Origin of the sequence: Natronomonas amylolytica (assembly GCF_037031205.1) — an archaeon.
GTDB classification, from domain to species: domain Archaea; phylum Halobacteriota; class Halobacteria; order Halobacteriales; family Haloarculaceae; genus Natronomonas; species Natronomonas amylolytica.
In genome coordinates this window covers 108687-161085 of record NZ_JAYEZM010000007.1, presented here as the reverse complement: position 1 = coordinate 161085, position 52399 = coordinate 108687, and the positions used below count along the sequence as shown (strand labels likewise).

Sequence of the window (52399 nt, the reverse complement as noted above, 5' to 3'; positions counted from 1 at the left end):
GCGATGGGGGACTCCATCCAGACTTCCGATAAAATCCACACCCCCAATAAGTCACTTATAAGACGCGCGTGAGTATCCACGTATGAGCCCGGACACCGACTCGCGAATCCGACGGCATACCGTCGATGCCAACGGCCTGTCCTTCGAGTGTCTCCGCGTGGGCGACGGCGACCGACTCGCCCTCTGTCTGCACGGCTTTCCGGACGACGCACCGTCGATGGCCCCCGTGATGTCGAACCTCGCCGACGCGGGATATACCGCCGTCGCGCCCTACATGCGCGGGTACGGTCCCACTGACCCGGCACCGGATGGCGACTACTCCGCGACGGCTCTCGGGCAGGACGCCGTCGCCCTCAAAACGGCCCTCGCCGAGCGGTTCGACGTCGACGACGCGTATCTCGTCGGCCACGACTGGGGCGCGGTGGCCGCCTACGCCGCCGATCGCGTCGACCCCGAAGCCTTCGAGCGGATGGCGACGATGGCCGTCCCGCCGGGCTTCGACGCCCTCTTGCAGAAACACCCCAGACAGCTTCTGCGCAGTTGGTACATGTGGTTCTTCCAGGTCCCCGATGTCCCCGAGCGCGCGCTCCGCTGGCGGGACTTCGCTCTCGTCGAGTTCCTCTGGGGGACTTGGAGTCCGAACTGGGACTATCCCGACAGCCGGATTCGCGAGGTCAAAGAAACCTTCCGCGCGGAGGGCACCGTCGAGGCTGCCCTTCAGTACTATCGGGATATCGTCGGGTCGTCCATCTCCTCGCTGGTCCGCGGCGACTGGCCCTCCATCGACGACGTGCCACCGATTCGGACGCCGACGCTCGTCCTCTCCGGCGAGCAGGACGGCTGTATCGGCCCGGCCCTCTTCGACCACGCCGACGAGATAATCGAGGACTGTCGCGTCGTGCGCGTGCGCGATGCAGGTCACTTCATGCAACAGGAGAAACCGGAGGTGGTGAGCGAGGAGATAATCAGCTTCTTCGAGCGGTCATAGCTGCTCAACAGATGTCGCTACTGGACGAGTTGAATCGAGAGAAAGTGCGTCGGCGGGGATTTGAACCCCGGTTGTGACCATGGCAAGGTCACGTGATACCACTACACTACCGACGCGCCCTGTCTGCACTCATTCGTACAGGGGTAGTAAGTAAAAGGCTTGCGGAACCGCCGCCGTGTGGGGGTTATCCGTTCGGCAACGCCTCCCACCCGAGACGCCTGTGAACGGCACGCACGACTGCTGCATACCGCGAATCTTTTAAGGATGGGTTCGGTAGAATCGCTACAGTCTAGTGAGCGGACACGGAAGCGTTACGGCATGACACGCAGCGTGCTCGTGCCGTCGTCGTTGACCCGGGAAGCCGAGGACAAGCGCGAGGCGACTCGCAAACTCGGTTACGTCGCACGCGCGGCGGTCATCTTCCGGGTCGACCGACTCGTCGTGTTCCCCGATGGGGACGGCGAGACGGGTCGGTTCGGCGACGGGTTCGTCAGCACCGTGCTGGAATACGCCGCCACAGCCCCCTACCTCCGAAAGGAAGTATGGGACAGGCGGGACGAACTGGAGTACGCCGGCATCCTGCCGCCGCTCCACGTGCGCTCACAGACCGGCTCCGGATCGGACGGTTCGGGGTCGTTAAGACAGGGAATCGTGACCGAGGTCGGACCTGACGGACGCGTCCGGGTCAATTGCGGAATGCAACACCCGATCTCCCTTCCTGCTCCCTCCGGGGAGTACGAAGAGGGGGAGCGCGTCACCATCAGGGTCTCTTCGCGACGGCCGGTCCGCGCGAAAATCGTCGACGAAGCCCCACCGGGCTTCGACGTCGAGCGCGAGACCATCGACGACGCCCTCACACGAGCCGACGCCGGCACCCGTATCGCCGCGTCACGGCACGGTGAGGAGTTGACGGTCGACCGCCTCGACCAACTGGTCGAACGGACGACCACCGACGGCATGACGGTCGTCTTCGGCGCCCCCGAACGGGGCCTGCCGGAGATACTCGACTGCGAGCCGGGCGAGGAGGCACGAAGCGACGAACCCACTGCGCGGTTCGACCTTTGGCTCAATACGGTTCCGAACCAGGGTAGCGAGGTCGTGCGAACGGAGGAAGCTCTGTTCGCCACCCTCGCGCCCCTCACACTGGAGTGAGATAAATGCCACAACCAAGCAGACCACGCAAAGGCTCGATGGGCTTCAGCCCCCGCAGCCGTGCGGCCAGTGAAGTTCCGCGCTTCAATTCCTGGCCGGACGACGAGGGACAGCCCGGGCTCCAAGGTTTCGCCGGTTACAAGGCCGGCATGAGCCACGTCGTGTCGATCAACGACGAGCCCAACTCCCCCCGAGAGGGTCAGGAGCAGACCGTCCCGGTGACCGTCGTCGAGACGCCACCGATGCGGGCTGTCGCCGTTCGAGCTTACGAAGACACACCGTACGGGCAGCGCCCCCTGACCGAGGTCTGGACCGACGATGTCCACGAGGACCTCGAGCGGGCGCTTTCCGTCCCACAAGAACAGTCCGGCGACGCCGAAAACGAGATCCGAGAGGCGCTCAACGCGGGCGACCTCGCGGACCTGCGGGTCATTACGCACACCGTCCCCCGCGGGCTTTCGAGCGTCCCGAAGAAACGTCCCGACGTGATGGAGACACGCGTCGGCGGCGGCTCCGTCGAGGACCGGTTCGAGTTCGCACTCGACCTCCTCGACGAGGGCGGGGAACACGCTATGACTGACGTGTTCCGCGCCGGCGAGTACGCCGACGTCGCGGGCGTCACGAAGGGCAAAGGCACGCAGGGTCCCGTCAAGCGATGGGGCGTCCAGAAGCGGAAGGGCAAACACGCCCGTCAGGGCTGGCGCCGACGCATCGGCAACCTCGGCCCCTGGAACCCCTCGCGTGTCCGGTCGACCGTGCCCCAGCAGGGCCAGACCGGCTACCACCAGCGGACCGAACTCAACAAGCGCCTCGTCGACCTCGGCGACGACGACGTCACCCCCGACGGTGGCTTCGTCAACTACGGCGAGGTCGACGGCGCCTACGCGCTGGTGAAGGGCTCGGTGCCCGGGCCGAACAAGCGCCTCGTGCGCTTCCGGCCGGCTGTCCGCCCCGCGGACCAGCCGCGCCTCGACCCGGAAATCCGGTACGTCTCCACCGCCTCCAACCAGGGATAAATCATGAAGGCAACAGTACGCGACCTGGACGGCGACGACGCGGGCGAGGTCGAGCTGCCGGACGTCTTCGAGACGACCTTCCGGCCCGACCTCATCAAGCGCGCAGTCCTCGCCGCTCAGGCCAACCGAACGCAGGACACCGGTACAGACGAGTACGCGGGTCTTCGAACGCCGGCGGAATCCCCCGGCTCCGGCCGCGGGATGGCGCACGTCCCCCGACAGAACGGGCGTGCTCGGGAGGTGCCGCAGGCCGTCTCCGGTCGCGCGGCCCACCCGCCGAAGGCAGAGAAGGACCGTGGACTCGAGATCAACACCAAAGAGCGCAAACTCGCCGTTCGCAGCGCCATCGCGGCGACCGCCGACGGCGACCTCGTCGAAGAACGCGGCCACGCGTTCGATGAGGACACCGAGATTCCGCTCGTCGTGAGCGACGATTTCGAGGACCTCCAGAAGACGCAGGACGCAGTCGACACCCTCGAAGCACTCGGTGTCTACGACGACATCGAGCGCGCCGAGGACGGCAAATCGGTCCGTGCCGGCCGCGGGACGACCCGTGGACGGAAGTACACACAGCCGAAGTCCGTACTCGTCGTGACGAGCGAGGAACCGTCGCTGGCCGCCCGCAACCTCGCGGGCGCCGACGTCGCGACGGCCGCCGAGGTCAACGCCGAGGACCTGGCGCCCGGCACGCAGGCCGGCCGCCTCACGCTGTGGACCGAATCCGCGCTCGAGGAGGTGGCCGAGCGATGACGCTGAAGCATCCGCTGGTCACCGAGAAGGCCATGAACGCCATGGACTTCGAGAACAAACTGCAGTTCATCTGTGCGAGCGACGCGACCAAAGGCGACATCGCCGAGGCCGTCGAGGCGCAGTTCGACGTTGGCGTCGCCAACGTGAACACGCAGAACACGATGAACGGCGAGAAGAAAGCCACCGTCAAACTCTCGGAGGACGACGACGCGCAGGAAGTCGCCTCCCGGATCGGGGTGTTCTAACAATGGGACGCAGAATCCTCGGACAACGACGCGGTCGCGGTACTTCCATGTTCCGTGCCCCGTCGCACCGATACAAGGCAGACCTCTCGCACCGCACGCTCGAAGACGAGGAGATCGTCACGGGCGAAGTCGTCGACATCGAACACGACCCCGCACGGTCGGCGCCGCTGGCCGACGTGCAGTTCGACGACGGCGACCGCCGACTCGTCCTCGCACCCGAGGGCATCACCGTCGGCGACGAGATTCAGGTCGGCGTTTCGGCCGAGATCGCACCGGGTAACACGATGCCCCTCGCGGAGATCCCCGAGGGCGTTCCGGTGTGTAACGTCGAACGACAGCCCGGCGACGGTGGGAAGTTCGCGCGCGCCTCCGGCGTGTCCGCGACGCTTCTCACCCACGACCGCAACGCTGCGGTCGTCCAACTGCCGAGCGGCGAGATGCGCCGCCTGTCCCCGGAATGCCGCGCCACCATCGGCGTGGTCGCCGGTGGCGGTCGGACGGAGAAGCCGTTCGTCAAGGCCGGCAACAAGCATCACAAGATGAAATCGCGCGGCGGCAAATGGCCGCGCGTCCGTGGTGTCGCGATGAACGCTGTCGACCACCCCTTCGGTGGCGGCGGCCGACAGCACCCCGGCAAACCCAAAAGCGTCTCCCGAGACACGCCGCCGGGCCGTAAGGTGGGCGACATCGCCTCCAAGCGGACCGGCCGTGGTGGCAAAGGAGGGAAAGAATGAGCTCGGAATACCAGATCGGCCACGAGGGTGAGTTCACCTACCGTGGTCACACGCTCGACGAGCTGCAGGAGATGGAGCTCGACGAGGTTGCGGAACTGCTTCCCGCGCGACAGCGGCGAACTATCAAGCGGGGCCTCTCGACGGAGCAGGAGAAGCTCCTCGACGAGGCACGCGAAGCCGGCGAGGAGGAGACGGCGAACGACCCGATCCGAACCCACCTGCGGAATATGCCTATTCTGCCGGAGTTCGTCGGGCTCACGTTCGCGGTCCACACGGGCCAGAGCTTCGAACGCGTCGAGGTCGAACCCGAGATGCTCGGGCACTATCTCGGCGAGTTCCAGCTCACCCGGTCCTCGGTCGAACACGGCCAAGCAGGCATCGGGGCCACCCGCTCCTCGAAGTTCGTACCGCTCAAATAACCATGGGAATCAGCTACAGTGTCGACGCCGACCCGGACAAGACGGCGAAAGCCATGCTTCGGGAGCGTCACATGAGCCACAAGCACAGCAAGGAGATCGCCCGCGAGATCAAGGGCAAGACGGCCGGCGAGGCCATCGAGTACCTGCAGGCGGTCATCGACGAGGACGCGTCGGTTCCCTTCAAGTCCCACAACTCCGGTGTCGGGCATCGTAACGACATCGAGGGCTGGGACGCTGGACGGTACCCCGAGAAGGCCTCGAAGGCGTTCCTCGACCTCCTCGAGAACGCTACCAACAACGCCGACCATCAGGGCTTCGACGGCGAGGACATGGAGATCATGCACGTTGCGGCACACAAGGTCGGGGAATCCCCCGGTCAGAAGCCGCGTGCGTTCGGTCGTGCCTCCCCGTGGAACACCCCGCAGGTCGATGTCGAACTCATCCTCGAAGAACAGGAGGACGACGAATAATGGCAGACGAACATCAGTTCATCGAAAACGGGCTGCAGCGGACCCAGATCGACGAGTTCTTCTCGGACGAACTCAGTCGTGCGGGCTACGGCGGCATGGACGTCGCCAAGACGCCGATGGGCACCCAGATCGTGCTCAAGGCCGAAAAGCCCGGTATGGTCATCGGTAAGGGCGGCAAGAACATCCGGAAGATCACCACCGAACTCGAAGAGCGGTTCGACCTCGACGACCCGCAGATCGACGTTCAGGAGGTCGACGAACCGGACCTCAACGCCCAGATCGTCGCCGACCGACTCGCCAACGCGCTCGAACGCGGTTGGTACTTCCGGAAGGCCGGTCACACGACCATCGACCGCATCATGGATGCCGGCGCCCTCGGTGCCGAGATCATCCTGAGCGGCAAGGTCACGGGCGCCCGCTCCCGCGTCGAGAAGTTCAACCGCGGCTACGTCAAGCACAACGGCGAACCCGCGGAGGAGATCGTCGACAAGGGCGTCGGGACCGCAGTCCTCAAGCTCGGTACCATCGGCGTCCGCGTGAAGATCATTCCGCCGAACGCGGAACTTCCCGACGACTTCGAGATCTACGAGGACGTCGAAATCGAGGACTTCGTCGAGGAGCCCGAGGGCGACGTCGAGGAACTCCTCGAAGAGCCCGAGGACGGCGAGGCCGAATCGGTCGGCGCCGACCCCGAGGAAGTCATCGAGGAGACCGTCGAGACGGACGACGACCTCGCCGAGGAGGAGATCCTCGACGAGGACGTCGACGCCGAGGAAGGCGCCTCGCCGACCTCGCCGCCGGACTCCGCCGACGAGGAGGAGCCGGAGGAACTCGAAGAGGACATCGAAGAGGAAGCCGCGGAACTCGTCGAGGAGATGGAAGAGGACGTCGAATCGGAGTCCGCCGAGGAATCCGAGGCGACCGACGAAGACGACGAGGAGGCTGAATAACGATGGCCATCCTGCACGTCGACGAGATTCGCGACATGACGCCCGCCGAACGCGAGGCGGAACTCGAACAGCTCGAGACGGAACTTCTCAACGAGAAGGCCGTCCTGGCCGCCGGTGGCGCCCCGGAGAACCCGGGCCGCATCGGCGAACTCAAGAAGACCATCGCCCGTCTCAAGACGGTGCAGCGCGAGGAGGGCGATCTCGAAGCATGAATCCCGATTCGCTCGTCCGCCACGAACTCGCCGGCCTCGACGTCGAGGTCGTTGACTCGCCCAACCCCGACCTGGTCGGGATAGCCGGGCGTGTCGTCGACGAGACGATGCACACGCTGTGTGTGGCGGCGAGCGACGGGATGAAACGGGTGCCGAAGGCGGATGCGACGTTCCGGTTCACGCTCGAGGATGACGGGGAAACGACCCACGTCATCGTCGAGGGCGACCGACTCGTCGCACGGCCCGCTCGACGCACCGAACTCAAAGGAGGTTCACTATGGCAATAGGACTCGACGTAAAACAGCCTCCGGAACCCGAAAATCCGGAGGAGTACGATTACGAGACCTGTCCCTTCTTCGGTGACCTGCCCGTCCGCGGGCAGATCATCGAGGGGACGGTCGTCTCGACCGATATGGACCGTACCGTCGTCGTCGAGCGAGAGTACGAGGTGAACGTACCCAAATACGACCGTCTCATGAAGCGACGGTCGCGAATTCCGGCCCACGTGCCGGAGGTACTGGAACCGCTCTCGGTCGGCGACGAAGTGAAACTAGCGGAGACCCGTCCGCTCTCGAAGACGAAGAGCCACGTGGTCGTCGAAGTACAGGAGGGCGAATAATGGAAGCGCTCAACGCTGACGTGACCCAGGGCCTCGAGAAGGGCTCGCTCGTCACCTGTGCCGACAACACGGGCGCCCGCGAGCTGAAGGTCATCTCGATCTCCGGCTACTCGGGCACCAAGAACCGCCACCCCAAGGCGGGCCTCGGCGACAAGGTGACCGTCTCGGTCACCAAAGGGACGCCCGAGATGCGGCGGCAGGTGCTGGAAGCGGTTATCATCCGGCAGCGAAAGCCCATCCGCCGTCCCGACGGCACGCGCCTCAAGTTCGAGGACAACGCGGCCGTCATCATCGACGAGAACGAGGAACCGCGTGGGACCGAACTCAAGGGCCCGATCGCCCGCGAGGTCGCAGAGCGGTTCGGGAGCATCGCCAGCACGGCGACAATGATCGTATAGCAATGACTGAGCAACCACACAAACAGCGCAATCGACAGGAGCGCGCCTCGCTGCACGACAAGCAGAAGCAGGTCCGTTCGCCGCTGTCGCCGGACCTCCGCGAGGAGTACGGCCAGCGGAGCGTCCGCGTCAACGCGGGCGACACCGTGGAGGTCCAGCGCGGCGACTTTGCCGGCGAGTCCGGCGAGGTCGTCGACGTCGACCTCCGCGCCGCGGAGATTCACGTCGAAGACGTGACCGTCGAAACGGCCGACGGGGAAGAGGTCCCCCGGCCGCTCGACGCCAGCAACGTTCAGGTGACGGACCTGGACCTCGAGGACGACCTCCGCGAGGCGCGACTGGAGGAGGATAACGAATGACGAAGCACCAGAAACGGCTCGCGGTTCCCAAGTCGTGGCCGGTCGAACGGAAAGAAGAGACGTACACGACGAAGGCCGGTGCGGGTCCGCACGGCGAGGAGGGGGTTCCCCTGCTTATCGTCCTGCGCGACGTGCTCGGCTACGTCGACTCGAAGAAGGAAGCGCGCTACGCGCTCGAACAGGACAGCGTTCTCGTCAACGGGAAGGCCGTCTCCGACGACCGCATCCCCATCGGGATGTTCGACATCCTCGCGTTCGTCGAACGTGAGGAGTTCTACCGCGTCTTCCCCGACGAGGGCGGTCGGCTCTCGCTGACCCCCATCGACGAGGATGCAGCCGGTTCGAAGCTCGGCAAGATCGCCGGCAAGACGCAGGTGCCCGGCGGCGACACGCAGTTGACGCTGCACGACGGGCAGACCCTGCTCGTCGACGACGACGCCGGATACAACACCAACGATTCCATCGTCGTCTCCAACGACGACGACGAGATCGTCGCCCACTTCACCTACGAGGAGGGCGCGCTGGTGACGGCCGTTCGTGGCGCTCACGCCGGCCGCATCGGCACCATCGACCAGATTCAGGTCACGCCTGGCTCCGGGTCGAACAACGTCCAGATCGACGCCAACGACGGCGAGGACTTCGAGACGGTCGAAGAGTACGTCGTCGTTATCGACGAGAACTTCACCGGAGGTGACGACGAATGAGCTCGGAATCCGAATCGGGCGAGTTCCACGAGATGCGTGAACCCTCCGTCGAGAAGGTCGTCGTTCACATGGGCATCGGCGAGGGCGGTGAACCGCTCGCGACCGCCGAGGACATCCTCGGCGAGGTCACGGGCCAACAGCCCGTCCGCACGACGGCCAAGAAGACGGTGCAGGACTTCAACATCCGAGAGGGCGACCCCATCGGTGCGAAGGTCACGCTCCGCGGCGACGACGCCGAGGCGTTCCTCGACACCGCGCTGGCCATCGCCGAAATCGACGCATCGCAGTTCGACGAGACGGGGAACTTCAGCTTCGGCATCGAGGAACACACCGAGTTCCCGAGCCAGGAGTACGACCCCCAGATCGGTATCTACGGTCTCGACGTGACCGTCAACATGGTCCGGCCGGGCTACCGTGTCAGCAAGCGGGACAAGATGTCCCAGCCGATCCCGTCGACGCACCGACTGACCGCCGAGGACGCTATCGCGTACCTCGAAGCCAACTACGACGTGGAGGTCTCCGAATGACGGAACAAGAAACAGGCGAGCAGGCCGCAAAGCGAACCGGTCAGCTCGAGGAATGCCAGCGCTGCGGGCGCGAACAGGGACTCGTCGGCAAGTACGACATCTGGCTGTGCCGACAGTGCTTCCGTGAGGTCGCTCGTGGCATGGGCTTCAAAAAGTACAGCTAACAATGGCGACAAACGACCCACTGGCCAGCGCGCTCTCCGGCCTCGATAACGCTGAGAGCGTCGGCCATCTGGACCAGACGATACAGCCCGCCTCGAACGAAATCGGCTCGGTACTCGAGGTCTTCTACGACCGCGGGTACATCGACGGATTCCAGTTCGTCGACGACGGCAAATCCGGCCGATTCGAGGTCGAACTGAAAGGCGCGATCAACGAGTGTGGCGCCGTCAAGCCCCGCTATTCGGCGGGCGCAGACGAATTCGAGAAGTGGGAGAAGCGGTTCCTCCCCGCCCGCGACTACGGGACACTCATCGTCACGACGAGCCACGGCGTCATGAGCCACTACGAGGCCCGAGAGGCGGGCATCGGTGGCCAGGTGATCGCATACGTATACTGAACCATGCGCAAGGAAATCGACATTCCGGACGAGGTCACGGCGACGATGGACCACCTCGACATCAGCGTCGAGGGGCCCAACGGGAGCGTCTCGCGACGCCTCTGGTACCCCGACGTGAGCGTGAGCGTCGAGGACGGCACCGTCGTCATCGAGACCGAGGAAGAGAACGCCAAGGCCGAGGCAACCGTCGGCACCTTCGCCAGCCACGTCACCAACATGTTCCGCGGTGTGACCGAGGGCTGGGAGTACGGGATGGAAGTCTACTACTCCCACTTCCCGATGCAGGTCGCCGTCGAAGGCGACGAGGTCGTCATCGAGAACTTCCTCGGTGAGAAGGCGCCGCGACGGACGACGATCCGCGGCGACACCGAGGTTTCGGTGGACGGCGAGGAGCTGACTATCAGCGGCCCCAGCATCGAGGACGTCGGCCAGACGGCGGCCGACATCGAACAACTCACTCGCGTCTCCGACAAGGACACGCGCGTCTTCCAGGACGGCGTCTACATCACGGAGATGCCCGAGCGAGGTGAGGCCTGATGAGCGACGAAGAAGAATACGACGAACTGACCGACATCAGCGGTGTTGGCCCCTCGAAGGCGGAAGCCCTCGAAGAGGCCGGCTTCGAGACGGTCGACGACGTCCGCGAGGCGTCCCAGGACGAACTCGCGGAGGTCGACGGTATCGGCAACGCGCTCGCCGCGCGTATCAAAGCCGACGTCGGCGGCCTCGAGGTCGCCGAGGAGACCGAGGCCGAAGTCGAAGAGGAAGAGCCGGACGAAGCCGAAGAGCCGGCCGAAGACGTCGAAACCGAACTGCAGGCCCGTGGGCTCGCGGACAAGACGCCCGACCTCAGCGAGAACGAGGAGCGACTCCTCAAGCAGCGGAAACGCGAGGGCAAGCCGCAGTTCAATCGACAGGACTACCACAAGAAAAAGCGGACCCCGACCTCGTGGCGGAAGCCGCGCGGTGACCGCTCGAAGCAGCGACGCGGCGTCAAAGGCAAGGGCGACAAGGTCCAGGCCGGCTTCCGGACGCCGAAGGCGGTGCGCGGCAAGCACCCCAGCGGCTTCGAGGAAGTCCGCGTCGAGAACGTCGACGACCTCGACGGTGTCGACGGCGACACCGAAGCGGTCCGTATCGGCTCGACCGTCGGCGCTCGCAAGCGCGAGCGCATCGAAGAGGTCGCCGAAGACGAGGGCATTCGCGTGCTCAACCCCACCTACGTCGAAGTGGAGGTCGAAGAATGACTGACCTGAAAGCACAGAAGCGACTGGCGGCAGACATTCTGGACGTCGGCGAGACCCGCGTTCGGTTCGACCCCGACTCCCAAGGCGAGATTGCAGACGCCATCACCCGCGATGACGTCCGCGAACTCATCGACGAGGGCGTCATCGAGGCGAAGGGCTCGCAGGGCAACTCCCGCGGGCAGGCCCGCGAGCGCGCGGAGAAGCGCTCCTACGGCCACCAGAAGGGTCACGGGACCCGGAAGGGCAAGTCCGGCGCCCGACAGAGCGACAAGGAGGATTGGCAGAGCCGCATTCGCGCACAGCGGAACGAACTCCGCGACCTGCGTGATGACGGTGAAATCGACCGCAGTCAGTACCGCGAACTGTACGACATGGCCAGCGGTGGCGAGTTCGACAGCGTCGCGGACCTGACGCGGTACATCGACGATACTTACGGTGAACAATAATGGCGACAGGACCACGATACAAGGTGCCGATGCGGCGTCGCCGCGAGGCCCGAACGGATTACCATCAAAGGTTGCGCCTGCTGAAATCCGGCAAGCCACGCCTGGTCGCTCGCAAGAGCAACAACCAAACCAGGGCGCAGCTGGTCGTAACGGGCCCCGAAGGTGACGAGACGGTCGCGAGCGCTGAATCGCTCGACCTGCGGGAGTTCGGCTGGGAGGCGCCGACGGGCAACCTGCCCGCCGCCTACCTGACGGGCTTCCTCGCAGGCAAGCGCGCCGTCGATGCCGGCCTCGAAGAGGCCGTCCTCGACATCGGTCTCAACACCGCGACGCCCGGCAACAAAGCATTCGCAGTACAGGAAGGCGCAATCGACGCCGGTCTGGAGATTCCGCACAACGAGGACGTGTTCGCTGACTGGCAGCGAACCCGCGGCTCGCACATCGCGGAGTACGCCGAGCAGGAAGGCGGTCTCTATTCCGGTGACTTCGACGCCACGGAACTACCCGAACACTTCGACGAGGTGCGAGAGCGCCTGGAGGATGAACTATGAGTAACGGATGGGAGCCGCGAACGCGGCTCGGACGAAAGGTAGCAGAGGGAGAGATTTCCTCGATGCGGGACGCCCTCGAATCGGGCCTCCCGCTGAAGGAACCGGAGATCGTCGACCAGCTCCTCCCGGGGCTGGAAGACGAGGTCCTCGACATCAACATGGTCCAGCGGATGACCGACTCCGGCCGCCGCGTGAAGTTCCGGTGTGTCGTCGCGGTCGGTAACCGCGACGGCTTCGTCGGCTACGCGCAGGGCCGTGACGACCAGGTCGGCGGTGCGATTCAGAAGGCCATCAACGTGGCCAAGCTGAACATCGTCGACGTCTCCCGCGGCTGTGGGTCCTGGGAGTGTGGCTGTGGCCGTCCGCACACGGTCGCGCTGCGCACCGAGGGCAAGGCCGGTTCCGTCGAGGTAGAGCTCCAGCCCGCCCCGCGAGGCCTCGGTCTCGCGGGCGGTGAAACGTCCCGGAAGGTCCTCGAACTCGCAGGTATCGAGGACATCTGGACGCGCTCCAGCGGGAACACCCGCACCACGGTCAACTTCGCGAAGGCGACGTTCAACGCCCTGCGAGCGACGGCCGAGGCGCGGATTCCCGAGCGCACCCTCGAAAAGCGTGAGGTGATCGAATGATGAAAGCAGTCGTACAGCTCCGTGGCGAGGTCAACCAAAGCGAGAAGGTCGCGGACACCCTCTCGATGCTGAACCTCCACCGTGTCAACCACGCGACGCTCGTCCCCGATACGGACGCCTACCGTGGCATGGTGACGAAGGTGAACGACTGGGTGGCTCACGGCGAGCCCTCTCAGGAGACCGTCGAGCGGCTCATCACGCTTCGCGGCGAGCCCGCGGAGGGTGAGGCCGACATCGACGACGAGTGGGTCGCCGAGAACACCGACTACGACGACGTCTCCGCGCTCGCGGAAGCGCTCCTCGACGAGGAGACCAAGCTCCAAGAGCAGGGACTGTCGCCGACGCTCCGTCTGCACCCGCCGCGCGGCGGCCACGACGGCGTCAAACACCCGACGAAGGAGGGTGGCCAGCTCGGCCCCCACTCCACCGAGGACATCGACGCACTTCTGGAGGCGATGCGATAATGACGTCCAAGAAACGACGACAGCGCGGCTCTCGAACGCACGGCGGCGGTTCCCACAAGAACCGCCGTGGCGCCGGCCACCGCGGCGGGCGCGGCAACGCGGGCCGTGACAAACACGAGTATCACAACCACGAACCGCTCGGCAAGTCCGGGTTCAAGCGTCCCCAGAAGACCGACCGGGACGTCGAGACCATCAACCTCCGCGAACTCGACGAGGATATCTCGATTCTCGTCGCCGACGATGTCGCCGAGGAGTCCGGAGACGGCTACACCGTCGACGCACGCGACGTGGTCGAGAACGGCTACGACGCCGATGTCGTGAAGGTACTCGGCGGTGGACAGGTCCACAACGCCCTGGAGGTCGTCGCCGACGCCTTCTCCGACGAGGCCGAGGAAGCCCTCGAAGGGGCTGGCGGCGAGGCCGTCCTCTCCGAGCGCGGGGAGGAACTCGCCGAGGAAGCCGAAAAAGACTCAACCGAAGAGGATAACGAGGAAGCGTAAATGAGCTGGAAGGAGGCCGCCGAACCGATACTCACGCGGTTGCCCGCCGTCAAGCGCCCGACGGGCCACGTCCCGTTCAAGCGCAAGTTGGGCTGGACAGCGGGCATTCTGGTGCTGTATTTCTTCCTGACCAACGTCGGGATATACGGACTCGGCACCAACGAGGACATCTTCGGACAGTTCCGAACCATCCTCGCAGGCGCACAGGGCTCCATACTACAGGTGGGTATCGGACCCATCGTCACGGCGTCCATCGTGCTGCAACTGCTGGGTGGGGCGGATCTGCTCGGCTTGGATACCGAGGAGAACCCGCGGGACCAGGCCATCTATCAGGGCCTCCAGAAGTTGCTCGTCATCATCATGACGGCGCTGACGGCGCTGCCGATGGTGTTCGCCGGCTTCCTTCAGCCGAGCCCGCAGATCGCTGGCGCGCTCGGCATCTCGACGACGATACTGGGCTGGATCATGTTCGCCCAGATCTTCGTCGGCGGAATGTTGATCCTGTACATGGACGAGGTCGTTTCCAAGTGGGGCGTCGGCTCCGGTATCGGCCTGTTCATCATCGCAGGAATCAGCCAGCGGCTCATCGGTGGGTTCATCGCCTGGCAGGGCATCGATGCCGGCTACGTCGGCTTCTTCCCCCGCTGGTGGGGCATCCTCACCGGCGAGATAGAGATGGGCTCGCCGCTGACGCGGTCGGGTCTGGTCGACCTCTTCATCGGCCCCGGCGAACTGCTGGCGCTGATTACGACGATACTCATCTTCGTCGTCGTCGTCTACGCCGAATCCGTCCGGGTCGAGATTCCGCTCAGCCACGCCCGCGTCAAGGGCGCCCGCGGACGCTTCCCGGTGAAGCTCATCTACGCCAGCGTCCTGCCGATGATCCTCGTTCGAGCGCTGCAGGCCAACGTCCAGTTCCTGGGCCGCATCCTCAACGCCCAGTGGACCGGCATGCCGCTGTGGCTCGGCGACTACACCAGCCCGGAAGGCGGTGGCTTCGCCGAACCGACGAGTGGGCTGTTCTACTACGTCGCGCCCATCTACTCGCCGGAAGACTGGATGTGGTGGCTCGGTGAGACCGCCGCCGCCCCGTGGCAGATCATGATTCGGGTCGGCGTCGACCTCACGTTCATGCTCGTCGGTGGCGCGGTCTTCGCCATCTTCTGGGTCGAGACGACGGGCATGGGGCCGAACGCGACCGCCAAGCAGATCCAGAACTCCGGGATGCAGATTCCCGGCTTCCGGCAGTCGCCCGGCGTCACCGAGAAGGTGCTCGAACGCTACATCCCGCAGGTCACCGTCATCGGCGGTGCCTTGGTCGGGCTGCTCGCCGTCATGGCGAACATGCTCGGCACCATCGGGCAGGTCACCGGGACCGGCCTCCTGCTGACCGTCTCCATCACCTACAAGCTCTACGAGGAAATCGCCGAAGAGCAGATGATGGAGATGCATCCGATGATGCGCGAGATGTTCGGCAACGACTGATACGGGCGGTTGTGACGGGTTTCCGGTGAATTCCCTGCCGTGCCGGGGTCATCGGTAACTGACTACAACCGGCCGTATGATCGACGGTTTCACCGCGACACTTTTTATCGCCGCAATCACGCTCCGTAGCCGTTGGTGGGCTTCGAACCGACGACGGTCCGATAGTAATTCACTTACCGTCGGCCCGACTCGTGGCTGGTATGCACGTCGTTGTCATCGGTGCGGGCGAGGTCGGCACGTCCATCGCGGGCAGCCTCGCCGAGTCTCACGATGTCGTCGTCATCGATATCGACGAGGACCGCGCCGAGCAACTCAAATACGAACTCGACGTGATGACCCTCGCCGGGGACGGCACGTCGCTTTCGACGCTCCGGAAGGCCGGCGTCGAAGGAACGGACATGGTCATCGCCAGTACGGACGACGACCGAACGAACCTCGTCGCCTGCGAGACGGCCAAGACCATCGCCGACCCCTTCACCATCGCCCGAACGAAGAGCGTCGAATACCTCCGAACGTGGGAGATAACCAAGGAGGCATTCGGCGTCGACTTCATGGTCTGTTCGGACCTGCTGTCCGCCGAGAACATCGTCCGCGTCGTCGGGCTTCCGGCGGCTGTCGACGTCGACCCCTTCGCCGGAGGCGAGATTCAGATGGCCGAATTCGAGATCATGGAGGACAGTCCCCTCGCCGGCCAGACCGTCGCGGAGGCCGACCGCTTCGAATCGCTGACCTTCGCGGGCATCTTCCGGGACGACGAGATGATCCTCCCGCAGGGGGCGACCGAAATTAGGGCCGGCGACCGCGCGGTCGTCATCGGGAGTCCCACGAGCGTTCAGGGCTTTGCCTCGGATCTGGCGCCCGAGAAGACGCCGGGTGAGGCCGACGAGATCGTCATCATCGGCGGGTCGGAGATCGGCTATCATACGGCCCGACTGCTCGAAGCACGCGGCCTGAAGCCGCGTCTCATCGAACAGGACCACGCCCGGGCCCGCTATCTCGCCGAGGAGTTGCCGAACACGCTCGTGATGGAACACGACGCGACCGACACCGAATTCCTGGCCCGCGAACACGTCGACGAGGCCGACATCGTCGTCGCGGCGCTGGATTCAGACGAGAAAAACCTGCTCGTATCGGTGTTGGCCAAACGGATGGGGACCGACCGCGTCGTCGCGGTCGTCGACAGCGCCGATTACGTCCCGCTGTTCGAGGAAATCGGTATCGACGTCGCCATCAACCCTCGGAAGGTCACCGCCGAGGAGATCACGCGCTTTACCCACGAGGGTGTCGCCGAGAACATCTCGGTCCTCGAAAACGACCAGGCAGAGGTGCTGGAACTCGAACTCTCGGCGGAGTGTCAACTGGTCGGGCGGCCGATAGAGGAGGCCGTCGCCGACCTCGACGGTGACATCGTCATCGGCGCGATTCGGCGAAACGGCGAGAACGTCATCCCGAGGGGTGATACGGTGCTCGAAGTGGGCGACCACATCGTCGTCTTCGTCGAGACTGCCTTCGTCGACGAGTTGACCTCGTTGGCATAATGGGGTACGTTCGCGTCGATTGGCGGGCGAGCCTCGACCTCACGGGGCGGGTACTCATCTATCTGGCCGGGCCGCTGAGTTTTCCGCTGGCGCTTGCAGTGTACTACGGGGAAGCGCTCGTGCCGTTTCTTTCGGCCATCGCCGTGACGCTGCTCGTGGGACTGGTGATGCGGAAGCTTCCCGGCGACCCCGGCGACCTCGGCCCGCGAGAGGCGTTTCTGGCCGTCTCGCTCATCTGGTTGCTCGTGGCCACCGTCGGCGCGATACCCTTCTACGTCGCGGGGACGGGCATCCTCTCGCATCCGGTCGACGCGATGTTCGAGGCGATGAGCGGGCTGACGACGACGGGCGCGACCGTCCTGTTGGACTTCTCGGTTCACTCGAAGTCGATTCTGATGTGGCGGCAGGTCCTCCAGTGGCTCGGCGGACTCGGAATCCTCATTCTGGTGACGGCGGTGCTCTCGGAGTTGGGGGTCGGTGGCGCCCAGTTGATGGAGACGGAAACCCAGACCCGGAACGTCAACAAGCTAACGCCGCGCATCTCGGAGACGGCACAGCTCCTGTGGAGTCTGTACGTCGCCCTGACGGCGCTGGCTATCGCCGTGTACTACGGCCTGCACCTCGTCGGACTGGCGCCGAACATGGGGCTGTACAACGCCGTCGCACACGCCTTCACGTCCGTCTCGACGGCCGGCTTCTCGCCGGAACCGGACAGCGTCGGGGCGTTTACGCCTATCGTCCAGTGGGCGGTCATCCCGTTCATGCTCGTCGGGTCGACGAGTTTCGTGTTGCTGTATTTCGCCATCAACGGCGAGCCGATGCGCCTGCTCCGCAACGAGGAGTTCCACTTCTATCTCGGTGTCGTCGGCGTCGGGACGGGGTTGGTTGCGGCGAGCATCCTGTTCGACCCCTCGACCAACTACGGCGCCGAGGAGACGATTCGACACGCGCTTTTCAACGTCGCCTCCATCGTGACGACGACGGGCTATGCGAGCGCGGATTTCGAACTCTGGTCGCCCGCCGCCAAGCACGTCCTGTTTCTCAGCATGTTCATCGGCGGGATGGCGGGGTCGACGACCTGTTCGATCAAGTCGCTTCGGTGGCTCGTCGCGGTCAAAACGCTCAAGCGGGTGCTGTTCACGAGCATCCATCCCGAAGCCGTCCGCCTCGTTCGTATCAGCGGTAACACGGTCGACGAAGAGGTGATTCGAGATATCTTCACCTATCTGCTTTTGAGTCTCATCGCCTTCTTCCTGCTGACGGTGTTCATCGTCGTCGACGGTGCACGAACCGGTACGGTCACCGAATTCGAAGCATTGAGTGGCGCGGCCTCGACGCTTCTGAATATCGGGCCGGCGTTCGGTGACGCTGGCCCCTACGGAACCTACGCGAGTTATCCCCGCACTACGCGCTTCGCGATGATCTTCGTGATGTGGATCGGCCGAATCGAATTCATCCCCGTATTGGTCCTGTTCACGAAGGCGTTCTGGACGTCGTAGGTAATGTTGCCCGTTTATTATGCGCGAATGAGACGACACCGCTAATGGAGGTTATCGCATCGTGACGTTCCGGGTCCGGTGGCAAACGGCCCTCAGTCTCGTCGGGACGGTTATCAAATATCTCGCTGTGGCGATGCTCGTACCCCTTTTCGTTTCTGTCGTCTACGGGGAGGACATCTGGGTTTTCATCGTCTCGATGGTGCTGACTGTCAGTATCGGCTTTGCCCTCGAACAGCTCGACCCGGACCCCGAGGTCGAGGCACCGGAGGCGCTCGCACTCGTCAGTCTCTCGTGGATCGCCGTCGCCGTCGTCGGGGCGGTGCCGTACCTGCTTGCTGGCTACGGAACCGCCTCGACGCTCGCCCATCCGGTGAACGCTCTGTTCGAGTCCATGTCGGGCTTCACGACGACCGGAGCGACCGTCATGGGTGATATCAGCTTCGAGCAGCACTCACACGCGCTTTTGATGTGGCGGCAACTCACACAGTGGCTCGGCGGGATGGGGATCATCGTTCTGATGATCGCTATCCTTCCCGAGTTGGCCGTCAACGGCGCCCAGTTGATGCAGGCGGAGGCGCCGGGGCCGGAACTCCAGAAGCTCACCCCCCGAATCGCCGAAACGGCGCGGGCACTTTGGATCGTTTATTTCGGCTTTACCATCGTCTACATCGTCCTACTGTACGCGCTCCATCTCGCGGGGATGGCGCCGAACATGGGGCTGTACAACGCCGTCGCCCACGGCTTTACGACGCTTCCGACGGGCGGGTTCTCCCCGGAGGCCGACAGTATCGCGGCCTTCTCGGCGGCCGTCCAGTGGGTCGTTATCCCGTTCATGTTCGTCGCTGGCGTCAACTTCGCGCTGTTCTGGCACGTCCTGCAGGGCGAGATACGCGAACTGGCGGATAACGCCGAGTTCCGCTGGTATGCCGGCGCGACGGCGGCGGTGACCGGCGTGACCGCCGCACTGCTTTTCTCGGGGTCGGCTCCGGTACTGGACCTCGGCGGTGCCACGGAGGGCGTGGCTGAAAACTCTCTGCGACAGGGCCTCTTTCAGGTCGTCTCGTTGCTGAACTCGACCGGATACGCGACGAGCGATTTCGCACAGTGGGATGCGAACGCCCAGATCGTACTCCTCTTTGCGATGTTCATCGGTGGGTCCGCGGGCTCGACCGGCGGTGGCGTGAAGGTCGTCCGCTGGCTGGTCGTCCTCAAAGGGATTCAGCGGGAACTGTACAACACGGCGCGGCCGAACGTCGTCGAACCGATACGGCTCGGCGGCGCGGTCCTCGACGAGGACGCCGTTCGTGGTATCTTCGCCTTCACGATCCTCTATCTGTTGACGTTCGGGGTCGCGACGGTGCTCCTCGCGCTGGATGCGTCCCGAATCGGCTACGACCTCACGACGTTGGAGGCGCTGAGTGCCTCGATAGCGACCCTCGGGAACATCGGCCCGGGCTTTGGCTCGCTCGGCCCCTTCGGAAGCTACCTCAAGTTCCCCGATACCTCGAAGTTGCTGATGGTCGGGCTGATGTGGTTGGGGCGACTCGAAATCGTGCCCGTGTTGGCCCTGCTCGTGGGAACGACCCGCGAGTGATCAGGGCCGCAGACCGTAGACGAGCGCTCGGCCGAACACGAGCACGGGAATGATTTCGAGGCGGCCGACCCACATGTTCAGGATGAACATCGCCTCGGCAAGCGGGGGCATCGAGGGTCCGGTGATGCCTGCCGAGAGGCCGACGTTGCCCTGTGCGCTCGCGACCTCGAAGAGGGCGTCGGCGTAACTGAAATCCGGCCCGACGACGTTGACGAGGACGAAACTCGATGCGGCCAGAAGCGATAGCCACAGGACGCCGACGATGGCCGCCTCGCTGAACTCCCGGTCCATCTGGGTTCGGGTGAGCGTTCGGTCGCCGACTTTTGCGGTCCGAACGGCACTATCCGGCAGGAAGACACGCGCGAACTGCCATTTTATTCCCTTCGCGATGAGGTAGGCGCGGATGACCTTGATGCCCCCGACGGTCGACCCCGCGGCCCCGCCGACGACCATCGCCCCGGACACGAGGAGTTTGCCACCGGGCGTCCAGTTACCGATCGGTGACGACTGGAACCCGGTGCAGGTGAGCGCGCTGACGAACTGGAAGGTGCCGTCCCGGACCGCGTCGGCCTGTGCGGTCGTTATGAATGGTGCAAGCAGGTCCGGAACGGCGGCGGTGCGCCCGAGCGGTCCCGTCTGGCCGATGAACAGCAGGTTCTGTGCCGACAGCGCGACGACACCGATACCGAGCAGGGCGAACAGCCACCGCGTCTGGAGGTCGTCGAACAGTTCGCTCGGGGCCCGCTCCGAGAGGACCGCGAAATGGATGGGGAAGGCGATGGCTCCGAGCGCCATCACCGGTAACAGCACCCCCTCGATGAGCGGCGAGTTGTACGTCCCGATGGAGTTGTCGGTGACGCTGAACCCGCCCGTTGCAAGCCCCGTCATAGCGTGGTTCAGCGCTTGCCATGACGCCTCGAAGAGGGTAAGGCTGCTTCCGTAGTCACTGAGACGAATCGCGACGAAGAGGACGCCCACGGAAACGATGGTGTAGGCGACGAAGATCTTCCAGACGGTTCGCACCGTCGAGACGATGCTCGGATGGATGCGCCGTTCCCGCGTCTCGCTTTTATAAAGCGTGTAGCTCCCACTCCCGGGACGCGAGAGGATGGCGACGGTGAGGACGATGACGCCGACGCCGCCGACCCACTGGATGACCGACCGCCACCACTGAATCGCCCGCGGGAGCGTGGGCTCGTGGACGGCCATCGTGAGGCCGCTGCCGGTCCAGCCACTCATCGATTCGAATAGCGCGTGTAGCGGATGGCGGAAATACAGGAGGCTCGAGGATTCGAAGCCGGCGGCGTTGGCGGTCGCCGCGGCGACCGAGGACGGCGTGAAGTGCGCCGTCAGCAGGAAGGGTAACGCGCCGAAGACGGCCGTGAAAAACCAGCCTGCAGCGGCGATGACCATCCCGTGTTTCATCAGCGGGTCCGGCGCGTCGAGGAACCGTAGCCGAGTGAACCCCCCGACGCCCGCCGTGATACCCCCAGAAACGAGGAAGGCCAGCGCGGCGTACCACTCCCGAAAGACGAGTGCGACACCGAGACTGATGGTCATCACGAGCGCCTGTATCAACAGCAGCGACCCGACGTCACGGGCGATGATCTCGAGGTCCTGCCTGCGTGTCCGGGTCATGTTATTCGGTGAAGACGTCGAGGATGGCTTCCGTAACGCCGGTTTCCGAATAGACCGTAACGACGTCTCCGACCTGAACGGATGTCCCACCGCGTGGCGTGATGGGGTTCTCCGTTTCCTCGCGTTCGATGGCGACGACGAGCATGTCGTCGGTCAACAGGCCGTCGGCCGCCGCTTCGGCTATCGTCTTTCCGACGATTGGCGCGCCCGGTTCGACGACGATTTCGAAGACCTCGGCATCCTCGCCGATGTGCATGAAGTCGACGACGGAGGGCCGTTGAACGGTCCGAAAGAGGTATTCGGCGATGAGTCGCTGGGGGTTCTGCATCGTATGGACGCCGATCTGCTGATAGACGTTCATGTGATCGGGGTCGTGGACGACCGAGATAATCTGCGGAACGTCCAGTTCCTGTGCGAGGAGACAGACCATGATGTTGGTCGCATCGTGGTCAGTCGTCGAGATGATGGCGTCCGCCTGGTCGGCGCCCGCATCGGCCAGTGTCTCCTTGCTGGTCGCATCGTCGTTGAGGACGAGACAGTCGAACTCGCTTGCCGCCATCTCGGCTCGTTCGGCATCGTTCTCGATGACGACTACTTCGTTGCCGCTACGAGTCGCCATTTCGATGAGCGGCGTCCCGATATCACCCGCACCGACGATGACGATATACATTCGGTCGTCGTTCTCCCTGCCGGGTAGAAAAGCTACCGCTACAGCGATATCCGAGGTACGACCGGCGGTCGTGGGACAGGTTTTCGGTCCGCCCCTACGATTCCGACATATGCGACGGATTCGCCGACGGGCCGCCTATTATATACTGTTCATCAGCGTCCTCATCGTCGTTTCGGCGATGCTGTACGACGTCGGAATGCGAACCTTCGAACCGGGGCCGTATCCCCCGGAGGGAACCAGCATCTCGCTGCTGCATTCGATGCAGGTCGTCGTCGAGACGTTCACCGCGACCGGCTACGGGTCGGACTCGCCGTGGCAGAGCCCACAGATGAACGTCCTCGTGATGCTGCTGGACATCACGGGCGTTGGCCTGTTCTTCCTCGCGCTTCCGGCCGTCCTGCTGCCGCTGTTTCAGGAGGCGCTGTCGCCGTCGCTGCCGACGGCCGTCGACGAGGGCCTCTCGGACCACGTCGTCGTCTGTGCGGACACGACCCGGTCCGAGGCGGCTATCGACGAACTGCAAGCCAACGGCGTCGGGTACGTCCTCGTCGTTCCGGACCGCGAGCGCGCGACCGACCTCCGAAACGACGGCTACGATGTCATCCACGGCGACCCCGAGGACATCGAGACGCTGGCGGACGCCAACCTCCCCGACGCGCGGGCGCTCGTGGCCGACGTGTCCGACCGCGTCGACGCGAGCATCGTCCTTACCGCCAAGGAACTGGTCGACGACGTGGAGATAATCAGCGTCGTCGAGGACCCCGACGTGGCGGCCTACCACCGACTGGCGGGCGCCGACCACGTCCTCACGCCGCGGCAACTGCTGGGCCGGAGCCTCGCCGAGAAGATAACGACGGCCGTCAGAACGGACCTCGGGGAGGACGTCCAGCTGGGCGAGGAGATCGAGATCGCCGAGGTGCCGGTCCGGCAGGGAAGCGACCTCGTCGGGCGCTCCATCGCCGACAGCAACCTCCGGGAACGGTACGGCGTGAACGTTATCGGGACGTGGGTCCGCGGGGAGTTCGAGACGCCACCGCCCGCCGAGAAACCGCTGGAGCGCGGGACGATACTGCTCGTCGTCGGGGGACGAACGGGCCTCGAACGGCTCAAGGAGGCCGCGTTCTCGACGGTCCGGCGGTTCAGGAAGGGCAAGACGGTTCTGGTCGGCTACGGCGAGGTGGGACAGACGGTCGCCGAGCGACTCTCCGAAGCGGATATCCCACACACCATCGTGGACCGGCGGGACCACGACGCGGTCGACATCGTCGGGGATGCCACCGACCCGGAGACGCTGAAGCGTGCCGGCCTCGCGCGCGCCCGCTCGGTCGTCTTCGCGCTGCCCGACGACACGACGACGGAGTTCGCGACGCTCGTCGTCCGGGACCTCGATTCCTCCGTCGAGGTCATCGCCAGAGCCGAGAAGACCCGGGCGGTGGCCAAGACCTACCGCGCGGGGGCCGACTACGTGCTCTCGCTGGCGACGGTGAGCGGCCGGTCCATCGCGACCCGACTCATCAACGACGAGGAGATCCTCTCGCTCGGGACGAACGTCGAAATCGTCCGGACGACCGCCCCCGAACTGACGGGCGAGACGCTCCGGGAGGCGCGGATTCGCGAGCGCACGGGCTGTACCGTCGTCGGCATCGAACGCGACGACGAGGTGGTGACCGACATCGACCCCGATATGCGATTCGGACCGGACGATGCCGTCGTCATCGTCGGGACCGACGACGGGACCAACCGGTTCGCGGAACTGTTCGGCTGAGATTCCGTGAGGGTCGGCGCGTTCCTACCGCACGCGGAGGTCGTAGCCCTCGCCGGCGTCGTAGACCTCGCTGAAAAGCGAATCGACGAAATCGGCGGCGTGTTTGGCGTCGGTGACCGCCGAGAGGTAGACGACGCCCGGTTCGGCCTTGCGGGTGGCCGGCCCCTCGACCTTGAAGACGTGGTAGTCGTCCAAGAGCGTCTCCAGTCGGTCGCGTTCCTCGTCGGTGACCGACAGACAGAGGGTGCGGTCCTCGTAGGTGACGCGGGCGTTGGCGGCCTCGAAGACGACCGACTCGTCGTCCTTGCGGGCGGCGACGATGGCGCCGACCAACTCCCGTCGGCGCTCGGCGGCATCCATGAACGACACTCGGTAGCGCACTTATAAGAAGGCGACGCTCGCCGCGTTCAGACAAGTCTTTAATGCCCCGGTAGAAACCGACCGCGTATGAGCCAGCCGAAAATTCTGCTGCTCGGACCGCCGGGCGCCGGGAAGGGTACCCAGTCCAGCAACATCGTCGACGAGTACGACGTCGACCACGTCACGACGGGCGACGCCCTGCGTGCGAACAAGGACATGGAGACCGAACACGGCACGCCGCGGGAGTACATGGAAGCCGGCGAACTCGTCCCGGACCCCGTCGTCAACGAGATCGTCAAGGCCGCCCTCGAAGACGCCGACGGGTTCGTCCTCGACGGCTACCCGCGCAACCTCTCGCAGGCCGAGTACCTCGACGAGATAACGGACCTCGATCTGGTCGCCCTGCTCGACGTCGACCACGACGAACTGGTCGACCGCCTGACGGGCCGCCGGGTCTGCGACGACTGCGGCACCAACTTCCACGTCGAGTTCGCGCCGCCGGAGGAGGAGGGCGTCTGCGACGAGTGTGGGGGCGAACTCATCCAGCGCGACGACGACACCGAGGAGACCGTCGAGGAACGACTCAACGTCTTCGACGAGAACACACAGCCGGTCATCGATTTCTACGACGAGGAGGGCGAACTCGTCCGCATCGACGGCGAGGGGACGCCCGACGAGGTCTGGGCGGACCTCAAGGCCGCCATCGAAGACGCCGCGTAACTGCCGTACGATTCCCTCGTTTTCTCGCCGCCGGAAGACCGTAATACCCACCAGCCGTAGGGCCGGCAATGCGACGGCAACTCGCGGTCATCGCGGTCTGCGGCGTGCTCGTGCTGTCGGGCTGTGCGGCCGTCCAGTTCGACGTCGAGCCACGCGCCGATACCGAACCTGACCCAGCCACCGACTCGACGGCAGCGGCACCCGGGGCGGGCAACCTCGAGGTCCATTTCATCAACGTCGGACAGGCCGACGCCACGCTGCTTCGGACTGACGAGGAGACGATGCTCATCGACTCGGGGGGCTGGCGCGATGACGGCGAGACGGTCATCGACTACCTCGAAGCCCGCGGCGTCGACCGCATCGACCACCTCGTGGCGACCCACGGCCACGCCGACCACATCGGCGGCCACGCGGCAGTCATCGACCACTACGAGACCGAAAAGGACGGCGTCGGCGCGGTCTACGACTCCGGGGTGACCACCACCTCCCAGACCTACGAGCGGTATCTCGATGCCATCGAGCGACACGACGTCGACCTGTTCGAGGTCGCCTCCGGCGACGAGATACCCTTCAACGGAACCGGAACGACGGTCCTCAACCCCGAATCGCCGGGCGGCAAGGAACCCCACCCCAACGGCGTCGCCGTCCACGTCGCCGTCGGCGAGACGGCGTTTCTCTTTACCGGCGACGCCGAACGCGAGACCGAACGGGAGATACTGGACCGCCACGGCGACGCCATCGAGGCAGACGTGTATCAGGCCGGCCACCACGGCTCGGATACGTCTTCGGGCCCCGAATTCCTCGATACCGTCGACCCCGACATCGCGGTCGTCTCCTCGGCCTACGATTCCCAGTACGGTCACCCCCACGACGAACCGCTCCAGCGGTTCGCCGACCGCGATACCGAGGCCGTCTGGACGGCCGTCCACGGGACCGTCGTCATCGAGGCCGACGGCGAGACGATAACGGTCCGAACCCAGCACGACGCCACGACCGACCCGCTGGAGATACAGAGCGCCGACGCTGCGACCGCTGACCCGGCCGACGCGACCGAGGAGCGCTTTACTCTCGGCGACGCGTCGGGCCACGTCGCGCCCGTCGGCGCCCGGAGCGGCCCCAACGGAGTGACACCATGACCCTGAACGGCACCTACACGGCGACGGTCGACCGCATCGAGGAGGAGCAGGCCGTCTTCCTCGTCGAGGACGACGGCGAGACCATCGACGACCGGAACTATCCAGCGTCCGACCTCCCCGAGGGCGTCGAGGAGGGGACGGTCTGCGAGGTGATTTTCGACGAGGGCGTGCTGGTCGGCATCGAACCGCAACCCGAAACGACCGCCAATCGCCGCCAGCGCCTGCGCGAGAAGTTCGACCGCCTCTCGAAACGGCTGGGCGACGAATAGGCCGTTCCGGTCGGGGCGACGACACCGTTCGCGACGGGTCGAAGGTAAAAGGTTGATTACCCGGCCTTTGCTAATACGGTGTAATGGCACGTACCGCCTCGAAAGTGCAGGAACTCGTCCGGGAGGACGCGGAGATGGAAGCGGCCATCGAAACCGTCCTCGACCGGGCCGAGGAAGGGACCGTCTCGTGGGGCGACGTCTCCGACGAACTCACGAGCGGCCAGTGGGGACGGCTCATCGAGAAGGGCATCCTCGTCGACTCCGACGGCGAGGGCTTCGACGTCGAGGACCCCGACGGCGTCCGCGACGCCCTCGAAGACGACGACCTCGAATTTCCCGATTCGCCCGATACCGACTCCTCGTGGACCAAGTGGGACAAGATGGCCGCCGTCGTCTCCGTGTCGATGTTCGCGGGCTATACCTTCGAGGCCGTCCGGAACCCGCTTGCGGAGGTTATCCACATCGCGCTCGGGCCGCTGATTACGGTCTTCGACCTCCCCTTCTTCGCCGTCGTGATGGTGCTGGCACTGTTTACCGGCCTCTACTCGACGCTGCTGCAATCCAACCTCATGAACATGGAGGTCATGGGCGAGTATCAGGAACGGATGAAGGAGATCCAGGAAAAGCGCAAGGAGGCCAAGGAGCGCGGCGACGACGAGGCCGTCCAGCGCATCCAGGAAGAGCAGATGGACGCGATGGCCGACAACCTCGGCATGTTCAAAGAGCAGTTCCGGCCGATGGTCTGGATCATGGTCCTGACCATCCCCGTGTTCCTGTGGATGTACGCCATCATCGGCTTCCGCGGCGAACCGCTGTATCCGGAACTCGCCTCGAGTATCCAGCCCATGACCCTGCCGCTCGCCGGCGAAACCGGTTGGAACACCAGCCTCCTCGGGCCCATCCAGACGTGGATCGTCTGGTACTTCGTCTGCTCGATGTGCTTCACGCAGGTCATCCGGAAGGCGCTGAACATCCAGACGTCGCCGACGTAATCCAGCGGTTTCCTGATTTTTCGGTTCGCACCCGGGCGCTTTTCGGTCGCGCTTCTACGCCCCGACGGCCACCACCTCGGAGAGCGTCCTCTCGCGTCTCAGCGTGCCAATCAACCCCTCCCACCCCGGTTCAGAAGAGTAACCTCTTTCAATCGCACCGGCGCAGTACTGATATGTTGATAACCATCTCCGGCCCCGCCGGCAGCGGCAAGAGCACGGCTGCCGCCGCGTTGGCCGAAGCGCTGGATTACGACCACGTAAGCGGTGGTGACATTTTCCGCGAACTGGCCGACGAACGCGACATGACGCCGCTGGAGTTGAACAAGGCGGCCGAGGAGAACGACCAGATCGACCGCGACCTCGACCGCCGGCTCCGCAACATCGCCGAGACCCGCGACGACCTCGTCCTCGAATCCCGCCTGGCCGGCTGGATGGCCGGCGACTACGCCGACTTCCGCATCTGGCTCGACGCGCCGCTTTCGGTCCGCGCCGAGCGCATCGCCGACCGCGAGGACAAATCCGCCGAACTCGCCCGCAAGGAGACGCTCGAACGGTCGAAAAGCGAGGCCCGACGCTACCTCGAATACTACGACATCGACATCGACAACCTCGGCATCTACGACCTCGCGCTCAACACTGCCCGCCTCTCCCCGGAGGGCGTCCTCGACGTCCTCCTGACGACGCTGGATGCCTACGAGGGCGAGGCCGACGAGGGCAAAGCACCCATCGAGAACGTCCGGTACGACTTTTGACCATGCGCGAACGTGGCCCGCCCGGGGAACGCGACCCCGAAACCCTGCTGGAGTTCGGCGTCGTCAACCTCGACAAACCGGCGGGTCCCTCCGCCCACCAGGTCACCGCGTGGGTTCGCGACATGGCCGGCGTCGACCGGGCGGCCCACGGCGGAACGCTCGACCCCAAGGTCACCGGCTGTCTGCCGATTCTGACCGGCACCGCCACCCGCGCCGCACAGGTGTTCGACGACAGCCGTAAAGGCTACATCTCGGTGCTGGAACTCCACGGCCCGACGCCCAGCGACTTCGAATCGACGCTCGCGGAGTTCGAAGGCCCGCTCTACCAGAAGCCGCCGCGGAAATCCGCCGTCGTGCGACAACTCCGCGTGCGGACGATTCACCGCCTCGATGCGCTGGAAACCGAGGAGCGCCGCGCGCTGCTGGATATCGAATGCGAGAGCGGGACCTACATCCGCAAGCTCTGTCACGACCTCGGGCTCGCGTTGGGCACCGGCGCTCACATGGGCGACCTCCGGCGGTCGAAGACGGGAACTTTCGACGACAGCACGCTCGTCACGCTGCAGGACCTCGCCGACGGCCTCGCTTTCTGGCAGGAGGACGAGGACTCCGAACTCCTCCGGGAGGTCGTCCAACCGGCCGAACGCGCGCTGGAGCACCTGCCCAAACTGACGGTCGCACCCTCGGCGGCCCGCGAAATCGCCGAAGGGGCGCCGGTCTACGCGCCCGGTGTTATCGAGGCCGACCTCGACGATGCGACGGAGGGGGACCTCATCGCCTGCTACACGCCCGACGGGGCCGCGGTCTGTCTCGGTTATCTGGTTGGTGACCCCGACGCGGAGTCCGGGGAAGTCGTCGAGTTGGAACGCGTTCTGGTCTGACCCGATTCGAAACGAAGACGTTAAAGGTCCGACCGCCCTCCCTCGAAATACAGGGACCGTGGGGTAGTGGTATCCTCTGCGCATGGGGTGCGTTGGACCCGTGTTCGAATCACGGCGGTCCCACTCGGCTTATCAGTAAACTACCGTCAATAGACGGTTCTTTATATCCACCTCCAGCCGGAGGTGTTTCTCATGTGCCGGCCAGAGAAGCCTGCTGATGCCGACTCTCAACAGCAGGGCTCCTTCCCGGTTTGTGACACGGGCGGGCACTTTATCGTCGCCGACGAGGATGACTATCCTCGACGACGGGGGGTGCCACGCATAATCCTCCGGCCGGGGCGGTCTCGAAACCATCCTTGACCGCTACAAATGGACCCACCCACCCACCAGCCGCCTAACGGCGTGCGCGCGAGAAAGCTAACTGGCTATGACGCCCGATTTTGCGGGCTTGAGCGTCTGACGAGCGTCATATTTTCGTCGGACTCACCCCTCGAAACAGGGAATGTTTTAAACAAGTAGCCAGAGCGATACCTACCTAAGCGCAGCACGCACGCGAGAAAAACGGAGGCGAGGGTGAGACCCAAGTTCCCCTCTCAACAGTTGTCTGTTGGTGAGGGCGAACATAAACCCCGTGGCGCACTTCTCGCTGTGAAACTGCTGCGTCCGAACCAACCATGCAATTCAAACAACTACTCAACGACGACGACGCAGTCTCGCCGGTTATCGGTGTGATTTTGATGGTAGCAATCACAGTGATTCTGGCCGCTGTGATTGGAACCTTCGTCCTTGGTCTTGGTGACCAAGTTCAGGAAACCGCACCGACCGCACAGTTTAGCTTCGATTACACCGAAAACAATGGCATAACTGATTCGACACTTGATATTTCTCATGATAGTGGCGATTCGGTGCCCAACGCTACGGTCACGCTTGTGAATGATGGAACAACCATCACTAATGGTGACTTAGCGGGAAGCGAATCATGGTTCACTACTACCGATTCGATTTCAGCTGGCGATTCCGCTGCGATTTATAACAATCAAACTGCCAATCTCAATGAACCAGTACGAGTCGTCTGGACCGCTGAAGGCGGTGACCGGTCTTCAACGCTCGCTCAGTGGGAGCCCTAAAGTCACAAATCTATGGATTTCAAGAAATTACTAAAAGACGACGACGCGGTCTCGCCAGTTATTGGTGTGATATTGATGGTCGCAATCACTGTGATTCTCGCGGCCGTAATCGGAACGTTCGTTCTCGGTCTCGGCGATCAGGTTCAGCAAACGGCACCGACTGCACAGTTCAGTTTTGACTATGATTCCGCCAATTCTGAGTTAGATATTACTCACGATGGCGGAAACGGGATTGATGCATCCCAACTGTCTATCGTTGGGAATAACATCCAAGGACCGGGGAGTTCTGGAGACGGATGGACTGTGTTTAATGGTGGCACAAATTCAGAAAGTATGGTTACTGCAGGTAACTCCGCAATAGTCAATTTCAATGGCGATAGCCCCAATAACCAAGCAAGTGTCATCTGGGAATCGTCTGGCGGCGACCGCTCGTCGACACTTGCCGAGTGGGAGAAGTAACGCCAACTAACTGCGTTCAGCTTTTATAGTACTGGCAGCAATAACCGCCGACTATTCTTGATTGAAAAAGACAACAATCTCTGTCCACCTGATTAGCCGTTATTCTCCATCTATATAATCAGATTCCCGTGTCCGTGCGCCTAAATACCCCCCAAACCAACTAAACCCGTGCCCGACGGTTACGACAGCGAGAGTAACGACCCGCCAGTCGAGGTCGACGACCTACCGACGGTGACGTGTTCGCAGTGTTCTCACGAGTGGGACCTCGAATACGAACTCGACGAGTTGCGCGTCGGCAATCAGGCGCTCGAACGGTTCGCGCTGGACCACCACCGCCATACCGGCCACTTCCCCGACGAGATAACGCCGTGGGTCGTCGCCTGCCGGCAGTGTCCGGACGGCGACGAGTTCCTCGACGAGCGGCCGGCCCGCCGCTGGGCGGAGACCCACGCCCGACACACACGCCACAGCGTCACGCTTCGCCACGCTGACGAGGAGAAGTCGGTTATCGACCCCGAATCGTAGTTCATTCGCCGTGGGCCTCGATGGCCGCCCGCCGCAGTCGCGTTCCTTCCTCGCTTTCACACGTTAGTTCCGGCACAGCGACGGGGTCGTTGTCCTCGTCGACGGCGACGAAGACGAAATTCGAATCGGTGGTCCGGGTTCGGTCTCCGGTTTTCGGGTCCTCGTGATAGGCGCGCATGCGGACCGAACAGGAGGTCCGCCCCGCCCGGTAGACGTAGCCGTCGAGATAGAGCGTATCGCCGGAAGGGACCGGTGCGTGGAAGTCGATAGCATCGACGTGGACCGTAACGCACCACTCGCCGGTAAAGCGAATCGCGGACATCGCCGCGGCCTCGTCCATCCAGAGCATCACCATCCCGCCGTGGACGCTGCCGTAGTTGTTCGTATCGTTGGGTTGGACGCGCTGGCGGGTCTGCATCCGCGTCTCGAGAAGGTCGACCATAGAGCGTTCGTTCGGGCGCTATCGGTTTAAAATCGCGTTGCGTGGTAACAACGCTTTTCGAGCCGACGGCCGAGTCCGGGAGTATGACCGATTCAGAAGTCGAGGCGAACGACGTCGGTGTCGACGACGTCCGGAGTCGACTCGAGGACCTCGAAGCGGCGGTCGACGACGAGCACGAGCGCCGCGAGGTTCGGGAGGCCATCCGACTGGTCGACCGGTTGCCGACCGACGGCGTCCGGGACCGCATCGACAAGTTCACGCGCCGGGATATCGCCGAGGCGTTCGTCGGCAGCATCCTCATCTCGCTGCCCATGCTCGTCGAAGACGGCGTCAACGACATCGCCGCCCACCTGCTGGCGGCACCGTCGCTTTTGTTTATAAACCTCGCCTTCGTGGTCGTCATGACCGCTGGGATGCTGTACTACGCGGAGTTCCGGAACGTGGAGGTCAGTCGCCCGCTGTTCGGCATCGTGCCGCGCCGACTGGTCGCCGTCCTCGTCATCGCCTTCGTTACTGCCGCCTTCACCATGACCGTCTGGGGGCGACTCGACGGCTGGACCGACCCGGCCGTCGCGCTGGCGCGGGTATCGGTCGTCTGGGCCGTCGCCTGTTTCGGGGCCGCCCTCGGTGACATCCTGCCTGGCGAGTCGACCGGCGCGGATATCAACGACGAACTCGACGAGTTCGGCGAGCGGCTGGGTATCGGCGACGACGAAGGACTGTTCTGAGGGCGGTTTAGCTGGTTGAAAACCGTGGTTTCCGGCCTTTCATACGAACCATTGTAGTCTATCACCGGCATAGCCGACCCGTACTGGCGATGGCCGGTACATCGTAACAACGGTCCGTATCAGTCGTGGACCAGCACGTCGATGACGTCGGTGCCCTCGCTGTTGAGCGCCTCCTCGTAGACCTCGGGGAACTCCTTGGGGGTCTCGACGAGGTGGCCGCGGGCGCCGTGGCTCTCGGCGTTCTTCGGGATGTCGACGGCGGGCTCGAAGTCCATGCCGACGAAGTCGTAGTCGTCCTCCTCGCCGCCCATCATCTTCATCGTGTTGTCCTTCAGGATGCGGTAGTTGCGGTTGTCGGGGACGATGACCGTGAGGTCAAGGTCGTAGCGGGCCGCCGAGTAGATGGCGTTGGGGTAGTAGAGATATGACCCGTCGCCGATGTAGCCGACGACGTTCCGGGGGTCATCCCGGAGGTTCTCGGCGAAGGCGGCACCGATAGCGGCGGGCAGGCCGTAGCCGAGACCGCCGCCCTTGTTCGAGAGGTACTGCTCGGGTGCGAGCGGAAACCGCGTCAGCATCGCGAACTTCGAGGTGACCCCCTCGTCGACGATGTAGGTGTCCGGGTCGACGGCTTTCATGTTGTCGACGAGTTCGGCCTTCGACGACCGCGTCTCGCCTTCGGGTTTCTCGTCTTCGCCCATGTCCTGCATCGTCGATTCGAGGCCGGCCTTCATCGTCTGGACGTAGTCGAGCCGTTCCTGTCGGTCCTCGTCGCTGAGTCGGGCCTCGACGCGCTCGGCGATGGCGTCCATCACGCGGCCGGGGTCGCCGACGACGGCGGCGTCGGCGGGCTGGTTCTTGCCGACCTCCCACGCGTCGCTGGAGACCTGTATCGTGGTCGTGTCCTCGGAGATGAGCGGCTGTTCGTGGTGCATCAGCGTCGTGTTGGTCGAACAGCCGACCAGCCCGATGGTGTCGGTGTCCATCAGCATCGAGGCGATGCCCTCGTCGGGGCCGATGAAGGATATCCACTGGTCGTGTTCGGTCGGGTAGTTGACCTCGCCGGCGAGGATTTCGCCGTGGACGCGCGCGCCGGTGGCCTCGGCCAGGCGGACGGCGGCATCGACGGCGTCCTTCCCGGCGCGGGCGACGTGGTCACCCAACACGAGGACGGGCTGGTCGGCCTCGACGAAGTAGTCGGCGGCGGCCTCTATCTGGGCCGGGTCGCCGCCCCCCGCGTCGGGGATGGGGCCAAGCCGCTCCGGCGAGGCGTCGGTCTCGGTCTGCATCACGTCCGCCGGTAAGGCGAGGAAGACGGGCCCTGTCGGCGGTGTCATAGCCACGCGGAACGCGCGCCGGAGCATCATCGGCAGGGCGTCGATGTGAGTCACCTCCGCCGAGTACTTGCAGAACTGGTCGACGAGTTCTTCGAGGTCGCCGGTCAGGATGGGCTCCTCGTGGCGGAAGTCGAGTTCGTGGTTGCCGGCGGTGACGACCATCGGCGCGCCGCCGTACTCGGCGCCGAAGATGTTGCCCGTCCCGTGGGCGAGGCCGGGCGTGATGTGGAGGTTGGCGACGCCGACCGGACAGACCTCGGGGTCGTCGTCGGCGTGGTACCGCCGCGTGGAGGCGTAGCCCGCGGCCATCCCGGTGGCGACGTCCTCCTGCAGGCCGAGGACGTACTCGACGTCGCTTTCCGACAGGGCGTTCATGATGGGCAACTCGGTCGTCCCGGGGTTGCCGAAGAGATGCTGGACCCCGTACTGTTCGAGGGCGTCGACGAAGAGGTCCGCCCCCGTATACGAATCCGTCATGACGCACTCTGTCGGGGCCAGCGATATATACTTCATCCCGTCGGAAATCGGTGCGTCTTATAAAAAAGAGGCGAACGGACGATGAGTTACTGCTGGGACGGCGTCAGCACCGCGGGCAGCCGTTCGGTGTTGGTCAACGCGAGAAACGACATGCGAGCCGAAGAACGCTATGGTGACAGACGTCAGTTCGGCTGGAGTGCGTCCATCGTCTGCTCGATCTGGTCGAGTTCCGCGCCGCGCGGGAACGACACCGAGACGGCGTCGGGCCCGTCGAGGTCAGCGAACCGCTCGAAGCGCTCGCGGGCCTCCTCGGGCGTCCCCCAGACGGCGAGGTCCTCCAGCAGGTCGTCGGGCAGGGCGGCCATCGCCGCCTCGCGGTCGCCCTCCTGCCAGTTGTCGTAGACCGCTTCGGCCACGTCCTCGTGGCCCTGTCGGGCGAGGTTGTCCCGATAGAACGTGCCCATCCCGCCGATGTAGAAGCAGGTGTGGCCCTTGACGAGTCGCTTGGCCTCTTCGGCGTCGTCCAGCGCACAGCAGGTCAGCGAGAGGTTGACGCGCTGTTCGGAGCGGTCGCGGTCGCCCATCTCGGAGCCGCGGTTGAAATCCTCCAGTCGGTCCTGGATGCCGTCGGCCGTCAGCATGAGCGCGTGCCAGCCGTCGGCGAAGCGGCCCGCGAGTTCGACGGCCTTCGGCCCCATCCCGGCGGTTTCGACCGGCGGGACGGTCTCCGGCGGGTCGCAGCGCAGGCGGAAGCCCTGCAGGTCGAAGTACTCGCCGTCGTACTCCAGTTCCTCACCGGAGAGGACCTTCTTGACGATGTCGACCGTCTCGCGGGTCCGCCGCAGCGGGTTCCCGAAGTCGACGCCGTGCCAGTTCTCGATGACGATGGGACCCGACGGGCCGAGGCCGAGGCGGAACCGCCCCTCCGAGACCTCCTGAAGGGTGGCGGCGGTCTGGCCGATGAGAGCCGGCGACCGCGAGTAGACCGGCATGATCGAGGTGCCGATGTCGATGTCCTCGGTGCCGTGGGCGATACTCGTCAGGGTCGTGACGGCGTCCCGCCCCCACGTTTCGGGGAGCCACGCGGTGTCGTAGCCCAACTCCTCGCCGGTTTTCGCTTGCTCGACGAGGGCGTCGACGCTCGGCTGTGCGGCCACGGGCAGGAAGACGTCGCGTTCGGTGTCGGTCATGGTTATAGCTGTGAGTCCTCCAGCGGCGGGACGCCCTGTGCGGTGATAGTTTCACCGACGATGTAGGAAGAGGCGTCGCTGGCGAGGAACTGGGTGATATCGGCGATCTCCTCGGGCAGGCCCATGTCCTTGGCGATGTCGGCGCGGTCGACGTCGGCGGGGTCGATGCCCATCTGGGAGGCGACGCCGGGCGTGCCGACGAGGCCGGGGGCGATACAGTTGACGCGGACGTTCTCCTCGGCGTATTCCGCCGAGAGCGAGGTCGTCAGGTTGACGACGGCGGCCTTCGCGGCGCCGTAGTGGCTCATGTAGCGAGAGCCCATCGTCCCGGCGACCGACGCGAAGTTGATGATGGTGCCGCCGCCGTCCTGTTCCTGCATCCGCTGGCCCGCGATCTGCGAGCAGTGGAAGGTGCCGTGGAGGTTGATGTCGACGATGGTCTTCCAGCCGTTCTCCGAGATGTCGTCGAAGGAGGCCATGAAAGACGCGCCGGCGTTGTTTATCATCGAGTCGACGCGGCCGAACTCCTCGACGGTGGCGTCGACCAGCGCCTCGATGGAGTCGCGCTCGCGAACGTCGCACTCGACGGCGATGGCCTGCCCCGGCCGGTCGCTGTCGTTTATTTCGTCGGCGACCTCGTCGATCTTGTCCTGCGAGCGGGAGGTGACGACGACGTTGGCGCCCTCGTCGGCGAACCGCTTCGCGGTCACCTCGCCGATGCCCTGACTGGAGCCGGTGATGATGGCCGTCTTCCCCTCGACGCTGAACTGTTCTAACATCGGTATCCACGCGCCGTCTCGACGCTCGTGTGTCTGGCTGTCATTGTGACGCCTGTCCGTTTCGAGGGAACATTAATAAAGGTAAGTTCCCGAGACGAGGTCTGAACAATGGAAAATTCAACAGCCTTGTATCAAAACGAAGGCTTAAGCCGTGTGGTCGCATTCTTCCGGTGAATGGAAGTACGGAACACGGAGACGCAGGTCCACCGACTGGAGTTCGACGTGGAGTGGCCGCCGGGCCACGTCGCCTGCTATCTCGTCGACGGCCCCGAACCGGTGCTCGTCGACGCCGCCGCCCCCGACCACGAGGAATCGTTCGAGGCAGCACTCGCGGACCACGGCTACGACCCCGGCGATATCGAACACGTCCTGATTACCCATCCGCACATCGACCACGTCGGGCTCGTCCCGACGATTCTGGAGGCCGGCGACCCCACCGTCTACGCCCCCGCCGGCGTCGAAGCGCGGTTCCAGCGGGACCCCGAAGCCCTCGAAGCCCGCGTCCGGCAGAACTGCGCGGAAGCCGGCTTCCCCGACGAGCAACTGGAGATGGCCGTCAACATGGCCGTCGAGTCGCTCGAACGGGACTCCGAACACCTCCCGCCCGAGGAGGTCGACGTCTGGATCGAACCCGGCGACACCACGCGGGTCGGTCCCCTCGAAATCGGCGCCGTCCACGTGCCCGGCCATCAGGCCGACCATCTCAGTTACCCCACCGAAGTCGACGGCGAGCGCGTCCTGCTGGCCGGCGACATGGGTCTCGAACCCTTCCGTCCCGTCGTCATGCACGACGGCCTCGACGACGGCCACCGCGAGGCCTTCGATGCCTTCTACACCGCCTTGGACCGCCTCGAATCGCTCGACGTCGACCGCGTCTATCCCGGCCACGGCCGGATTCACAACGACCTGCAAGCCGTCGTCGAACGCGACCGAACGAGCCTCGATGACCGCCTCGACGGGGTCGCCGACCTCGTCGCCGACGGCTACTCGACGGTCGGCGGCGTCGCGATGGCGCTGGCCGGCGACCGCGACGTCAAGTACCTCATTCCCGAGGCGATGAGCGCCCTCGCTCACCTCGACGAACGCGACGAGATAACGAGCGAACTCCGCGACGGCGTCCGATACTACGAGCCATGAGCGAGGACACTCCCCCGACAGACCGGAACTACGACACCGTCTTCTGGGACATCGGCGGCGTCATCGTCGAACTCCGTTCCATCCGCGAGGGGTATGCCGCCTTCATCTCGGAGTTGGCCGCCGACCACGGCATGGACCCCGAGGCCGCCCTCGACGAATGGAAGTCAACCCTCGGCGACCACTTCAAGGCCGCCGACGGCACCGAATACCAGTCGGCCCACGTGGGCTACCGGAAGGCCACCACGGACCTGTTCGACGGGAATCCGCCGGACGACTGGGAGCGCGTTCTCGAAGAAGCGACCGCCGCCACGCTCCGCGCGGAGGACGGCGCCGTCGAGACCATCGAAGCCCTCCACGACGCCGGTATCCAGCAGGCCATCGTCTCGGATATCGACACCGCCGAAGCCCACGACATGCTCGATTCCTTCGACGTCTACGACTGCTTCGACCACGTCACGACCTCCGAGGAGATCGGCTACAAGAAGCCCGACGCGCGCATGTTCGAGGACGCGCTGGCGGGAACCGACGCTGACCCCGACCGAACGGTCATGGTCGGCGACCGCCACCGAAACGACATCGCCGGGGCCGCCGGGGTCGGCCTCGGAACCGTCGGCTACGGAGACGAGGCGTGGGGCCCCGAAACCGACCACGAGATACGGGACCTGCGCGAGTTGCTCGACATCGTCGACATCGTGTAACCGGACGACGCCACACCTCGAATTCCCCAGGGCCTTCTAAACCACCCTCCCATCGCCGTCCAAATCCTTATGCGTGAACCACCAACATAGCGGAACGCAATGGACCTAGGACTCGACGACAAGACCGCCCTCGTGACGGGCGGTGCCGGACGAATCGGAAGCGAAGACTGCCGTATTCTCGCCGAGGAAGGCGCCGAAGTGGTCATCCTCGATGTCGCCCTCGACAAGGCCGAAAACATCGCCGACGAGATAGAGGACGAGTACGGCGGCACGGCCCACGCCGTCGAGTGTGACCTCACCGACCGCGACGACGTTTCCGACACCGTCGCCGCCCTCGAGGCGGAGACCGGCGGCATCGACATCCTCGTCAACAACGCCGGGATGGTCGACGCCCGCGACAAGGTCGAGAACTTCGAGAACGACATCTGGGACCGGGACATCGCGGTCAACCTCACGGGCGCCTACAACATCACACGCGAGGTCTACCCCAACATGAAGGACCGCGGCTTCGGCCGCATCATCAGCATGTCCTCGATGGCCGGCTGGCAGGGCGGCTTCGGCCAGCTGTCCTATTCGGCGACGAAGGCCGCACTCATCGGCTTCGGCAAGACGCTCGCCCTCGAAGGCGCCCAGCACGGCGTCACCTCCAACGTCATCGCCCCCAGCATCGTCGTCGGCCAACTCGCCGACCTTCCCATCGACCAACTCGAAGAGGTCGACGAGCACTTCGCCCGCATCGCCAAAGCCACGCCGATGCGCAAACTCGGCAAGGAGGAAGACGTCGCCAACCTCGTCGCCTACCTGTCCTCCGAGCAGTCCAACTACATCACCGGACAGGTCATCGGCGTCACCGGCGGTATCGACCTCTTCAGCTTCTAACGCGCTCCCTTTTTATACGCTCCGGCGGTCGCGCCCCGTGGAGGCGCGGCGGCCGGTCTCGGTAAGAGCTACGTGGAAGCCTGCGCCGGCGTCGGCGCCGACTGGTGAGTTCCCATGCACTTCCGCTCTCCGGCGAGGGTTTGTATATCAGAACGAGACCAGACGGTGCGTGCGCTGACCAGTCGCCGACGGGCCGCCGAGGCGGGAGCAGGCGCCGACGCGCCACCGCGACCCACGGTCCGTCGTCTCAGAGCGGGTCGCCTGTTCGCCAACGAAACGGCAGGGATTAGACCGAGGGCTCGCTACCGGTAGGTGTGTCACGGCTGTACGCTACCACGCTGTTCGTCACGCTCGCGGGGCTGTGGGGCCTGTCCTTCCCGGCGATTACCGTCGGTCTCGAGTACCTCCCGCCGCTGCTGTTCGCGGCGTTCCGCTACGACGTGGCCGCCGTCCTCCTTCTGGCCTATGCCGTCGTCGCTCGCGACGGTTGGTGGCCGACCGGCCGAAACAATCGGCTCGCCATCCTCGGCGGCGGGCTCTTTCTGGTCGCCGGCAACGGCCTGCTGTTCATCGGCCAGCAGACCGTCCCCAGCGGCATCGCCGCCATCCTGCAGGCGCTGGTCCCCATCGCCACGGCGCTGTGGGCGCTGGCGCTGCTCGGCGAACGACTCTCGACGCTCGGTGCCGTCGGCGTCGGTCTCGGCTTCCTCGGTATCGGCCTCATCGTCCAGCCCGACCCCACCAACCTGCTGGCCGGCGACACGCTCGGCCGACTCATCATCGTCGGTCAAGCCATCAGCGTCGCGCTGGGGGGCGTCCTCGTCCAGCGTGCCGGCCCGTCGATGGACCGCGTCGCGCTTACCGGCTGGTCGATGTTCGTCGGCGGCCTCGTCTTGCACGCCGTCAGCTTCGGCGCCAGCGAGCGCCTGTCGGCCGCGACGCTCGCACCGACCGCGCTCGGCGCCATCGTCTATCTTGGCGTCTTCTCGACGGCGCTGGCTTTCGTCATCTACTACACCATCCTCGAAGAACAGGGGGCCTTCGAGACCAGCCTCGTGGCCTATCTCGTGCCCATCGTCGCCACCGTCGCCGGCGTCTTCCTGCTCGGGGAAACCATCGGCCTGCTGTCGGTCGCCGGCTTCCTCGTGGTCTTCGTCGGGTTCGCACTTCTGAAGCGACACGCGCTGGCCGGCCTTCTCACCGATGACTCGTACGGACCGGTGTAGGCCACGGGGCGACGGCACCTGAACACCGCTACAACCGTCCGTATCAGTTGATAGCGCCCTCCTCGCGGAGGCGTTCGAGTTCCTCGTCGTCCAGTCCCGCCTCCCGAAGTAACGCCTCCGTGTCGCTCCCGTGTCCGGGCGGTGCCCCGGCGCCGCCGTGGTCGATCTCCGAACCGCGAAGCGGGAAGCCGACTCGCGGTTGCCCATCCTCGGGCCGTTCGACGTAGCCACGGGCCTCGATCTGCGGGTGTTCGAACGTCTCTGCGGGCGTGTACACCGCATCGACGGCCGCATCGACATCGGCCATCGCTTCGGCCCACTCGTCGCGGGTCCGCTCGGCGAAGATAGATTCGAGTTCCTCCCGGAGGGCCTGTCGCTCCGCCGGGTCGTCTGTCATATGCTTGCCGATGAGTTCGGGTCGGTCGACGGCTTCGCAGAAGGCGCTCCAGAACTGTGGTTCCAGCGCGCCGATAGTGACGTACCCGCCGTCGGCGGCCTCGTAGACGTCGTACCACGGGTACTTGCCGGTCAGGGCCGTCTCACCCGGCCGTGGGTCCTCTCCGGCAAGCGCCTGCGGCGCGAGTGATTGAGAGAAGGAGACGACCGCGTCGGTCAGCGCCACATCCAGATACTCGCCGCCGGTATTGCCGAGTTCCCGCGAGAGGAGCGCCGAGCAAATCGAGAAGGCTGCGAGCAGTCCTCCGGCCATATCGGCGATTTGATAGCCCGGGGCGCGCGGGGCCTCGTCGGTGTTCTCGCGGGTCATATCCAGCAGGCCCGCGAGGCCGATGTAGTTGAGGTCGTGGGCGGCCTTGTCGGCGTGTGGACCGTCCTGCCCGTAGCCGGTCAGCGAGCAGTAAACGAGGTCCTCGCGATAGTCGGTCAGCGTCTCGTAGTCGACGCCGAGGCGTTCGGTCACGCCGGGGCGGAACCCCTCGATGACCACGTCGGCTTCGGTGACGAGTTCGTAGAAGGCCTCCCGCCCCCCCTCGCTTTTGAGGTCGAGAGAGACGCTTTTCTTGCCGCGGTTGACGGCATCGAAGACGGCGCCGATTCCCTCCTCGGTGGTCGGCGGCATGTGTCGGGCGTAATCGCCCGCGCCGGTATCCTCGATTTTCACTACGTCGGCGCCCGCGTCCGCGAGTAGTTGAGTCGCGTACGGGCCGGGCAACAGGCGCGTGAGGTCGAGCACGCGCACGCCATCGAGTCGCATGGACCGTGGGTGGCCGCCGCGGCACATAAGCCTGCCGTCGGCGGGAAACCCTGCGAGGATTGGCGGTTTAAATCAGCCGTCGCTTCGGCGCGTAGGCTTCAAGAGGGCGCCGTCGTATGTGAGGCTATGGCAACCGAATCCGCCGGCATCAATTTCGATACCGACGAGGAAACCAGCCTCATCCTCTCGAGTCTGGAGGAGTTCCTCGAAAGCGAGGTCCAGCCCATCGAGGACGAACTGGGCGAAGCGTGGTCGAACCCCCGGAAACGCCACGAGGACGACGGACGACTCGTCCCCGAGGTGCAGGAGGCGATTCAGGAGGTCCGCAAGAAGAGCGCCGAGGCGGGCTTCTACGCGATGAACCTCCCCGAAGAGGCTGGTGGGGACGATGTCTCCAACGTCACGTGGTATCGTGCGATCAAGAGGGTCGCCTCGACGGGACCGGGCATCGCCGAGTACGCCCTCGCCGGTCCCGAAGGTCCCAAGCCCCTCCTCGCGCAGGCGGAGGGCGACCAGGTCGAGGAGTACCTGAAACCCTGCGTCCGCGGCGAGAAATCCACCGCCTTCGCGCAGACTGAACCCGGTGTCGGCTCCGACTCGCCGAACATGGACACGACCGCCGAGAAGGACGGCGACGAGTGGGTGCTCAACGGCAGCAAACAGTGGATTACGAACGCCCCCTACGCGGACTTCGTGCAGGTGTTCGCCCGCACGTCGCCAATCGAGGAGATGGGCCGGTACGGCGGCATCTCCTGTTTCATCGTCGAGGACGACGAGTTCGAGGTCGCCTCGATGAACAACGCCGTCGGGATGACTGGCATGCAGGGCGAAATCGTCCTCGACGACGTTCGCATCCCCGAAAACCGGGTTCTCGGCACCGAGGACGGCGCCTTCTACGACGCGATGGAGTTCCTCTCGCTGGGCCGTCTCGAAATCGGCGCGCGGGCGCTCGGCCACGCCGAGTTCCTCATCGAGCGCGGCGTCGAATACGCCAACGAACGCGAGGCCTTCGGCCGGCCCATCGGCAAGTTCCAGGGCGTCTCCCACAAACTCGCGGAGGCGCAGGCGAACGCCTTCGCCGCGAACGCCGCCGGCCTCCGACTCGCGTGGCTGATGGACAACGGCGAGCAGGCCATTCAGGAATCGTCCATCGTCAAGTACCTCGCCTCGAACGTCCTCTTCGACGTCGCCGACGACGTCGTACAGGTCCACGGCGCCAACGGCCTCTCGGAGGACAACCCGTTCATGGACGAACTCGAAACCGCGCGCATCCTCCGCATCGTCGAGGGCACCGACGAGATTCAACTGAACACCATCGCCAAGGAACTCGGCCTGCCGTAACCGGCAATGCGCGTCCGTCCAGCGTCGCCGCCGTGGCCGCGGTCGGTCCGTGCCGAACTCGAAACGACCGACTGGGACCGCTACCCCATCGTCGATATCGTCACGTACGCGCCGGCAACGTCGCGTGGACTGGAGGGCGACCGCCAGCGAATCGAGGTGTACCGGCATCGTGAGGCGCCGCCGGTCGCCACCTATCAGACCGAGGAACGAACTGCGCGCGTCGAGCGCGTGACCCGGCCGCTCTACGAGCGTTACGCGAGCGCCTGACCGACCCGGCACCCCCTTCTTGGTGCTGGCGCCCGAACAGAGGAGTATGTCCGATTTACGAATCAACGACCTCCGGCGGACGGTCGAAGACGGCGAGGCTGCCTTCGGCGTCATCGACGGCCTGTATAGCCCGATGATGGTCGAGTTGATCGGCGAACTCGGCTTCGATTTCGTCTGGATGGACCTCGAACACGCCGGGCCGAGCCCCTGGGACGGCCAGCGCCTCGAGGACCTGCTTCGGGCCGCCGACGCCGTCGGCACCGAACTGCTCGTTCGCCTGCCGACCCACGAACCCGCCCTCGTTCGGAAGGCTCTCGATGCGGGCGTTCGGAACGTCTTCATCCCGCGCGTCGAGACAGCCGAAGATACCCGCCGGGCCATCGAAGCGGCCCGCTTCGAATACGACGGCGCCCCCGGCAAGCGCGGTCTCGCTTCGCCGCGGGCCAGTCGGTGGGGCGGTGCCGGCGAGGCCTACACCGAAACCGAGGACGAGGAGGTGATGCTCGGCGTCACCATCGAGACCGCGGCGGGCGTCGACAACATCGACGACATCGTCTCGGTACCCGAACTCGGCTTCGTCTTCATCGGCCCCAACGACCTCTCGGTTTCCTACGGCCATCCGGGCGACGCCGACCATCCCGAGGTGCAGGAGGCCGTCGAGACGGTCCGAGCGGCTGCCCTCGACAACGACGTGGTCGTCGGGGGACTGACCAGCGGGATGGACGACGTCCACGAGAAGGTCGACGCCGGCTACCAGTTGCTCAACGTCGGAAGCACGGTCGGCGCCGTCAGAAAGAGCCTCGGCGACTGGTTCGAGCAGTACGAGAACGGGGCCTAAAGCTCGGCAACGGCGCCTTCGATCTCCTCTCGCGGCACCGGATATATCCAGTCGTCGGTGTCCCACGCGTGCCGGATGACGCCTGCATCGTCGAGGACGAAGATTCCGCGGCGTGACGTTTCCGTCCCGGCCATCCCCTCGCGTTCGACCAGCAGGTCGTAGGCGTCGGCGACCTCGCCACCGGTATCCGAGAACATCGAGAAGGGACTGTCCAGTTGCCGGAGGAACTCGTTGATCGCGTAGGGGCCGTCGCTGACGATACCGTAGACGGGAACGTCGTCGAATTCGTCCCAGTCGGCGTCGTCGTATCGGCGCCACCAGTTCCGGGCGATGGCCGAGAAGACGAACCCATCGAAGACGAGGACGGCACCGCGGTCGCCGAGCGCGTCGTCGAGCGCCGTCGGACGGAACGTCTCGCCATCACAGAGCAGTGCTTCGAAATCGGGCGCGTCCTCGCCGGGAGTTGGCGGCATGTCACGCCCAACCGGCCGCTCTAACTTAAAAACGCGGTCGCCAGCAACCCACAGGCGGATTCGGGGACTCCTCCGACTTCCGGCGCCGTCGGCTTTTTGCTCTCGGGGCGCGGGTGTACGCGTATGTCAGTCACGCTCTATCGACTGGAGGCCTGCCCGTTCTGTGAGTTCGTCGTCGACAAACTCGACGAACTCGGCGTCGAATACGACAGCGTCTGGGTAGAAGGGGCACACTCCAAACGCAACGAGGTCAGGGCGGTCTCGGGACAGCGGCAGGTTCCCGTCATCGTCGACGACGAGTACGGCGTCACGATGAGCCAGTCCGCCCGCATCTACGAGTTCCTCGAGACGACCTACGGCGACGCCGACTCGCCGGCCGAGGTCGACACGGACTTCTGAATGTCGCAGGGGGTCGCTCACTTCGCGGTCGGTGCCACCCTCACGACGCTGCTCGTCACCTTTCTGGTTCCGAACGCCCGCTATCCGCGCGTCTGGGTGCTCGCTGGCGGCGCCTGGGCGATGCTCCCCGATGCCGCGAAACTCTACTCGCATCCCGCCCTCGTCGCCCTCCACGGCAGTCGATGGGCCGACGTCTTCTGGCTGCACTTCACGATGGACCGACTCGATTCGACGGATTCCGCGCTGTTCGGCGCGGTAATGCTCGCGGCGCTGCTCGGTGTGACCGCACTCGCGGAATACCGGGGATATCGGGCACTTTCGGTGCTTCGAGAGTCGAGCGGGCCGGGGGGCGCCGAGTAGCTACTCCTCCAGCGAGTGGGGGTCCAACCCGGGGTCTTCGACCGGCGGCGCGCCGAAGGAGAGAACGACACCCCGGTCGTCGCCGACGCAGCGGTGGCCGTGGCCGACCTTCGGCTTGGCGACCCAGAACGTCCCCTCGTCGGCCTCGATGTACTCCTCCTCCCCGGAGCGGCCGAGTTTCAGCGAGAACTCGCCTTCGAGGACGAAGTACATCTCCTCTTGCTCGCTGTGGGCGTGATACTGGATCTCCTCGCCGGGCTCGAAATACCAGACGGTCGCTCGCATCTCCGAGAGGCCGAGCTGGTCGCCGACCGGACGGATATCGAGGTCCGGCGGCACCCCCTCGACTTCCGAGAGGTCGGTTACCGGTACGTCATCGAGGTCGATGACCTTGTAGTCCATGGCACCTCACCCCACGAATCGGGGGTGCAAAAAGCTACGTCCCGTTTACGACGGCGTCGGCGAGGGCCGGCAGCGCCTCGGTCACGTCCGCCCGGAAGTCGAACTCCGCGAGGTCCGAGAGGCCGGTCGAATCGAGATTGACGACGATGAGCGTCGCGCCGTTTTCGGCGGCGACCCGGGGCAGCGAGGCAGCGGGTTCGACGGTCAGCGACGACCCGACCGCGAGGTAGGCGTCGGCGTCCTTCGAAAGCGACTGCGCGCTGAGGAGTTCGTGTTGCGGGAGCTGTTCGCCGAAGAGGACGACGTCGGGTTTCAGCACCTCGCCGCATCGCTCGCAGGTCGGCGGTACCTCGCCCTCGCGGACGCGCTCGAAGACGGGGTCGGCGTCGAGTCGTCGGTTACAGCCGGTACAGGCGACGCGCTGGCCGTTGCCGTGAATCTCGATGGGTTCCTCGGTGCCCGCCTGCTGGTGGAGGCCGTCGACGTTCTGGGTGACGAGGCCGTCGAGGTGGCCCGCCGCCTCCAGTTCGGCCAGCGCCTCGTGGGCGGCGTTCGGCTCGAAATCCCCGCCGAAGAGGTCCTCGACCAGTTCGATGCGGTCGTCCCAGAACCCCTCGGGGTCGGCCCGAAATCGACGGACGTGGAAGTCGTTGGGGTCGTACTCGGTCCAGATGCCGTCCTCCGAGCGGAAATCGGGGATGCCGGAGGCCGTCGAGACGCCAGCACCGGTCAGCGCGGCGACGGTGTCGGCCTCGCGTAGCTCCTCGGCCGCGGCGGCGATTTCCTGCCGGTTCATACCACCGGATATCGCGTCGACGGGGAAAAACTACTCGCCGGTCGGCATCTCGACACGGACGCCTTCTTCCTCGGTCTCGGGGAACATCTTCCCCGGATTGAGGATGTCCTTGGGGTCGAGTGCGGCCTTGACGGCGCGCATCGCCTGCACGCCGTCCGCGCCGTGTTCTAATTCGAGGAACTTTCGCTTGCCCATGCCGATACCGTGTTCGCCCGTCGCGGTGCCGCCCCATTCGATGGCCTGCTGGACGATGTCGTCGTAGAGTTCGTCGGCGGCGGCGACCATCGCCTCGTCGTCGGGGTCGACCAAGGCGGCGTAGTGGACGTTGCCGTCGCCGGCGTGGCCGAAACACGGCAGGAGGATGTCGTGTTCTTCGGCGCGGTCCTTCGCATAGCGGATGATGTCGGGGTACTTGCTGATGGGGACGGTCACGTCGCCGGGATGGCGGGGTTCGAGGTCGGGGTCGTACTGCTGGACGGCGAAGGCGAGTTCGTCGCGGGCCGCCCAGAGTTCGTCCATCCGCTCGTCTTCGGCGATTTCGAACTGCTGGACGTCGTGGGCCTCGAGGATGGCCTCGAAGAACTCGATTTCCTCCTCGATGTTGTGGTTGGCGTGGAACTCGACGAATATCATCGACGCGTCGGGGAGGCCGGTATCGAAGTAGTCGTTGGCCATCTCCCCGGCCAGCGGGTCGATGAGTTCGAGTTTCGCCACGTCGACGCCCGACCGGACGGCGTCGAAGACGGCCTCTGCGGCGTCGTCCATCGACTCGAAGACGGCGCGACCGCCCCTGATTTGCTCGGGTCGACCCTCCAGTTCAAGTGTCGCGCGCGTGACGACGCCCAGCGTCCCCTCGCTGCCGATGATGAGGTCCTTGAGGTTGTAGCCCGACGACGTCTTGACGGCCTTGCTTCCGGTTTCGATGACGGTGCCGTCCGCGAGGACGACTTCGAGTTCGAGCACCCAGTCGGCCACCTCGCCGTACTTGACGGTCTTCTGGCCGGCGGCGTCGTTGACTATCATGCCGCCGATGGTGGAGATGTTGGCCGAGGAGGGCATCGGCGGGAAGAACATGCCGTGTTCGCCGACGGTGTCGTCGATGACGTTGCCCATGACGCCGGGTTCGACGTCTATCTGGAAGTCGTCCGGACGGACCTCCAGGACGTCGTTCATCTTGGTCATGTCCATGCTGATGCCCTTGAACAGGGGCACGGCGTTGCCCTCCATCGAGGTACCTGCGGCGTAGGGCGTGACGGGCACCTCGTGTTCGTGGGCGGCTTCCATGACCGCCGAGACGTCGGCGGTCGATTTCGGCCAGACGACGGCGTCGGGCGTGACGCCGAGGCCGGCCTCCCCTGCGACCCAGTCGGCCGCGTGGTTCGCGCGGGCCGAGTCCTCGAAGGACACGTCGCCGTCGAGGTCGAGCGAATCGAGGAACGAGCAGTCGTATGACATACCGTAGGGAGACGACCGGACCCGCTTAAAACTATTCGCGCAGGTGATGGGGGATTCAATAGGGGCCGCGGGTCACGGGGGTCACCCATCACCCGCTGGCGCATACTTTAACATGCTGTCTGAATCGTCCATGTGTGGTTAACATTGATAAGACAGCCGCCCTCACGTAGGGACGACTCATGAAGGCTATCGAGGTAACCGAATTCGGCGATTCCGATGCGCTGGCGGTAACGGAGACGGACGCCCCCGAACCGCGAGAGGGGCAGGTCCGCATCGAGGTGAAGGCGGCAGGCATCAACTTCGCGGACATCATGCAGCGGCGCGGCCACTATCACGGCGGGCCCGAACCGCCGTACACCCCCGGCATGGAGGTCGCCGGCGTCATCGACGCCGTCGGCGAGGGCGTCAACCGCGAGGAAGGCGAGGCCGTCGTCTCGCTGGTCAACGGCGGCGGCTACGCCGAGTACGCCATCGCCGACGCTCGCGGCCTGCTCGACGTGCCCGGCGACCTCTCCTTCGAGGAGGCCGCCGGCTTCCCCGTCCAGTGGCTGACCGCGCACAACTGCCTCCACGAGTGGGGCGGCCTCGAAGAGGGTGAGACAGTCCTCATCCACGCCGCGGCGGGCGGCGTCGGTAGCGCGGCCGTCCAGTTGGCCGACGAGGCCGGCGCCGAAATCATCGGCACCGCCTCGACCGAGGAGAAACTCGCGATGGCAGAGGAATTGGGGCTCGACCACCCCGTCCAGTACACCGAGGAGGACTTCGTCGACCGGGTCGACGAGATCACCGACGGCGAGGGCGTCGACCTCGTGCTGGACGGCATCGGCGGCGACACGACCGACCGGAGCCTCGATGCCCTCACGTCGTTCGGCCGGATGGTCTCGTTCGGCGCTGCCGCCGGCGAACCCGGCCGTCCGAACACCGCCGACCTCCTGTTCGGCAACAAGACGGTCATCGGCTACCACCTCGGCCGCGCCATCGAGGAAAAGCCGATGAAGGTGATGGGCGCCGTGCCGGAACTCACCCAACTGCTTGGCGACGGTACCCTCGAAGTGCAGGTCGGCCACACCTTCGACCTCGAAGACGCCGCCGAGGCCCACCAGTTCATCGAGGACCGCAAATCCAGCGGAAAGGTCGTTCTGACGCCGTAGCGCCGCGATTCGTGCTCGTGGCGAAGTGACTCAGCGTTCGTCGTCGGTGTCCCGACGGGCGACGCGTTCGGCTTCCTCCCGACTCATCTCCTCTCGCTGGTCGTGTTCGGCACGTACCAACGCATAGAGGACCAGCGGCGCTGCCACCGCGAAAAGCAGGAAGACGACCAGAATGGCGCCGTCGGCCATCAGCCGAGGAAGATGTCGACGATGTCGCTCGCCCCGGCCGTATCGTCCCGGTATAATTCGGAGTAGCCGCAGTTCGTACACGAGACGACCTTGAAACTGTTCGTCTGGATGTCGAACATCTTGCTCAGGCCGCCGCCGGTGGTCGAGATGGTGCCGACTTCGGTTTCGGTGTGACCACACTTCTCGCAGCCTCTGGAGGATTCGGTCTCGGGGACCATATCCCCGGGTTCGGACCCGTTTCTAATAGGTTTTGTCCGGGCCGGTCGAAGGCGGTTCGGGCCGCGTGGCCGTCCCTATTCGTCGCCCTGATACAGCGGCGACTCCGTCGTCGTACACTCCGGGCGGCCACAGACGCCGGCCTCGTCGCCGGCGCGCTCGACGCCCGCCGAAAGCGAGGGGAGTTCCCACGTCGCTTCGTGGCCCGTCTCCGTCCGGTGTGTCTCGATGAACTCCCGGGCCGCCCCGAGTTTCTCGAAGGTCTCCGTTCGGTCACACGCCGGACAGGTGACGGTGACGTGCTTTTCTGCCATTGGATTCATTACTGCCGTCGCGTACTTACCGCTGGCGCTTCCGTCGGATTCCGTCGGCACGGTCTCGGCGAGTGAGAACCGACGACGGATATAACGCCCTCTGGACCGAATACCAACCCGTATGACATCAGACCGCGTGGTCGACCTCCTCCGGAAGGCCTACGGCGACGAGATGGAGACCGTGATGAACTACCAGACGAACGCCATCGTACTCGACGGCGTTCGTGCCGAGGAGATAAAGGAGAGCCTCCAGCAGGACATCCAAGAGGAGCTGGGTCACGCCCAGCAGCTCGGCAACCGCCTCAAACAGCTGGATGCCCGCCCGCCCAGTTCGGCGGAGTTCGTCGCCCGACAGGACTCCCTGCAACCGCCCGAGGATTCGACCGACGTGCTGTCGGTCATCGAGGGCGTTCTCGAAGCCGAGGAGGGCGCCATCGACACCTACCGGGCGCTCATCGACGCCGCCGAGGAGGCCGACGACCCCGTCACCGAGGACCTCGCGGTGACGATTCTCGCCGACGAGGAAGCCCACCGAACCGAGTTCCGCGGCTTCGAAAAGGAATACCGGAACGAGTAGACCGTCTCGGAGTCAGCGTTCGGGAGCGGCGTGGCCCTCGCGGACCGATATCTCGGCCCGCCGCCCGTTCAGGGACTCATCGTTCGGTCCAGTAGAGAAACGCGAGAACGACGATGAGCACGGCCTGCACGGTTTTGTCGACGTATCCGAGCGTGGTGTATTCGCCGGCATTCGCCACGTACCACAGCGGGAACTGCACCACCGTGTACACGATACCGACCGGGTAGAGGAGGCGCCGACGGTAATCGAGCAAGAACAGGACGATGGCTCCGAGGAACCCGACTCCAGCGAGCGAGACGGGGATTCGCCCCTCGATAATGCCGGCGTACACGTGGATGACACCGGTAACGAACACGAGCAATACGGCGAACCAGTGGCCGGGTGTGAGCGATTCCGTCTTCAGGTATCCGCCGGAAGCCTGTGCCATGGTATCTATCGTATCGCCTTCCATTTAAATATCTCCTCGAATACGCTCGTAGGAACGCCCGAGTGAGGCAGTTCTCGCGGCCCGGGCGACGGCCTACTCGGAGACGCCGACGATCCACCGCCACCGCTGTTCGAGCGTCCCGTCGACGGTATCGAGGAGTTCCACGGCCTTCTCGACCCGCTCGTCCGGCGAGAGTCTGGGATACAGCCGTGCGGCCATCGCCGGAATCTCGTGGAACAGCCGCAGGTCGTCGGCGGTCGTCGCGAACCGCCACGTGCCGGTCGATACCGCGAACGTCTCGGCAAGTGCGGCCTCGACGTCGTCGGTCCGGGTCGGAGAGCGGGAGTCCCGGTCAAGGGTCTCGAAGACGTCCGTTCCGTCGTCGGTGTACCAACCGAGCGGGGCGACGGCACCGACGACGCCGCCCGTCCGAAGCACGCGTTCCGCCTCCTCCACCGCCACCGTCGGGTCCGGCACCAGAAAGAGCGAGGCGGTGAAGGCGACGCCATCGAAGGTCCCGTCCGCAAAGGGGAGGTGGTCGAAGTCACCTTGAATGCAGGGCGACCCGCTGTTCTCGCGGAGCATCTCGCGACTGATGTCGAGTGCGACCGTCCGTGACGCCGCCTCGCCGAAGACGCGCGTGCTCACACCCGACCCGGCGCCGGCATCGAGGAGGGCATCGAGCGTTCCGTCCCCTCGCGCGGCCATCTCGGCGTACAGGAGTCGCGCGAGGGCGGCAAACCGGCCGGTTCGCCGCTCGTAGGCGTCGTAGGCCGACACGCTGGCATCGAAGTTCGCCTTGATAGCGTCCTTCATCGGTCGAGGCGGTATCGTCGCACGCCGCCGTCGGTCGTCGATTCGATGCCTCCCTGCCGTTCCAGTCGCGCGAGCGCGCCGACCGACTCGAATATCGTATAGGGCCGTTTCTCGAGGTTCTCGACGCGCGTTTCGGTCACCTCGTAGGCCGTCGCCTCGCCGAGGTCGCTCAGGGCCGTCCGGCAGTCCTCGGCGAGCCGTTCCAGCGACGCGCGGTCCCGGTCGACGACGGCCTGAAGGTCATCGAAGACGGGGCCGTGGCCGGGATAGACCCGCTCGATATCGGGCGCGACGGTTTCGAGGGCGTCCAACCCGCGATGGAAGGCGTCTATCGCCTCGTAACAGTCGTCGTCGAGGCCGACGTGGAGCGCGGCGGGGCGGAACGGTTCGACGGCGGTATCGCCCGCGAAAAGCACGTCCTCGTGTCGGAACGCCGCCTGATTCTCCTGATGACCCGGGACGTGAATCGCCTCGAACGCGAGAGGCCCCGCCTCGGCCGTCTCGCCCGGCGAGAGTTCGACGTCGATGTGTTCGGGGGGCAGACACTCCCGGTTGCGGCGGAGCGAATCGACCGCCCGGTCGACCTCCGTTTCGGGGTCGGGAACGCCGACCTCGGTCGCGTTCGTCCGGACCGCGGCCGCGAGGTCGTCGGTATCGCGTCGGAGTCGCTCGCGGACGCCGTCGAGGGCGTACACGGTGGGGTCGGCCGCCTCGACGACCGTCGCGGCCTGCCCGCCGTGGTCGGTGTGCGGATGCGTTATAAATAGGTGGTCGATATCAGCGAGTTCGTAGCCCGCCTCGGCGAGCCCGTCCCGGAGGGTCTCGGTACCGGCCTCGCCCGGTGCTCCGGCGTCGACCAGCACGGGTTCGTCGGTATCGACCAGATACGCGTAGGCGGTATCGGGCGGCCACGGGATATCGAA

General features: G+C 65.0%; 68 protein-coding genes, 2 tRNA genes and 1 pseudogene (1 of these 71 running past the window's edge). 52 read left to right on the top strand and 19 right to left on the bottom strand.

What is annotated here, in order from left to right; translation table 11 throughout:
- The first annotated feature begins 82 nt into the window (after positions 1 to 82).
- On the top strand, positions 83 to 988 hold the full coding sequence (locus U5914_RS11990) for an alpha/beta fold hydrolase (RefSeq protein WP_336136002.1): 906 nt from the start codon (positions 83 to 85) through the stop codon (positions 986 to 988).
- A 45-nt stretch (positions 989 to 1033) separates the two neighbouring features.
- Here U5914_RS11990 and U5914_RS11985 read toward each other — a convergent pair.
- Positions 1034 to 1104, bottom strand: a tRNA-Gly gene (locus U5914_RS11985).
- Between the two features lie 202 nt (positions 1105 to 1306).
- Here U5914_RS11985 and U5914_RS11980 point away from each other — a divergent pair.
- The 28 genes and pseudogenes from U5914_RS11980 to U5914_RS11845 all read left to right on the top strand — a co-directional run bounded on the left by U5914_RS11980 (position 1307) and on the right by U5914_RS11845 (position 20055).
- Positions 1307 to 2140 carry an RNA methyltransferase gene (locus U5914_RS11980; RefSeq protein ID WP_336136001.1) on the top strand — a complete coding sequence of 278 codons (834 nt, stop codon included), beginning with the start codon at positions 1307 to 1309 and terminating at the stop codon, positions 2138 to 2140.
- A gap of 5 nt (positions 2141 to 2145) precedes the next feature.
- A complete protein-coding gene (locus U5914_RS11975) occupies positions 2146 to 3156 on the top strand; it encodes a 50S ribosomal protein L3 (RefSeq protein ID WP_336136000.1) in 1011 nt (336 codons plus the stop codon).
- 3 nt (positions 3157 to 3159) lie between these two features.
- A complete protein-coding gene (gene rpl4p / locus U5914_RS11970; protein ID WP_336135999.1) occupies positions 3160 to 3906 on the top strand; it encodes a 50S ribosomal protein L4 in 747 nt (248 codons plus the stop codon).
- Complete coding sequence (locus tag U5914_RS11965; protein ID WP_336135998.1) at positions 3903 to 4151, top strand: 50S ribosomal protein L23; 249 nt, start codon at positions 3903 to 3905, stop codon at positions 4149 to 4151. Before rpl4p ends, U5914_RS11965 begins: the two co-directional genes overlap by 4 nt.
- Before the next feature lie 2 nt (positions 4152 to 4153).
- The gene (locus U5914_RS11960) at positions 4154 to 4885 is read left to right on the top strand and encodes a 50S ribosomal protein L2 (RefSeq protein ID WP_336135997.1); all 732 of its coding nucleotides are present in this window, start codon (positions 4154 to 4156) and stop codon (positions 4883 to 4885) included.
- On the top strand, positions 4882 to 5304 hold the full coding sequence (locus U5914_RS11955) for a 30S ribosomal protein S19 (protein ID WP_336135996.1): 423 nt from the start codon (positions 4882 to 4884) through the stop codon (positions 5302 to 5304). Before U5914_RS11960 ends, U5914_RS11955 begins: the two co-directional genes overlap by 4 nt.
- Positions 5305 to 5306: 2 nt before the next feature.
- Positions 5307 to 5774, top strand: a complete 468-nt coding sequence (locus tag U5914_RS11950; protein WP_178288946.1) for a 50S ribosomal protein L22 — start codon at positions 5307 to 5309, stop codon at positions 5772 to 5774.
- Complete coding sequence (locus tag U5914_RS11945) at positions 5774 to 6724, top strand: 30S ribosomal protein S3 (RefSeq protein ID WP_336135995.1); 951 nt, start codon at positions 5774 to 5776, stop codon at positions 6722 to 6724. Before U5914_RS11950 ends, U5914_RS11945 begins: the two co-directional genes overlap by 1 nt.
- Before the next feature lie 2 nt (positions 6725 to 6726).
- Positions 6727 to 6936 (top strand): 50S ribosomal protein L29, encoded by a 210-nt coding sequence (gene rpmC / locus U5914_RS11940; protein WP_336135994.1) that lies wholly within the window; start codon positions 6727 to 6729, stop codon positions 6934 to 6936.
- Entirely contained in the window at positions 6933 to 7223 is a 291-nt protein-coding gene (locus U5914_RS11935; protein WP_336135993.1) for a ribonuclease P protein component 1, read from the top strand. The genes rpmC and U5914_RS11935 overlap by 4 nt, the downstream gene beginning before the upstream one ends.
- Positions 7214 to 7546, top strand: a pseudogene (locus tag U5914_RS11930) (30S ribosomal protein S17); the annotation flags it as partial. The gene U5914_RS11935 and the pseudogene U5914_RS11930, both read left to right, overlap by 10 nt.
- Positions 7547 to 7554: 8 nt before the next feature.
- A complete protein-coding gene (locus U5914_RS11925) occupies positions 7555 to 7953 on the top strand; it encodes a 50S ribosomal protein L14 (protein WP_336135991.1) in 399 nt (132 codons plus the stop codon).
- Between the two features lie 2 nt (positions 7954 to 7955).
- Positions 7956 to 8312, top strand: a complete 357-nt coding sequence (gene rplX / locus U5914_RS11920; protein WP_336135990.1) for a 50S ribosomal protein L24 — start codon at positions 7956 to 7958, stop codon at positions 8310 to 8312.
- Positions 8309 to 9016 carry a 30S ribosomal protein S4e gene (locus U5914_RS11915; protein ID WP_336135989.1) on the top strand — a complete coding sequence of 236 codons (708 nt, stop codon included), beginning with the start codon at positions 8309 to 8311 and terminating at the stop codon, positions 9014 to 9016. The genes rplX and U5914_RS11915 overlap by 4 nt, the downstream gene beginning before the upstream one ends.
- Positions 9013 to 9543: a 50S ribosomal protein L5 gene (locus U5914_RS11910; RefSeq protein ID WP_336135988.1), complete on the top strand. Its 531-nt coding sequence runs from the start codon at positions 9013 to 9015 to the stop codon at positions 9541 to 9543. The genes U5914_RS11915 and U5914_RS11910 overlap by 4 nt, the downstream gene beginning before the upstream one ends.
- Positions 9540 to 9707: a 30S ribosomal protein S14 gene (locus tag U5914_RS11905; RefSeq protein ID WP_178288937.1), complete on the top strand. Its 168-nt coding sequence runs from the start codon at positions 9540 to 9542 to the stop codon at positions 9705 to 9707. Before U5914_RS11910 ends, U5914_RS11905 begins: the two co-directional genes overlap by 4 nt.
- A gap of 2 nt (positions 9708 to 9709) precedes the next feature.
- Positions 9710 to 10102 (top strand): 30S ribosomal protein S8, encoded by a 393-nt coding sequence (locus U5914_RS11900; protein ID WP_336135987.1) that lies wholly within the window; start codon positions 9710 to 9712, stop codon positions 10100 to 10102.
- 3 nt (positions 10103 to 10105) lie between these two features.
- The gene (locus tag U5914_RS11895; protein WP_336135986.1) at positions 10106 to 10639 is read left to right on the top strand and encodes a 50S ribosomal protein L6; all 534 of its coding nucleotides are present in this window, start codon (positions 10106 to 10108) and stop codon (positions 10637 to 10639) included.
- Positions 10639 to 11349: a 50S ribosomal protein L32e gene (locus tag U5914_RS11890; protein ID WP_336135985.1), complete on the top strand. Its 711-nt coding sequence runs from the start codon at positions 10639 to 10641 to the stop codon at positions 11347 to 11349. The genes U5914_RS11895 and U5914_RS11890 overlap by 1 nt, the downstream gene beginning before the upstream one ends.
- Positions 11346 to 11795, top strand: coding sequence for a 50S ribosomal protein L19e (locus U5914_RS11885; protein WP_336135984.1), 450 nt, complete (start codon positions 11346 to 11348; stop codon positions 11793 to 11795). The genes U5914_RS11890 and U5914_RS11885 overlap by 4 nt, the downstream gene beginning before the upstream one ends.
- The gene (locus U5914_RS11880; protein WP_336135983.1) at positions 11795 to 12346 is read left to right on the top strand and encodes a 50S ribosomal protein L18; all 552 of its coding nucleotides are present in this window, start codon (positions 11795 to 11797) and stop codon (positions 12344 to 12346) included. Before U5914_RS11885 ends, U5914_RS11880 begins: the two co-directional genes overlap by 1 nt.
- Positions 12343 to 12975 carry a 30S ribosomal protein S5 gene (locus U5914_RS11875; protein WP_336135982.1) on the top strand — a complete coding sequence of 211 codons (633 nt, stop codon included), beginning with the start codon at positions 12343 to 12345 and terminating at the stop codon, positions 12973 to 12975. Before U5914_RS11880 ends, U5914_RS11875 begins: the two co-directional genes overlap by 4 nt.
- A complete protein-coding gene (locus U5914_RS11870; RefSeq protein ID WP_336136038.1) occupies positions 12975 to 13439 on the top strand; it encodes a 50S ribosomal protein L30 in 465 nt (154 codons plus the stop codon). Before U5914_RS11875 ends, U5914_RS11870 begins: the two co-directional genes overlap by 1 nt.
- Positions 13439 to 13939 carry an uL15m family ribosomal protein gene (locus U5914_RS11865; RefSeq protein ID WP_336135981.1) on the top strand — a complete coding sequence of 167 codons (501 nt, stop codon included), beginning with the start codon at positions 13439 to 13441 and terminating at the stop codon, positions 13937 to 13939. Before U5914_RS11870 ends, U5914_RS11865 begins: the two co-directional genes overlap by 1 nt.
- Positions 13940 to 15424: a preprotein translocase subunit SecY gene (gene secY, locus U5914_RS11860; protein WP_336135980.1), complete on the top strand. Its 1485-nt coding sequence runs from the start codon at positions 13940 to 13942 to the stop codon at positions 15422 to 15424.
- Between the two features lie 200 nt (positions 15425 to 15624).
- Positions 15625 to 16962 (top strand): Trk system potassium transporter TrkA, encoded by a 1338-nt coding sequence (gene trkA, locus U5914_RS11855; protein ID WP_336135979.1) that lies wholly within the window; start codon positions 15625 to 15627, stop codon positions 16960 to 16962.
- Positions 16962 to 18461 (top strand): TrkH family potassium uptake protein, encoded by a 1500-nt coding sequence (locus tag U5914_RS11850; RefSeq protein WP_336135978.1) that lies wholly within the window; start codon positions 16962 to 16964, stop codon positions 18459 to 18461. Before trkA ends, U5914_RS11850 begins: the two co-directional genes overlap by 1 nt.
- Positions 18462 to 18522: 61 nt before the next feature.
- Positions 18523 to 20055 (top strand): TrkH family potassium uptake protein, encoded by a 1533-nt coding sequence (locus tag U5914_RS11845; RefSeq protein ID WP_336135977.1) that lies wholly within the window; start codon positions 18523 to 18525, stop codon positions 20053 to 20055.
- On the opposite strand, the gene U5914_RS11840 is transcribed toward U5914_RS11845, so the two are convergent.
- Both U5914_RS11840 and U5914_RS11835 read right to left on the bottom strand, forming a co-directional pair.
- Entirely contained in the window at positions 20056 to 21693 is a 1638-nt protein-coding gene (locus U5914_RS11840) for a TrkH family potassium uptake protein (protein ID WP_336135976.1), read from the bottom strand. It lies immediately after the preceding gene.
- Position 21694: 1 nt separating this feature from the next.
- Positions 21695 to 22363: a potassium channel family protein gene (locus U5914_RS11835; protein ID WP_336135975.1), complete on the bottom strand. Its 669-nt coding sequence runs from the start codon at positions 22361 to 22363 to the stop codon at positions 21695 to 21697.
- Positions 22364 to 22472: 109 nt separating this feature from the next.
- Here U5914_RS11835 and U5914_RS11830 point away from each other — a divergent pair, with 109 nt between their 5' ends.
- Positions 22473 to 24128: a potassium channel family protein gene (locus tag U5914_RS11830; RefSeq protein ID WP_336135974.1), complete on the top strand. Its 1656-nt coding sequence runs from the start codon at positions 22473 to 22475 to the stop codon at positions 24126 to 24128.
- Positions 24129 to 24152: 24 nt separating this feature from the next.
- Here U5914_RS11830 and U5914_RS11825 read toward each other — a convergent pair whose 3' ends face one another.
- Positions 24153 to 24488, bottom strand: coding sequence for a DUF7975 family protein (locus tag U5914_RS11825; RefSeq protein ID WP_336135973.1), 336 nt, complete (start codon positions 24486 to 24488; stop codon positions 24153 to 24155).
- Positions 24489 to 24575: 87 nt separating this feature from the next.
- Here U5914_RS11825 and U5914_RS11820 point away from each other — a divergent pair, with 87 nt between their 5' ends.
- The 10 genes from U5914_RS11820 (at position 24576) to U5914_RS11775 (ending at position 31349) form a co-directional block, all read left to right on the top strand.
- Positions 24576 to 25208, top strand: a complete 633-nt coding sequence (locus U5914_RS11820) for an adenylate kinase (protein WP_336135972.1) — start codon at positions 24576 to 24578, stop codon at positions 25206 to 25208.
- 68 nt (positions 25209 to 25276) lie between these two features.
- Positions 25277 to 26344 carry a ComEC/Rec2 family competence protein gene (locus tag U5914_RS11815; protein WP_336135971.1) on the top strand — a complete coding sequence of 356 codons (1068 nt, stop codon included), beginning with the start codon at positions 25277 to 25279 and terminating at the stop codon, positions 26342 to 26344.
- Positions 26341 to 26613 (top strand): DUF3006 domain-containing protein, encoded by a 273-nt coding sequence (locus tag U5914_RS11810; RefSeq protein ID WP_336135970.1) that lies wholly within the window; start codon positions 26341 to 26343, stop codon positions 26611 to 26613. The genes U5914_RS11815 and U5914_RS11810 overlap by 4 nt, the downstream gene beginning before the upstream one ends.
- Positions 26614 to 26696: 83 nt before the next feature.
- Positions 26697 to 27605, top strand: a complete 909-nt coding sequence (locus U5914_RS11805) for a DUF106 domain-containing protein (protein WP_336135969.1) — start codon at positions 26697 to 26699, stop codon at positions 27603 to 27605.
- Between the two features lie 173 nt (positions 27606 to 27778).
- The gene (cmk, locus tag U5914_RS11800) at positions 27779 to 28357 is read left to right on the top strand and encodes a (d)CMP kinase (RefSeq protein WP_336135968.1); all 579 of its coding nucleotides are present in this window, start codon (positions 27779 to 27781) and stop codon (positions 28355 to 28357) included.
- Positions 28358 to 28359: 2 nt separating this feature from the next.
- Positions 28360 to 29238 carry an RNA-guided pseudouridylation complex pseudouridine synthase subunit Cbf5 gene (locus tag U5914_RS11795; protein WP_336135967.1) on the top strand — a complete coding sequence of 293 codons (879 nt, stop codon included), beginning with the start codon at positions 28360 to 28362 and terminating at the stop codon, positions 29236 to 29238.
- A gap of 52 nt (positions 29239 to 29290) precedes the next feature.
- Positions 29291 to 29361, top strand: a tRNA-Pro gene (locus U5914_RS11790).
- Positions 29362 to 29912: 551 nt separating this feature from the next.
- The gene (locus U5914_RS11785; RefSeq protein ID WP_336135966.1) at positions 29913 to 30365 is read left to right on the top strand and encodes a type IV pilin N-terminal domain-containing protein; all 453 of its coding nucleotides are present in this window, start codon (positions 29913 to 29915) and stop codon (positions 30363 to 30365) included.
- 12 nt (positions 30366 to 30377) lie between these two features.
- A complete protein-coding gene (locus U5914_RS11780) occupies positions 30378 to 30824 on the top strand; it encodes a type IV pilin N-terminal domain-containing protein (protein ID WP_336135965.1) in 447 nt (148 codons plus the stop codon).
- 168 nt (positions 30825 to 30992) lie between these two features.
- Entirely contained in the window at positions 30993 to 31349 is a 357-nt protein-coding gene (locus U5914_RS11775) for a DUF8062 family protein (RefSeq protein ID WP_336135964.1), read from the top strand.
- Position 31350: 1 nt separating this feature from the next.
- Here U5914_RS11775 and U5914_RS11770 read toward each other — a convergent pair whose 3' ends face one another.
- Positions 31351 to 31791: an acyl-CoA thioesterase gene (locus tag U5914_RS11770; protein ID WP_336135963.1), complete on the bottom strand. Its 441-nt coding sequence runs from the start codon at positions 31789 to 31791 to the stop codon at positions 31351 to 31353.
- Positions 31792 to 31874: 83 nt separating this feature from the next.
- On the opposite strand from U5914_RS11770, the gene U5914_RS11765 reads away from it, so the two are divergent.
- Positions 31875 to 32519 carry a DUF2391 family protein gene (locus tag U5914_RS11765; protein ID WP_336135962.1) on the top strand — a complete coding sequence of 215 codons (645 nt, stop codon included), beginning with the start codon at positions 31875 to 31877 and terminating at the stop codon, positions 32517 to 32519.
- Between the two features lie 119 nt (positions 32520 to 32638).
- Here U5914_RS11765 and U5914_RS11760 read toward each other — a convergent pair whose 3' ends face one another.
- The 3 genes from U5914_RS11760 to U5914_RS11750 form a co-directional block, all read right to left on the bottom strand.
- A complete protein-coding gene (locus U5914_RS11760; RefSeq protein ID WP_336135961.1) occupies positions 32639 to 34333 on the bottom strand; it encodes a thiamine pyrophosphate-binding protein in 1695 nt (564 codons plus the stop codon).
- A gap of 182 nt (positions 34334 to 34515) precedes the next feature.
- Positions 34516 to 35523: a TIGR04024 family LLM class F420-dependent oxidoreductase gene (locus tag U5914_RS11755; RefSeq protein ID WP_336135960.1), complete on the bottom strand. Its 1008-nt coding sequence runs from the start codon at positions 35521 to 35523 to the stop codon at positions 34516 to 34518.
- A gap of 2 nt (positions 35524 to 35525) precedes the next feature.
- The gene (locus tag U5914_RS11750) at positions 35526 to 36302 is read right to left on the bottom strand and encodes an SDR family NAD(P)-dependent oxidoreductase (RefSeq protein WP_336135959.1); all 777 of its coding nucleotides are present in this window, start codon (positions 36300 to 36302) and stop codon (positions 35526 to 35528) included.
- A gap of 174 nt (positions 36303 to 36476) precedes the next feature.
- On the opposite strand from U5914_RS11750, the gene U5914_RS11745 reads away from it, so the two are divergent.
- The 4 genes from U5914_RS11745 to U5914_RS11730 all read left to right on the top strand — a co-directional run bounded on the left by U5914_RS11745 (position 36477) and on the right by U5914_RS11730 (position 40242).
- Positions 36477 to 37439 carry an MBL fold metallo-hydrolase gene (locus tag U5914_RS11745; RefSeq protein ID WP_336135958.1) on the top strand — a complete coding sequence of 321 codons (963 nt, stop codon included), beginning with the start codon at positions 36477 to 36479 and terminating at the stop codon, positions 37437 to 37439.
- Entirely contained in the window at positions 37436 to 38137 is a 702-nt protein-coding gene (locus U5914_RS11740) for an HAD family hydrolase (protein WP_336135957.1), read from the top strand. Before U5914_RS11745 ends, U5914_RS11740 begins: the two co-directional genes overlap by 4 nt.
- Positions 38138 to 38236: 99 nt before the next feature.
- Complete coding sequence (locus tag U5914_RS11735; RefSeq protein WP_336135956.1) at positions 38237 to 39016, top strand: SDR family NAD(P)-dependent oxidoreductase; 780 nt, start codon at positions 38237 to 38239, stop codon at positions 39014 to 39016.
- Between the two features lie 314 nt (positions 39017 to 39330).
- Positions 39331 to 40242 (top strand): DMT family transporter, encoded by a 912-nt coding sequence (locus U5914_RS11730; protein WP_336135955.1) that lies wholly within the window; start codon positions 39331 to 39333, stop codon positions 40240 to 40242.
- A 43-nt stretch (positions 40243 to 40285) separates the two neighbouring features.
- Here the strand turns inward: U5914_RS11730 and U5914_RS11725 are convergent, their stop codons facing one another.
- A complete protein-coding gene (locus U5914_RS11725; RefSeq protein WP_336135954.1) occupies positions 40286 to 41455 on the bottom strand; it encodes a CaiB/BaiF CoA transferase family protein in 1170 nt (389 codons plus the stop codon).
- Positions 41456 to 41581: 126 nt separating this feature from the next.
- Between U5914_RS11725 and U5914_RS11720 the strand changes: the two genes are divergently transcribed.
- Genes U5914_RS11720 through U5914_RS11710 form a run of 3 tightly spaced genes read left to right on the top strand, consistent with a single transcriptional unit; the run spans position 41582 to position 43901 of the window.
- Complete coding sequence (locus U5914_RS11720; RefSeq protein WP_336135953.1) at positions 41582 to 42796, top strand: acyl-CoA dehydrogenase family protein; 1215 nt, start codon at positions 41582 to 41584, stop codon at positions 42794 to 42796.
- 6 nt (positions 42797 to 42802) lie between these two features.
- On the top strand, positions 42803 to 43063 hold the full coding sequence (locus U5914_RS11715; protein ID WP_336135952.1) for a hypothetical protein: 261 nt from the start codon (positions 42803 to 42805) through the stop codon (positions 43061 to 43063).
- Positions 43064 to 43109: 46 nt separating this feature from the next.
- The gene (locus U5914_RS11710; protein ID WP_336135951.1) at positions 43110 to 43901 is read left to right on the top strand and encodes an HpcH/HpaI aldolase family protein; all 792 of its coding nucleotides are present in this window, start codon (positions 43110 to 43112) and stop codon (positions 43899 to 43901) included.
- On the opposite strand, the gene U5914_RS11705 is transcribed toward U5914_RS11710, so the two are convergent.
- Entirely contained in the window at positions 43898 to 44374 is a 477-nt protein-coding gene (locus tag U5914_RS11705) for a redoxin domain-containing protein (protein ID WP_336135950.1), read from the bottom strand. The genes U5914_RS11710 and U5914_RS11705 overlap by 4 nt on opposite strands.
- A gap of 123 nt (positions 44375 to 44497) precedes the next feature.
- Here U5914_RS11705 and U5914_RS11700 point away from each other — a divergent pair, with 123 nt between their 5' ends.
- Together U5914_RS11700 and U5914_RS11695 are read left to right on the top strand one after the other, a co-directional pair.
- Positions 44498 to 44773, top strand: coding sequence for a glutaredoxin family protein (locus U5914_RS11700; protein ID WP_336135949.1), 276 nt, complete (start codon positions 44498 to 44500; stop codon positions 44771 to 44773).
- Positions 44774 to 45133 carry a hypothetical protein gene (locus U5914_RS11695; RefSeq protein WP_336135948.1) on the top strand — a complete coding sequence of 120 codons (360 nt, stop codon included), beginning with the start codon at positions 44774 to 44776 and terminating at the stop codon, positions 45131 to 45133.
- Here the strand turns inward: U5914_RS11695 and U5914_RS11690 are convergent, their stop codons facing one another.
- The 3 genes from U5914_RS11690 to U5914_RS11680 are packed head-to-tail and all read right to left on the bottom strand — an operon-like array spanning position 45134 to position 47786.
- Complete coding sequence (locus U5914_RS11690; RefSeq protein WP_336135947.1) at positions 45134 to 45535, bottom strand: cupin domain-containing protein; 402 nt, start codon at positions 45533 to 45535, stop codon at positions 45134 to 45136.
- A gap of 34 nt (positions 45536 to 45569) precedes the next feature.
- Positions 45570 to 46331, bottom strand: coding sequence for an SIR2 family NAD-dependent protein deacylase (locus U5914_RS11685; RefSeq protein ID WP_336135946.1), 762 nt, complete (start codon positions 46329 to 46331; stop codon positions 45570 to 45572).
- 30 nt (positions 46332 to 46361) lie between these two features.
- A complete protein-coding gene (locus U5914_RS11680; protein WP_336135945.1) occupies positions 46362 to 47786 on the bottom strand; it encodes an FAD-binding oxidoreductase in 1425 nt (474 codons plus the stop codon).
- Positions 47787 to 47965: 179 nt separating this feature from the next.
- Here U5914_RS11680 and U5914_RS11675 point away from each other — a divergent pair, with 179 nt between their 5' ends.
- Positions 47966 to 48937, top strand: coding sequence for a quinone oxidoreductase family protein (locus tag U5914_RS11675; protein ID WP_336135944.1), 972 nt, complete (start codon positions 47966 to 47968; stop codon positions 48935 to 48937).
- 30 nt (positions 48938 to 48967) lie between these two features.
- Here U5914_RS11675 and U5914_RS11670 read toward each other — a convergent pair whose 3' ends face one another.
- The 3 genes from U5914_RS11670 to U5914_RS11660 form a co-directional block, all read right to left on the bottom strand.
- A complete protein-coding gene (locus tag U5914_RS11670) occupies positions 48968 to 49126 on the bottom strand; it encodes a DUF8143 family protein (protein ID WP_336135943.1) in 159 nt (52 codons plus the stop codon).
- Positions 49126 to 49344: a zinc ribbon domain-containing protein gene (locus tag U5914_RS11665; protein ID WP_336135942.1), complete on the bottom strand. Its 219-nt coding sequence runs from the start codon at positions 49342 to 49344 to the stop codon at positions 49126 to 49128. The genes U5914_RS11670 and U5914_RS11665 overlap by 1 nt, the downstream gene beginning before the upstream one ends.
- 75 nt (positions 49345 to 49419) lie before the next feature.
- On the bottom strand, positions 49420 to 49656 hold the full coding sequence (locus U5914_RS11660; protein ID WP_336135941.1) for a DUF7542 family protein: 237 nt from the start codon (positions 49654 to 49656) through the stop codon (positions 49420 to 49422).
- A 121-nt stretch (positions 49657 to 49777) separates the two neighbouring features.
- Here U5914_RS11660 and U5914_RS11655 point away from each other — a divergent pair, with 121 nt between their 5' ends.
- A complete protein-coding gene (locus U5914_RS11655) occupies positions 49778 to 50233 on the top strand; it encodes a ferritin-like domain-containing protein (protein WP_336135940.1) in 456 nt (151 codons plus the stop codon).
- A 76-nt stretch (positions 50234 to 50309) separates the two neighbouring features.
- Here the strand turns inward: U5914_RS11655 and U5914_RS11650 are convergent, their stop codons facing one another.
- The 3 genes from U5914_RS11650 to U5914_RS11640 all read right to left on the bottom strand — a co-directional run.
- Positions 50310 to 50660, bottom strand: a complete 351-nt coding sequence (locus U5914_RS11650; protein ID WP_336135939.1) for a DUF7475 family protein — start codon at positions 50658 to 50660, stop codon at positions 50310 to 50312.
- 93 nt (positions 50661 to 50753) lie between these two features.
- Positions 50754 to 51476 carry a class I SAM-dependent methyltransferase gene (locus tag U5914_RS11645; RefSeq protein ID WP_336135938.1) on the bottom strand — a complete coding sequence of 241 codons (723 nt, stop codon included), beginning with the start codon at positions 51474 to 51476 and terminating at the stop codon, positions 50754 to 50756.
- Positions 51473 to 52399 carry the 3' portion of an MBL fold metallo-hydrolase gene (locus U5914_RS11640; RefSeq protein WP_336135937.1) on the bottom strand. Its footprint extends 30 nt past the window's final position, so the window shows 927 of its 957 coding nt (coding positions 31-957); the start codon falls outside the window, past its right edge — the gene reads right to left on this strand; it ends in the stop codon at positions 51473 to 51475. The genes U5914_RS11645 and U5914_RS11640 overlap by 4 nt, the downstream gene beginning before the upstream one ends.

Excerpts from the sequence above, each read along its gene's own strand:
- U5914_RS11990 (WP_336136002.1), top strand. The coding sequence starts at position 83 with ATGAGCCCGGACACCGACTCGCGAATCCGACGGCATACCGTCGATGCC.
- U5914_RS11980 (WP_336136001.1), top strand. The coding sequence starts at position 1,307 with ATGACACGCAGCGTGCTCGTGCCGTCGTCGTTGACCCGGGAAGCCGAG.
- U5914_RS11975 (WP_336136000.1), top strand. The coding sequence starts at position 2,146 with ATGCCACAACCAAGCAGACCACGCAAAGGCTCGATGGGCTTCAGCCCC.
- rpl4p (WP_336135999.1), top strand. The coding sequence starts at position 3,160 with ATGAAGGCAACAGTACGCGACCTGGACGGCGACGACGCGGGCGAGGTC.
- U5914_RS11965 (WP_336135998.1), top strand. The coding sequence starts at position 3,903 with ATGACGCTGAAGCATCCGCTGGTCACCGAGAAGGCCATGAACGCCATG.
- U5914_RS11960 (WP_336135997.1), top strand. The coding sequence starts at position 4,154 with ATGGGACGCAGAATCCTCGGACAACGACGCGGTCGCGGTACTTCCATG.
- U5914_RS11955 (WP_336135996.1), top strand. The coding sequence starts at position 4,882 with ATGAGCTCGGAATACCAGATCGGCCACGAGGGTGAGTTCACCTACCGT.
- U5914_RS11950 (WP_178288946.1), top strand. The coding sequence starts at position 5,307 with ATGGGAATCAGCTACAGTGTCGACGCCGACCCGGACAAGACGGCGAAA.
- U5914_RS11945 (WP_336135995.1), top strand. The coding sequence starts at position 5,774 with ATGGCAGACGAACATCAGTTCATCGAAAACGGGCTGCAGCGGACCCAG.
- rpmC (WP_336135994.1), top strand. The coding sequence starts at position 6,727 with ATGGCCATCCTGCACGTCGACGAGATTCGCGACATGACGCCCGCCGAA.
- U5914_RS11935 (WP_336135993.1), top strand. The coding sequence starts at position 6,933 with ATGAATCCCGATTCGCTCGTCCGCCACGAACTCGCCGGCCTCGACGTC.
- U5914_RS11925 (WP_336135991.1), top strand. The coding sequence starts at position 7,555 with ATGGAAGCGCTCAACGCTGACGTGACCCAGGGCCTCGAGAAGGGCTCG.
- rplX (WP_336135990.1), top strand. The coding sequence starts at position 7,956 with ATGACTGAGCAACCACACAAACAGCGCAATCGACAGGAGCGCGCCTCG.
- U5914_RS11915 (WP_336135989.1), top strand. The coding sequence starts at position 8,309 with ATGACGAAGCACCAGAAACGGCTCGCGGTTCCCAAGTCGTGGCCGGTC.
- U5914_RS11910 (WP_336135988.1), top strand. The coding sequence starts at position 9,013 with ATGAGCTCGGAATCCGAATCGGGCGAGTTCCACGAGATGCGTGAACCC.
- U5914_RS11905 (WP_178288937.1), top strand. The coding sequence starts at position 9,540 with ATGACGGAACAAGAAACAGGCGAGCAGGCCGCAAAGCGAACCGGTCAG.
- U5914_RS11900 (WP_336135987.1), top strand. The coding sequence starts at position 9,710 with ATGGCGACAAACGACCCACTGGCCAGCGCGCTCTCCGGCCTCGATAAC.
- U5914_RS11895 (WP_336135986.1), top strand. The coding sequence starts at position 10,106 with ATGCGCAAGGAAATCGACATTCCGGACGAGGTCACGGCGACGATGGAC.
- U5914_RS11890 (WP_336135985.1), top strand. The coding sequence starts at position 10,639 with ATGAGCGACGAAGAAGAATACGACGAACTGACCGACATCAGCGGTGTT.
- U5914_RS11885 (WP_336135984.1), top strand. The coding sequence starts at position 11,346 with ATGACTGACCTGAAAGCACAGAAGCGACTGGCGGCAGACATTCTGGAC.
- U5914_RS11880 (WP_336135983.1), top strand. The coding sequence starts at position 11,795 with ATGGCGACAGGACCACGATACAAGGTGCCGATGCGGCGTCGCCGCGAG.
- U5914_RS11875 (WP_336135982.1), top strand. The coding sequence starts at position 12,343 with ATGAGTAACGGATGGGAGCCGCGAACGCGGCTCGGACGAAAGGTAGCA.
- U5914_RS11870 (WP_336136038.1), top strand. The coding sequence starts at position 12,975 with ATGAAAGCAGTCGTACAGCTCCGTGGCGAGGTCAACCAAAGCGAGAAG.
- U5914_RS11865 (WP_336135981.1), top strand. The coding sequence starts at position 13,439 with ATGACGTCCAAGAAACGACGACAGCGCGGCTCTCGAACGCACGGCGGC.
- secY (WP_336135980.1), top strand. The coding sequence starts at position 13,940 with ATGAGCTGGAAGGAGGCCGCCGAACCGATACTCACGCGGTTGCCCGCC.
- trkA (WP_336135979.1), top strand. The coding sequence starts at position 15,625 with ATGCACGTCGTTGTCATCGGTGCGGGCGAGGTCGGCACGTCCATCGCG.
- U5914_RS11850 (WP_336135978.1), top strand. The coding sequence starts at position 16,962 with ATGGGGTACGTTCGCGTCGATTGGCGGGCGAGCCTCGACCTCACGGGG.
- U5914_RS11840 (WP_336135976.1), bottom strand. The coding sequence starts at position 21,693 with ATGACCCGGACACGCAGGCAGGACCTCGAGATCATCGCCCGTGACGTC.
- U5914_RS11835 (WP_336135975.1), bottom strand. The coding sequence starts at position 22,363 with ATGTATATCGTCATCGTCGGTGCGGGTGATATCGGGACGCCGCTCATC.
- U5914_RS11830 (WP_336135974.1), top strand. The coding sequence starts at position 22,473 with ATGCGACGGATTCGCCGACGGGCCGCCTATTATATACTGTTCATCAGC.
- U5914_RS11825 (WP_336135973.1), bottom strand. The coding sequence starts at position 24,488 with ATGGATGCCGCCGAGCGCCGACGGGAGTTGGTCGGCGCCATCGTCGCC.
- U5914_RS11820 (WP_336135972.1), top strand. The coding sequence starts at position 24,576 with ATGAGCCAGCCGAAAATTCTGCTGCTCGGACCGCCGGGCGCCGGGAAG.
- U5914_RS11815 (WP_336135971.1), top strand. The coding sequence starts at position 25,277 with ATGCGACGGCAACTCGCGGTCATCGCGGTCTGCGGCGTGCTCGTGCTG.
- U5914_RS11810 (WP_336135970.1), top strand. The coding sequence starts at position 26,341 with ATGACCCTGAACGGCACCTACACGGCGACGGTCGACCGCATCGAGGAG.
- U5914_RS11805 (WP_336135969.1), top strand. The coding sequence starts at position 26,697 with ATGGCACGTACCGCCTCGAAAGTGCAGGAACTCGTCCGGGAGGACGCG.
- cmk (WP_336135968.1), top strand. The coding sequence starts at position 27,779 with ATGTTGATAACCATCTCCGGCCCCGCCGGCAGCGGCAAGAGCACGGCT.
- U5914_RS11795 (WP_336135967.1), top strand. The coding sequence starts at position 28,360 with ATGCGCGAACGTGGCCCGCCCGGGGAACGCGACCCCGAAACCCTGCTG.
- U5914_RS11785 (WP_336135966.1), top strand. The coding sequence starts at position 29,913 with ATGCAATTCAAACAACTACTCAACGACGACGACGCAGTCTCGCCGGTT.
- U5914_RS11780 (WP_336135965.1), top strand. The coding sequence starts at position 30,378 with ATGGATTTCAAGAAATTACTAAAAGACGACGACGCGGTCTCGCCAGTT.
- U5914_RS11770 (WP_336135963.1), bottom strand. The coding sequence starts at position 31,791 with ATGGTCGACCTTCTCGAGACGCGGATGCAGACCCGCCAGCGCGTCCAA.
- U5914_RS11765 (WP_336135962.1), top strand. The coding sequence starts at position 31,875 with ATGACCGATTCAGAAGTCGAGGCGAACGACGTCGGTGTCGACGACGTC.
- U5914_RS11760 (WP_336135961.1), bottom strand. The coding sequence starts at position 34,333 with ATGACGGATTCGTATACGGGGGCGGACCTCTTCGTCGACGCCCTCGAA.
- U5914_RS11755 (WP_336135960.1), bottom strand. The coding sequence starts at position 35,523 with ATGACCGACACCGAACGCGACGTCTTCCTGCCCGTGGCCGCACAGCCG.
- U5914_RS11750 (WP_336135959.1), bottom strand. The coding sequence starts at position 36,302 with ATGTTAGAACAGTTCAGCGTCGAGGGGAAGACGGCCATCATCACCGGC.
- U5914_RS11745 (WP_336135958.1), top strand. The coding sequence starts at position 36,477 with ATGGAAGTACGGAACACGGAGACGCAGGTCCACCGACTGGAGTTCGAC.
- U5914_RS11740 (WP_336135957.1), top strand. The coding sequence starts at position 37,436 with ATGAGCGAGGACACTCCCCCGACAGACCGGAACTACGACACCGTCTTC.
- U5914_RS11735 (WP_336135956.1), top strand. The coding sequence starts at position 38,237 with ATGGACCTAGGACTCGACGACAAGACCGCCCTCGTGACGGGCGGTGCC.
- U5914_RS11725 (WP_336135954.1), bottom strand. The coding sequence starts at position 41,455 with ATGCGACTCGATGGCGTGCGCGTGCTCGACCTCACGCGCCTGTTGCCC.
- U5914_RS11720 (WP_336135953.1), top strand. The coding sequence starts at position 41,582 with ATGGCAACCGAATCCGCCGGCATCAATTTCGATACCGACGAGGAAACC.
- U5914_RS11715 (WP_336135952.1), top strand. The coding sequence starts at position 42,803 with ATGCGCGTCCGTCCAGCGTCGCCGCCGTGGCCGCGGTCGGTCCGTGCC.
- U5914_RS11710 (WP_336135951.1), top strand. The coding sequence starts at position 43,110 with ATGTCCGATTTACGAATCAACGACCTCCGGCGGACGGTCGAAGACGGC.
- U5914_RS11705 (WP_336135950.1), bottom strand. The coding sequence starts at position 44,374 with ATGCCGCCAACTCCCGGCGAGGACGCGCCCGATTTCGAAGCACTGCTC.
- U5914_RS11700 (WP_336135949.1), top strand. The coding sequence starts at position 44,498 with ATGTCAGTCACGCTCTATCGACTGGAGGCCTGCCCGTTCTGTGAGTTC.
- U5914_RS11695 (WP_336135948.1), top strand. The coding sequence starts at position 44,774 with ATGTCGCAGGGGGTCGCTCACTTCGCGGTCGGTGCCACCCTCACGACG.
- U5914_RS11690 (WP_336135947.1), bottom strand. The coding sequence starts at position 45,535 with ATGGACTACAAGGTCATCGACCTCGATGACGTACCGGTAACCGACCTC.
- U5914_RS11685 (WP_336135946.1), bottom strand. The coding sequence starts at position 46,331 with ATGAACCGGCAGGAAATCGCCGCCGCGGCCGAGGAGCTACGCGAGGCC.
- U5914_RS11680 (WP_336135945.1), bottom strand. The coding sequence starts at position 47,786 with ATGTCATACGACTGCTCGTTCCTCGATTCGCTCGACCTCGACGGCGAC.
- U5914_RS11675 (WP_336135944.1), top strand. The coding sequence starts at position 47,966 with ATGAAGGCTATCGAGGTAACCGAATTCGGCGATTCCGATGCGCTGGCG.
- U5914_RS11670 (WP_336135943.1), bottom strand. The coding sequence starts at position 49,126 with ATGGCCGACGGCGCCATTCTGGTCGTCTTCCTGCTTTTCGCGGTGGCA.
- U5914_RS11665 (WP_336135942.1), bottom strand. The coding sequence starts at position 49,344 with ATGGTCCCCGAGACCGAATCCTCCAGAGGCTGCGAGAAGTGTGGTCAC.
- U5914_RS11660 (WP_336135941.1), bottom strand. The coding sequence starts at position 49,656 with ATGGCAGAAAAGCACGTCACCGTCACCTGTCCGGCGTGTGACCGAACG.
- U5914_RS11655 (WP_336135940.1), top strand. The coding sequence starts at position 49,778 with ATGACATCAGACCGCGTGGTCGACCTCCTCCGGAAGGCCTACGGCGAC.
- U5914_RS11650 (WP_336135939.1), bottom strand. The coding sequence starts at position 50,660 with ATGGCACAGGCTTCCGGCGGATACCTGAAGACGGAATCGCTCACACCC.
- U5914_RS11645 (WP_336135938.1), bottom strand. The coding sequence starts at position 51,476 with ATGAAGGACGCTATCAAGGCGAACTTCGATGCCAGCGTGTCGGCCTAC.